We start from the raw sequence: 57,671 nt of genomic DNA on the forward strand, positions 1-57,671 counted from the left end.
TGCGGGTGGTTCTGATTTTTCTGCATTATGAATATTATGCGATGAGTACGATATGTAAGTACGATACGATGATACCGTCCTATAATTTTGATCGCATGGATTTCAGTCTCAAAGCCTCTAGTCTCACTATTTATATCTCCCCGAAGAAAAATTATTTGATACTGAAAGTCTGCTGAGTTGGATTTTTAATAATCTATCAACTAAAAATATATCGGGGTATACATGATATGGTCATATACTCATTCCTTATTCCCTCCGAACATATATAAATAACCAAGTCGAATTAAAATTCGCCATCACTATATTCTATGTACGACGAAGAGATTATCTTTTTACTCCATCAATGTACATGATCTCCTATACCCTAACTTGAAAAACGATGGAGATATCCATTTAATATTATGGAGAATGGCATGTTGCTGACATCTATCACTGTGAATTTGCTATTTGTATTGTGCTTTGGGCTTTGATTGGCGTCGAACATCAATGGAGTCAATGTATGGCTGGATCGAGAACTAATGCTTTGCTATCAACTGGTGCCAGTTTTCTTGGTATCGGCGTGATTATACGTCAGGGAGTAAGTGTTCGTGGTTTAAATACAACCGCAACATGATGGTGCTCTGCGGGAGTTGGCGACTATGCTAAGACGTTCTTCCCAAAATACCAAGCCATAGAAAAAAGAAACTCCAATCAGATATCGGGTTCCTGATGATATTGTTCACTTATCTGCTGGAGATATGATCCCCGCCGATTTGTATTTAATAGAGTCCAGAAATCTATTTATTGGTCAGACAATTTTAACAGGAGAGGTAAACTTACTTTGGTTCGTTAGCAAAATCCATCGTGGGAACGCGTACTCAAATAACGTTTGATCGTGGAGTGAATAGTGTTAGCTGTTTACTGTTTATTGCTCCGTTTTATACTGGTCATGATACCGATGATTGCCAGCTTTGATCTGGCTAAAGGTGTCATTGTAATGTCGAAGAAAAAAGTAATATCGAAGAAAAAAGCTGCTTAGTTTTCACCAAAGTGGCGCCAGGAACTTAATGGATCAAGCGATTGTTAGGCATGGCAGAGAAAATTCAGATATCGGTTTACTCCGCAGCTACAGGAAAATTGATGAGTTACCCTTTGATTTTGTTAGACCCATAGTCTCAATTTCCGTACAGAATTCGTATAAAAAACATAAAATAATCAGCAAGGACGCTGCTGAAAAAATGTTATCAATTTGCTCCTATAATAAGGATAAAGGAGAAAAACATGCCTCTCACTGAAGAAAGCCGCAACAATGTAATGGATCTGGTTAGCAGCTATAACGAACAAGGTTTCAAGGTGTTAATCTTAGCTACACGGGACTTAAACGCTAATGAAGTAAAACATCCTCTTTCTGTTGCTGATGAAAAAGAGAGGGTATTACAGGGTTATTAACATTTCTAGAGTCACCAAAAGAAAGTGCTGCAATGACAATTGTGGCATTAAGGGAAAATGGTATTTTAGTTAAGGTGTTTACCGGAGATAATCCTGTCATTACCGCTAAAATTTGCTGTGATGTGGATTTAGATTCTGGAAATATTCTTATTGACCCTGATATCGAACTAATGAGCGATGAAGACCTTTCAAAAGAAGTGGAATTAAGGTCAGTCTTTTATAAGTTAACCCCCGCGGCAAAAATCACATATTTTAAAATCATTGCAAATAACGGTCATACAATCGGTTTTCTGGGTGATTGAATAAATGATGCTCCGGTATTACGGGATGCAGATGTCGGAATTTCAGTTGATATCGGGACTGATATTGCAAAAGAGTCAGCAGATATCATTCTGTTTAAGCTGTTTAAGAAAAATCTGATGGTATTAGTAAAAGGAGTAATAAAGGGAAGGAAAACATTTGGGAATATCATCAAGTATTTAAATATTACGGCTAGTTCAAATTTTGGAAACGTATTTTTTACCAGTGCATTTATTCCATTTTTACTGAAGTTAGCCATTCATTTGCTTGTATAAAACCTAATATACGATATTTCACAACTGTCTTTTCCATGGAATAAAATAGATAAAGAGTTTCTGAAAAAGCCACGTAAGTGTGATGCAAGGAACATTAGGTGCTTTATGTTCTTGATCGGCTCCACATCATCGATCCTCGATATTACGGCATACGTAGTGATGTGGTATGTATTTGCAGCGAACAGTGTGGAATATCAAGGGTTATTTAAATCGGATGATTTGTGGAAGGACTATTGTCTCAGATACGGGTTATTTATATGCTGCCCACCCAAAAGATCCCTTTTGTACAAAGTACGGTGGAGTTACCTTTTTTATTAACAACACTAATAATAATGATACTAGGGATCTACATCCCATATTCACCTTTTGATACCCTTATAGGGTTACATCCGCTACCGTGGAAATATTTTCCATGGTTAATTGGGACATTAATAAACTACTGCATCGTTGCCCAAATGATGAAGCAATTTTACATTTATCGCTTGGTAGATGGTTGTAAATAATTCTCATTAATAAATATATTATCCTGTGTGGAACAATGGATTATTCCACACATAAAACATGCCATTATTACGTTCCTAATAGCAAATTTTATGTAGATATTTAGAATAGGTCTTGATGTTATTCTTTGAATGTGAATCTCCTATCACAATATAAATTAACTTAAGGAAGTAATAGAGTTGTATTTACCTGTTATTTTTTTTATTTGAAACGCTAGTTTAAATGACCTATTGTTATTTATATTTAAACTTAAATAGGATGAATTTCTTTTTTATATTCATTCGCCCTATCTATATTCATTTGTTTCTATTTTAAATGCCTATTCCTCTTTTAATTTGATTTTATGTAATAATAATTTATTACTAAATTTGCATTTAGTAATGATTTTATCTCTATGTTTTTTGTTATTTAAGCGAATTAATTTTTTAGTCAACAGGCTGTTTTCTTTTGAATTAGCCTTCTGGCTTGCTCGTTCTGTTGTAACACGAAAAAACATTTATTATTCTTAACATTTTTGATGTCGTCATCGAGTAAATTGATTAAATTTAGTTATGATTTGTGGGTATAGGGCTGGCAATAAGAGGAAATAATCCTCATTGGGGATTTCATTGAGTTTGTGTTGTGACAAGGCAATGCAGATGCTAATTTTGATTAGATAAATTTATTAATTGTTGTGATTGTAAGGCGTTTTTATTGCCCTTAAGGAGCAAATATTTCGTTGTATTAGCAAAGAATTGCTGCTTGTGTTTACTGGATTTCAAGGATAGAGATGTTTTTTATTTCAATATCATACTGTATTTTATCTTATTTTTGTGATCTGTGTGAGATTTGTCCCCAAAGTGGGGGGAGTTCCCCTCTTTCGTCTGCTTGAAAAAAATACGATCATAAATTAAAAATGATCAGACTGGTAGCTTTTTAATAACTAGTGTTCACATATAATTAATAAATTTGGCATAACTATGATCTAAATCAAGTTATAGTGGAAGATGAGTACCTACCTACATTATCAAGAGGCAAATTTTATTAAAATATTGACAATTTTGCTAAGGGAGAGATTTTTTGTCGTTATTTTGGATTTATAAGTTTAATAGATCGCATAAAACAAAAAACAGTCACTTATATTTTTATTTAAATAATTTAACTTATTAATTGTAGACTATTTTTTGTTTCCTATTGCTTGAATAGTTAATGAGCTAGAATCATAATAAAAAGAGTCGGTTTTGTGATATGGATCACATAGTATTTAAAATGACATATATTCTCCGTTGTATAAGTTGATGATTCAGGAGTAAAGTTAATTAGCATTAAGAATATTCTTAATCAATTGTGGCAAGTGCATTACCCAGATGACGCAATAATACTTTTACAACCCACTACCGAAATATTTTAGAAATTGGGCGATCCCAAGAGTAATACAAAGGACAGTTACTGCTCTGGCTAAAGATGTATATTTCAGTTATGTCGGAGATTATTGAATCTCATGCTACTGGTAATTTTGTCGTGAGTGATTCTTTGATCACTTAATTTATTTTTTTCATGTAATCGGACGGGATATATAGAAATGAGTACGGTTGAATTGCTCAAACATATTTATGACATAAATTTATCGTATTTGCTTTTAGCACAACGGCTAATTAACCATGAGAAAGCATCTGCGATGTTCCGTTTAGGTATTAGTGAATCAATGGCTGATACGCTGGCCGAGCTAACATTGCCTCAGTTAATAAAATTGGCGGAAACGAACCAATTGATTTGCCATTTCCGGCTTGAAGACCACGAAACTGTAAAGCAGCTAACGAAGGAATCGCGGGTGGATGATTTGCAACAGATTCATACAGGTATCTTACTGTCTACCCATCTGTTTCAGCAGTTATCCGCACAGGTTGACACTTCAATCAAGAAAAGAGCGTAAAGATGGTTGAAAAAAGTATTGTTCAGGAAGCGAAAGATATTCATCTGGCAATGGAACTCATCACTCTGGGCGCGCGATTGCAGATGCTTGAAAGTGAAACGCAACTAAGTAGGGGGCGGTTGATCCGGCTGTATAAAGAATTGCGGGGAAGCCCTCCGCCTAAAGGGATGCTCCCCTTTTCGACGGATTGGTTTATGACTTGGGAACAAAATATTCATTCGTCAATGTTCTACAATGCTTACCGTTTTCTGTTAAAAAGTGGACATTGTGAAGGTGTAGAGGTTGTTGTAAAAGCCTATCGATTGTACCTTGAGCAATGTCCTCCAGATAGTAACGAAGGCCCCGTATTAGCATTGACTAGGGCTTGGACACTGGTTCGTTTTGTTAATAGTGGTATGTTACAACCAACAGAATGCCGCTGTTGTGGTGGAACTTTCATCACACATGCTCACCAACCAGTAAATAGCTTTGTTTGCAGTCTTTGCCAGCCCCCTTCACGGGCAGTAAAAAAACGTAAACTTTCCCCGCAACCTGCCGATACTAATTCACAACTGCTGGATGGATTTGCTCAGCAAGCTATGTGAATTAAAATGGGAAAGTAAAATTCAGATTACAGGTTAGAATATAAAACCTGTAATCTGTCACCACATCCTTCTTCATTTTTCAATTCGCCCTGTTCAAATCCCATCTGCTCACCAACTTAGCTAAAGGATATCGCGTGTTAGTACTTTTAGGATATATCGTGGTTTTTGGTGCGGTAATTGGTGGCTATCTGCTTGTCGGTGGTCACATGGGCGCACTTTATCAGCCAGCAGAATTTTTGATTATTGCAGGTGCGGGAATTGGCGCTTTTATTGTGGGCAATAATGGCAAGGCGATAAAGGCAACACTGCGCGTTTTACCAAAAGTATTACGCAGATCAAAATACAATAAAGTGATGTACATGGATCTCATGGCATTGCAATTCCGACTGCTATCCAAATCCCGCCAGAATGGACTTCTGGCTTTGGAGCGGGATATTGAAAATCCACACCAAAGCGATATTTTCACACAGTATCCGCGGTTGTTGAAAGATCAGCATTTGATGGACTTCATCACTGATTATATGCGATTGATCATCAGCGGTAACATGAATCCTCATGAAATCGAAGCTTTGATGGATGAGGAAATTGAGACTTACGAACAAGAGAGTGAAGTGCCAGCAACCAGTTTGGCGATGGTAGGCGATTCACTGCCTGCATTCGGAATTGTTGCTGCCGTTATGGGAGTGGTTCACGCATTGGGATCAGCGGATCGTCCGGCAGGTGAGCTGGGTGTTTTGATCGCACATGCAATGGTGGGAACATTCCTTGGGATCTTATTGGCTTATGGTTTTGTTTCTCCTCTGGCGACGTTACTTCGTCAACGCAGTAGCGAGCAAGTCAAAATGATGCAGTGTATTAAAGTGACGCTGCTTTCCAGTCTGAATGGTTATGCACCACAAATTGCAGTTGAATTCGGTCGTAAAACATTATTCCTTACAGATCGCCCTTCATTTACAGAACTTGAAGAGCATGTTCGTCGGGTTAAAGCCCCTGTACAACAAGAAGCTGAAGAATAGTTATGAGAGCGAATAATGTTACTGTCGTCAGAATAAAGAAACGCCGTAAAAAACATGATTCGAATCATCATGGTGGATCATGGAAGATTGCGTATGCAGATTTTATGACTGCAATGATGGCATTCTTTTTGGTTATGTGGCTGATCTCGATCGCCAGTCCACAGGAATTGACCAGCATTGCAGAATATTTCCGAACTCCTTTGCAAGTAGCGATTAATAAAGGGGATCAAAGCAGTGATAGCACTAATCCGATCCCCGGAGGAGGGGATGATGTTTTCCAACAGGATGGGGAAGTTTTCCGCCAATCCAAGCTTGTTGAAGCCAGTGAAGAAACACGTCGCCTGAATCGATTACGCCAGCAACTCGATCAATTGATTATCAGCGATCCTCGTCTTAAAGAACTGCGTCCTCATTTATTGATAGATATGATGGATGAAGGACTGCGCATTCAGATCATCGATCGGGAAAACCGTCCGATGTTCATGATTGGCAGCGCAAAGGTTGAAAATCATATGAGCGATATTTTGCAGGCAATTGCGCCGATCTTGAATGATATCCCAAACAAAGTCAGCCTTTCTGGTCATACCGATAATTTACAGTATGCCAATGGACAACGAGGTTACAGTAACTGGGAACTTTCTTCCGATCGTGCCAATGCTTCAAGGCGTGAACTGCTGCTTGGCGGTCTGGATGAAATCAAAATTCTGCGGGTTGTAGGTATGGCATCTACTGTAAGTATGCAGAAAGGTATCGATCCAAATGCGCCGATGAATCGTCGTATTAGCATCATTGTATTGAATAAAGATGCGGAAAAACGGATTGAGCAGGAAAACAGCGGCGGTAGTGCCATGACAGCAAACAATAGTATGGATATGCAAGAAGTCATCAGAATGGATTCGAATGAGGGAACGCCTGTTCAGCAACCCACCGATCAATCCCATGTGGTTATAAAACATGAAATCACAGAATCGGAGCAACCATCGGTTGAACCGCTAAGTGATATTAAGATGACAGAGTAAGTAACGATGGATATTACCGCTTTTTATCAGACGTTCTTTGATGAAGCAGATGAATTATTGGACGATATGGAGCAGCATTTATTGCTGCTTAATGCAGATGAACCTGAGCATGAACAACTAAACGCAATATTTCGCAGTGCCCATTCCATTAAGGGAGGCGCAGCGACTTTTGGTTTTACTAAGCTACAACAAACTACGCATGTTTTGGAGAATCTGCTCGACAGTGCCAGACGTGACGAAATACGCCTGACCATTGACATTATCAACCTGTTTTTAGAAGCGAAAGATATTATGCAGCAACAATTGGATGCCTATAAAAGTTCTCAGGAGCCGGATGAAGATACATTCAATTATATCTGTGAAACATTGCGTCAGCTTGCACTAGAACTACAGGAAGAGAGGCAGGCTGAGCAGATTTTCGCCACAACAACCACAACTCAGACTGAACTTGTTAAAGAAGAAATTGTAAATACAGTTGAGGAGAAACAGGCGACAGCAGCAGATCAACCGGAAGAAAAGCAGCCAGAAGAAAAGCAGTCTCCCACAACCAAATCCGAGCATGGGAATATTCGTGTTCATTTGTCTGGTTTGAAAGAGCGCGAAGTTGCTTTGATGAAGGATGAATTAAGTCATCTTGGTGATATTTGTGATGTGGAACAAACTTCAGACAGTCTTGAAGCATCATTGATCACGTCTGCGACAGAAGATGATATCACGGCTGTATTATGTTTTGTGATTGAGCCTGAACAGATAACATTTTTGCCAACAAGAGAATCGCAGACAGAAAATGAGGTAGCAGAAGCTGTCATAGAAAATGCGTCTTCTATAGAAGAAACACTAGTAGTAGATACAGCAGCAGAAACTATCGCAGGACATATAGCAGAAAATAGTGCAGCGGAATACGCAGTAGAAAAAAATACAGCAGAAGCTACCGCAGCGACAAACACCGTAATTGCAAATAAACCACAATCCATTGATTCACCGAAGAAAACAGATGTGCGCGAAGTAGGGCGTCCTGCACCACGTCCGGCAGCGGGATCACCACGTCAACGAGCAGAATCCTCCAGTATTCGTGTTGCAGTTGAAAAGGTTGATCAACTCATCAATTTGGTCGGTGAACTGGTTATTACCCAATCTATGCTGACACAGCACTGTAATGGTCTGGAACCGACAAAACACAGCGAATTGCTGAGTTGTATGGCTCAATTGCAGCGAAATTCTCGTGATTTACAAGAATCCGTCATGTCAATCCGCATGATGCCGATGGAATATGTTTTCAGTCGTTATCCACGCTTAGTCCGTGACTTGGCTGGTAAACTCAATAAAAAAGTCGAGCTGACATTGATCGGCAGTTCAACAGAACTGGATAAAAGCTTGATTGAGCGCATTATCGACCCTCTTACGCACTTGGTGCGCAACAGCCTTGATCACGGAATTGAAAGCCCGGAAAAACGTCTCGCAACCGGAAAATCAGAAACCGGTAACTTGACCTTGTCGGCTGAACATCAGGGTGGAAACATCTGTATTGAAGTCATTGATGATGGAGCCGGTCTGAATCGCGAGAAGATCTTGGCCAAAGCACAATCTCAGGGACTGAACGTCAATGAAAATATGAGTAATGAAGAAGTGGCAATGCTCATATTTGCTCCTGGATTCTCTACTGCGGAAGTGGTAACGGATGTTTCTGGTCGTGGTGTTGGCATGGATGTTGTTAAACGCAATATTCAGGATATGGGCGGTCAAATTCAGATTAACTTCCAGGAAGGGAAGGGAACAGTCATTCGTATTCTGCTTCCGCTGACATTGGCGATACTCGATGGCATGTCTGTCAGAGTTAAAGACGAAGTTTTCATTCTTCCACTAAGCGCCGTGGTCAGCTCATTACAGCCACAGGATGAAGATATTTATCCGTTGGCGGGAGATGAAAAGTTATTGCAGGTACGTGGTGAATATCTACCGTTACTTGAGCTGTACCGCATATTCGATATCCCGAATGGAGAAACAGATCCAACCAAAGGCATTGCCGTCATTGTGCAAAGTGCCGGGCGTCGCTATGCACTGCTGATAGATAAATTGGTGGGGCAGCATCAGGTTGTTGTTAAAAATATTGAGAGCAATTACCGCAAAGTGCTGGGCATTTCGGCGGCCACCATCATGGGAGATGGAAGTGTTGCACTCATCATTGATATTCCTGCTTTGCAAAAACTCAACCATGAACAATTGGCTGATCGCAAAGCGGAACTGGTGAATAACAAATAGATATATACCCAATCACAGTAAAAGGTAACATCATGTCAGCCATAGAAGAATTCAATAAATTATCGGGGGAAACGGCCGGAAAGGAATATCTGGTTTTTACCTTGGGCGACGAAGAATATGGAATTGAAATACTGAAAGTGCAGGAAATTCGCGGGTATGATCAAGTGACCCGCATTGCTAACACACCTGCTTTTATAAAAGGTATCACCAACCTGCGCGGAGTGATTGTTCCCATTATTGATTTGAGGATCAAATTTTCGCAGGAAGATGTGACATATAATGACAATACTGTTGTTATTGTTTTAAATCTGCTTAACCGTGTCGTGGGAATTGTAGTTGATGGAGTCTCAGACGTACTTTCTCTTAAAGACTCTCAAATCTGCCCTGCACCAGAATTTGCGGTCACCTTATCTACAGAATACCTGACAGGTCTCGGTTCGATTGACGAACGTATGTTGATTCTGGTCGATATCGAAAAACTCCTTAACAGTGAAGAAATGGCATTGGTAGATTCAGTCGCCAAGAGCTGATATTTCGGGGGCGGTTGTTCTTTAGAACAGCCGCTTTATTGTTCTGGATCAAAAAAACACTGTAAAAAATCAATTTTTAGAATTACACGTAAAGTTCCCTTTAAGCCTGCCGATAACACTGGCATAGCAATTTATTACAAAAGGGAAGTCATGTTTAACCGAATGAAAATAGTGACGGGGCTTATCTCGGTCATCATATTATTTGGTGCTCTGCAATTTATCTCCGGGGCTTTATCCTTCAATAGTTTGAAGAATGATACAGAAGCTTTTAATCGGATAGATGAAATGCGAGGGCAACAAAGATTACTGGATGAAAGCTGGATTAATCTGCTTCAAGCCCGTAATAACCTGAATCGCATTGGTATCGTCATAATAATGAAACAGCAGAATTTAGACAGCGAATATTCTATTGACGATATCTGGGCAGAGGCCAAGGTTAATATTGCTCTTGCGGAACGCCGTTTTGAGCAATTTGAACATCGGCCGAAACTATCGATATATGATCCAGAGCGTCTTCAGAAGCTAAAACAAACTCAGCATGACTACCTTAATGCTTTGAAAGAACTTGATATTTTGTTGTCAAAGAAAGATTTCAAAGCTTTCTTTGATCAACCAACTACTAGCATCCAGAATGCTTTTAATGCGGAATATGTATTCTACCTGAATCAGAATGACAAACTGTATAGTGAAGTATCGCACGCAGCAGATGATGCTTACCGCAACGTCATTATCAGCCTGATCACGGTATTTGTCATGCTGATTGGTGTGATGACAATCAGTTGGATTGGTCTGCGTAAGGCCTTGATTGATCCATTGCACAAGCTGTTGGATAACATCAAAGCTTTCTCAAAAGGTGACCTGACCCAGACCGTCACCGTATCGGGTCAGAATGAAATGGGCATGTTAGCTGTTGGCTTGAAGCACATGCAGGAAGAACTGATCAGTACAGTCAGAAGTGTCCACCAAAGTACAGAAACCATTTATACCGGCACCAGCGAAATTGCTGCGGGTAACAACGATCTCTCTTCCCGAACTGAACAACAAGTGGCCTCGTTGGAAGAAACGGCTGCCAGCATGGAACAGTTGACTGCGACAGTGAAACAGAATGCTGATAATGCTCGCCAGGCCAGCAATCTGGCTGACAACGCCTCTGATATCGCCCGTCAGGGAGGTAAAGTGGTGGCCAATGTCGTTCAGACCATGCATGACATTGCAGACAGTTCCCGCAAAATCTCTGATATCACGGGTGTGATTGATGCGATTGCTTTCCAGACCAACATTCTTGCTCTTAATGCTGCTGTAGAAGCTGCCCGTGCTGGCGAGCATGGACGTGGTTTTGCTGTTGTTGCTGGTGAAGTACGTAATCTGGCGCAGCGCAGCGCAGAAGCGGCAAAAGAGATTAAAACGCTGATCGAAGACTCGGTAAATCGCACTGATACCGGTTCCATGCAGGTTGAAAGCGCGGGCGAAACCATGAATAAAATTGTGGATTCCGTGACTCGCGTGACTGACATCATGGGAGAAATCGCGTCGGCTTCTGATGAGCAAAGCAGAGGAATTAGCCAAGTTGGAGTGGCTATCTCTGAAATGGATAGAGTCACCCAACAAAACGCGTCATTGGTTGAACAGTCTGCCGCCGCCGCTGCGGCATTGGAAGAGCAGGCCAAAATATTGACCCAAGCTGTCGCGTTGTTTCAGTTACCGGAGCAGGCAGAAAGGATACAGCCTGAAAGAAGAAAACATGAAGTTTTATTGACGAAAAAATCGTCAACCTCTCCAGCTAAGAAAACGAATTCTCCCGTACTGAAGAAGAACAGTGATGTGGAAGACCCATCTAATTGGGAAACATTCTAAAAAAATAATAGCGATAACCACGGCTGCATTAATGCAGCCGTTAAACGAGGTGATTACATGTTAAGCAGGCTTCGCATATCAACCAGTTTGTATCTATTACTAATGATGTTTTGTGTTATGCAAATTATTTCGAGTGGTTTGTCTCTGGGAATAATTCATACAGACCAGTCATATATCGAAAGAATTGATTTGGGAACTCAACGGAGAGATACCCTTGGATTGAGTTGGGCAGCATTATTGCAAACGCGTAACACTCTGAATAAAATCGCAATTGCTCAGAAAGTAGGGCAACCGCAAGTTCAAATAGATGCGATGGAAGCGTTGCTCAAAAGCGCACTCAATGAAGCAGAAAGAAATTTTGCCAAATTCTCTTCATTACCCCAAGCTGGACAGAATAAAAAAAGAGATGCCTTATTAGCTGAGATTGGAAGTGCTTATCAAGAATATTTCAATTCACTGAAAGAGTTGAAAGTTTTTCTCTATGGTGGTGATTTTCAGGCTTTTCTTGATCAGCCAACAGAGGATCACCAGCGCAGGATGGAAGTCGCATATAACAATTATATGCAGTATCTCAATAATAACATCGCCAATACGATTGAAGATGCAGAGCTTTATTACAAAATCGCCATTGCCATGTTTTTCGGTTCTATTTTGATGGTATTTGTTGTCGCTATGGCAGCTCATTGGTGGCTGAAACGTAATCTACTCAGACCATTCGACAATTTGAGATCTTGCTTTCAAGACGTGGCAGAAGGCCGTTTGGATAAAGAAGTCGCTGTTACGACTAATGATGAAATTGGCGATATTTTCAGAAAACTGCGTGAAATGCAGAAATCATTAATCAAATCCATTTCTTCTGTGCGTGAAAATACTAATCAGATGCATACCGGTATTCAGGAAATCACACAGGGTAATACTGATTTATCATCACGTACAGAACAGCAGGCGGCATCGCTGGAAGAAACGGCTGCCAGCATGGAAGAATTAACCGTTACGGTCAAACAAAATGCAGAAAACGCGCGTCAGGCCAGTGAACTGGCGGTATCTGCCTCCCAGACTGCTTCGAAAGGTGGACAATTGACCACGGATGTTGTGGCAACCATGGATGAAATTGCCAATAGTTCGAAGAAGATCAGTGCAATTATCAGCGTTATTGATGGTATTGCTTTCCAAACCAATATTCTGGCGCTGAATGCAGCCGTTGAAGCCGCCCGTGCGGGTGAGCAGGGGCGTGGATTTTCCGTAGTAGCGGGTGAAGTACGCGATTTGGCACAACGGAGTGCTGAGGCCGCAAAAGAGATCAAAACCTTAATTGATGAATCAGTTCATCGTGTTAACCAAGGCTCAGAACTCGTGAACAATGCGGGGCAGACAATGGATGAATTGGTCAAATCTGTTAACAGAGTGACAGATCTGATGGCTGAAATCGCGGCGGCTTCTGATGAACAAAGTCGTGGCATTCATCAGGTCGCCCAAGCGGTCAGCCAGATGGATCAAGTCACCCAGCAAAATGCGGCATTAGTGGAACAATCTGCCGCTGCTGCGTCAGCTCTTGAAGATAAGGCTGACACACTGGTGAAAACCGTTGCTAAATTTGAACTGCCCAGAGATTTGGGAAATGAGTATGGCCATCAAGAGTCTTCTGCATCAAAAATGACCAATGAGTATGTTGTAAGCCAAATACACTGAGGTCAGATGAAATCCAATTTAATAGCTTCAGTTACTGATGCTACTGCACCGCTGAACTTTATGTTTCAGCGGCATGCTTTGTCGGATGCGCAATTTGAGCGCATCTGCCAGTTTATCTATCAACGGGCTGGCATTGTACTGGCAAAAAATAAACGTGAGATGGTGTACAACCGCTTAGTCAGGCGGCTTCGTGTATTGGGGCTCAATGATTTTGGTCAATACCTGTCGATTTTGGAACAAGACATTCAGAGTACTGAGTGGGAATTGTTTATCAATGCATTGACCACCAATCTCACGGCATTTTTCAGGGAAACCCATCATTTTCCCATTCTGGCGGCACATGCCAACAGGAGAAATGGGGGAACATACCGCGTTTGGAGCGCAGCCGCTTCAACGGGGGAGGAGCCGTATTCTATTGCAATGACTTTGTGTGATGCATTAGGACATCGATCAAACCGGATAAAAATCATTGGCAGCGATATTGATACCAGTGTGCTGGGAAAAGCCCGACAGGGAGTTTATCGACTTGAAGAATTACAGTCTCTGAGTGAGAGCCAGAAGAAAAAATATTTTTTCAAAGGCGTTGGTCTCTTTGAGGGATATGCTCGTGTTCGCCCTTTACTGGCCGAAATGGTGAGTTTTCGGCATCTGAATCTATTGGATTCTGATTGGGCGCTAGAGGGTAAGTTTGATGCGATATTCTGTCGTAATGTCATGATTTATTTTGATAAAAATACGCAGGAAAGGATATTGCGCCGTTTTGTCACTTTCTTAAAACCAGATGGTTTGCTCTTTGCAGGGCATTCCGAAAACGTTACTCAAATCAGCCGAGAGTTCTACTTGCAAGGACAGACCGTTTACGGTGTAGGTCGGGCAAGGAGGGGTCATGAATAAAATAACTGTTCTTTGTGTAGATGATTCGGCGCTGATGCGCCAAATCATGCGAGAAATTATTAACAGCCACCCTGATATGGAAGTGGTGGATTGTGCTCCAGATCCATTTGTTGCCCGCGATTTAATAAAAAAACACAACCCGCAGGTATTAACGTTGGATGTTGAGATGCCGCGCATGGATGGCATTGATTTTCTGGAAAAGTTAATGCGGTTACGTCCCATGCCTGTCGTGATGGTTTCTTCTCTGACAGCAAAAGGTTCGGAAATTACACTTAAGGCACTAGAACTGGGTGCTGTGGATTTTGTAACCAAACCACAGTTGGGTATCCGTGAAGGCATGTTGGCCTACAGCGAGTTGATTGCTGAGAAAATCCGTGCTGCGGCACAGGCAAAAATCAGTACCAGAGAACCAGCTCCTGTAAATGTAGCGCCGTTGAGTTTCAAACCACTATTATCCAGTGAAAAACTGATCGCAGTTGGTGCATCGACAGGCGGAACAGAGGCAATAAAAAACCTGTTACAGCCTCTGCCGGTCACCAGCCCGGCCTTGTTGATCACCCAGCATATGCCTCCTGGTTTTACACGCTCATTTGCAGAAAGACTCAATAAACTGAGTCAGATCACTGTCAAAGAAGCTGAGGATGGCGAGCGAGTCCTGCCGGGACACGCCTATATTGCACCGGGGGATCGCCATATGGAGCTTTGTCGCAGTGGCGCCAATTACCAAATCATGATAACCAATACTTTGCCGGTTAATCGCCATCGTCCCTCCGTTGATGTTTTATTTCGTTCCGTTGCCCAATGTGCGGGGCGCAATGCCGTGGGAGTTATCTTAACGGGGATGGGAAGTGATGGTGCTGCGGGTTTGCGGGAAATGAAGCAGGCAGGAGCCTATACATTAGCGCAGAGTGAGGCGAGTTGTGTGGTATTTGGCATGCCACGTGCCGCAATCCAGCTGGGCGCAGTGGATGATGTCATGGACATTCAAAAAATCAGTAAAGCTATGCTGGCCAAACTCAGCGTAGGACAATCAATTCGTATTTAGTAACTATTCGTATTTAGTAACTATTCATATTGAGTAACTATTCATATTGAGTAACTATTAGTATTTAGTAACTGTAAGTTAAATTCCAAGGAGTTTTTATGGCAAGTAAGGATCTGAGATTTCTGGTAGTTGATGACTTTTCAACTATGCGTCGAATTGTGCGTAATCTACTGAAAGAGTTGGGTTTCAATAATGTGGATGAAGCGCAGGATGGGGCAGAGGCATTGACTAAACTTCGTACTGCTGAATTTGATTTCGTCATTTCTGACTGGAATATGCCAAACATTGATGGTCTCGAATTGCTGAAAACGATTCGTAGTGAAGAAAAACTGGCAGCCTTACCTGTCTTGATGGTGACCGCAGAAGCGAAAAAAGAAAACATTATTGCAGCAGCACAGGCCGGAGCCAGCGGTTATGTCGTGAAACCGTTTACTGCGGCCATTTTGGAAGAGAAACTCAATAAAATTTTTGAAAAATTGGGGCTCTAAGGAGACAAAATGAGTGAAAATCCAATCATGCCGAGAAATGACGCGATCCCTACCAGTGAAATAATCAGTCGTATCGGGCAGTTAACGAGAATGCTGCGCGATAGTCTGCGTGAATTGGGATTGGATCAAACTATCGCTCAGGCGGCTGAGGCGATCCCAGATGCAAGGGAACGATTGAATTACGTTGTCCAAATGACGACACAAGCGGCTGAAAGGGTACTGAGTTGCGTTGAGTTGGCTCAACCTCGTCAGAACGAGTTGGAGGAATCAGCCAAATCCTTGACCCTACGTTGGGATGAGTGGTTTGCAGACCCGAAAAATCTGGATCTGACAGATGCCCGTTCACTGGTAACGGACACGAGAAACTACCTGAATCTCGTGCCTGACTATACCTCATTTACCAATGCTCAACTGCTTGAAATCATGATGGCACAAGACTTTCAGGATCTCACTGGTCAGGTGATCAAACGGATGATGGAAGTCATTCAGGAACTGGAAAAACAGTTGGTCATGGTATTGATGGAAAACATGCCCTCTGATCAGATAGCTAAAGCGAAAAAAGAGAACGACAATCTTCTTAATGGACCTCAAGTCAACCAACATGGTACAGGCGTTATTGCCAACCAAGAACAAGTTGATGATTTATTGGATAGTTTAGGTTTTTGATAACGAGTAAGAACACTTTTAAAAACAGTATATTAATGAAAATATCTTAACGGTCAGAACACCTGCGTTGTGATCGCGTTTGGGTGAGCCTGATGGCTGGCCCAAACATCCATCCCAATATTTCTTCAAAATTTCTCCATCACTCTTCGATATTTTAATTAAGAAGATTAGATCACAGTGTTAACCCACTGAACTCGTGTATAAACATACACCAATCCAGATCATGCAGAGGAAAACGTTGTGAAGTCGATCGATAAAATCATTAAGTTGAATAATTCATTTGTTTCTTATCGTAAAGAATTTGGAGAAGATCAGGAAAATAACAAAAAACCAATCGTACTTCTGCATGGCACAAATAGCAGCGGCAATAGTAGCTTTGGGGAAATAAAAAAAGCATTTAACGGTGATCGAACAGTGATCATTCCTGACTATGCAGGATGTGGAAATTCTGCATTACCCTCAGAAACATTGACTATTGAGCACCTCGCTGAGCAAATCGCCGCTGTGATAGAGGATAGTTTGGTAGAGAATAGCTTGATAGAAAATAGCAGCACTGCTTCCGTTGATTTGGTCGGTGTGTCTCTGGGCGCTGTCGTTGCTGCTGTAGTAGCAGCAAAGTATCCGAATATAATCAATAAATTGATATTGACCGCCCCGTGGGCGACAAATGATGATCCTCGCCATCAATTAGTATTCAATACATGGTTGCATCTGGAGTGTAATGATAAAGCATCAGCAATGGCTTTTGGCCTATCCCATGCTCTCAGTCCAGAATTTCTCTCATCACTGGGACATGACACTATACAGCAAATATGTGCCCGGCCAGCAGAAAAAGAGATAGGCAAACGCATTGCTTTGGGATTAATCCTAAACATAAAAGATTATTTGTCTCAAATAGATAAAGATACGCTGGTTATTGGATTAAGTAGAGATACGTTGATTCCGCCTTATCGGGTACGTGAAGTTTATAAAAATATTAAAAACAGCACGTACAAAGAAATAGATAGTGGTCATGCTGTTCAAATTGAAAAGCCAACAGAATGGGTTGAATTAGTAAAAGATTTTACGCGTCCGACATCGTAGCTTTATAACCGTATTAATCGTGGAATGGTAAATCAGCCACTGTCCCTGCCGGTAAATATTTATAAATCGTAGACAACGACACATTGTAAATAATCGATAACTGTTTCCGGCTATGTCCGTTATTCAGCAGTCTGGCAGCTTGTTGTCTATCTTCCTCGGTAAATCTCACTGGCCGCCCACCAATACGCCCTTGTTCCCGCGCTGCGGCCAGACCTGCATTGGTTCTTTCCACAATCAGTTCTCTTTCCATCTCTGCCAGCGCACTCATGACATGAAAGAAAAACCGTCCCATTGCCGTACTGGTATCAATACTGTCGGTCATACTTTGAAAATGAATGCTACGCTCGTGTAATTCTGAAATCAGCGTAACCAGATTCTTCACACTACGTCCCAGCCGATCCAATTTCCAGACCACCAGTGTATCGCCCGATTTGAGGTGTTTTAAAGCGCGTTTCAATCCCGGACGATTAGCCGTTTTTCCACTGATTTTATCTTCAAAAATCAATTCACAGCTGATTCCGGTCAACGCATTTCTTTGTAAATCACTATTTTGGTCATTTGTTGACACTCTGATATAACCGACTCTTGCCACTGATAGCCCTTTAATTACTTTGGAAACTATTTATAAACTAAATAATACTCATTTATTCGATATAAAAAACCTTTAATTTGTAAAAAGTAATGATAAAGATTTAGTGAATATGATTTATATCAAAATAAGTGATGTAAAAGGAATGGTGATCAATAAGATCGATAAAAAATTGTCGGCGTGAGTGACCCAACTCACAGTATCAATTTTTTCTGGCTAGTAATGCTCAATTAGTCCTCGCTTATTTTCTCAAAATGCTCTTTATTTAATTGAAATGATTTTGTTACTAACTTGTTACGTTAACTGCTGAGGGTGTATATGGAACTGATTACACAATGGTTAGGTACAATAAACGGAGTAGTATGGGGAGTCCCCATGCTAATCGGTCTTTTGGGCATTGGCATCTTCATGCAGATTCGTCTGTCCTTTTTACCGATCCGGAAATTGGGCACTGGATTCAAATTACTCTTCCAAAAGAATGAACAACGAGGTGAAGGCCAGATTTCACCTTTTAATGCATTAATGACCGCACTGTCAGCGACAATCGGAACAGGAAATATTGCAGGTGTCGCGACAGCCATTGTGATGGGTGGGCCGGGGGCATTGTTCTGGATGTGGATGACTGCATTGGTGGGCATGGCTACTAAATATTCAGAAGCAGTGCTGGCGGTGCGTTTCCGTGAAACCGACAAAAATGGTAATTACGTTGGCGGCCCGATGTATTACATCAAAAATGGACTGGGCAAAAAATGGATTTGGCTGGGAACCCTTTTTGCTTTCTTCGGTAGTATTGCAGGCTTTGGCATTGGCAATACTGTACAAGCCAACTCAGTCGCTGAAGTATTGGAAAGTAACTTTGGCATTGAAAAAGTGATAACAGCTGGAATTCTGGTTATTTTGGTCGGTGCTGTGTTGATTGGCGGTATTAAACGTATTTCTGATGTTGCAGGTAAATTAGTACCTGTGATGACTGTAGGCTACTTTGGTGCGGGTGTCGTTGTTCTGGCACTCAATGTCACTGCCATTCCTGATGCGTTTGTTTTAATCATCAAATCTGCTTTCACGCCTGTAGCGGCACAGGGAGGATTTGCTGGTGCAGCCGTCTGGGCGGCGATCCGTTTTGGTATTGCACGTGGCGTATTCTCTAACGAAGCGGGTATGGGAAGCGCACCTATTGCCCATGCGACAGCAAAAACACAAAACCCGATCCGTCAGGGTTTGATTGCTATGTTAGGCACCTTTATTGATACAATCATTGTCTGTTCTGTCACGGGCTTAACTATTGTCATTACCGGTGTCTGGCTGACAGGCCAGACAGGGGCGACATTGACCGCAGCTTCGTTCTCATCCGTAATCCCGGGTGGTAACTATATCGTTGCTATTGCCTTGGCTATTTTCGCCTTCACAACCATTTTGGGCTGGAGTTTCTACGGTGAGAAATGTATTCAGTATCTACTGGGACCAAAAGCCATAGTGCCTTTCCGTATCGCCTGGATTATCGCATTGCCGATTGGTGCCACTCAATCACTGACTTTTGTCTGGTTACTGGCGGATACCCTCAACGCAATGATGGCAATCCCTAACTTGATAGCGATAGCGTTGCTTAGTCCGATTGTTTATCGATTGACGAAAGACCATATTAGTGATGTTAACGCGGATAGTATTGATATTAAACCGGTGGTGAAGATAGACTAAGATTTATATTAGTTGAGTGAGAAAATGAAAAAAGAGATGGCTTGAAATGTCATCTCTTTTTTTTTGCGCTTTCAGTAGATTGAAAGATGAAAACCGTATAACTTACTGAATTTACTCTTTAATTTGTGCGACATTAGATAATGGCGCAGCGTCAGGGAGAAATTAAGTCACTGTTACGTTAGGGTTCAACTGAAACTTTTTTTTCAGAAGTAAATGAAGATAATGACTTGCAGGTAAATTTAGAATCACCTCATTGATTCGCAGGGTTATGCGATAGTGCCTAACCTGAATCCGTATCAGATGAATGACATCATCATCGATCCCAAAGGAGCCAGTGATGGTGTGGATTTAAGGACCACACGGCAGAAAGGGGCGACTGGTAGGTCATATCGGTCAGGCAGGGCAATGGTTTGCCCGTGTTCAGACGTCAACAGGAGAGCTGAAAGTGCAATGGGGCAGCCGCAATCAAATGCAGTGTCGGGTGAAATACCAATCCCACTGCCGGAGCTACCCAACCTCCGGCACTCTTATAATTACCCAAATACCCTCGCAAATTTCGCAGTGTTCCCGCCATTGAATTTCTGGGCTTTTGTCATGCTTAGCACAATTTTATTTGTTCTTTCCAAAGGCAAATTTTCTGCATGCAATAATTAATGCTCACCAAGGAAAGTCGTGGCTGAAGATAGTGATCTCGAAAAAACCGAAGAACCCACGCCCCATAAACGGGAAAAAGCCCGTAAAGACGGGCAGATTGCGCGCTCCAAGGAACTCACCTCAATCCTGATGCTAGCGGGAGGGGTAAGTTTGCTCTGGATGAGTGGACAGTCGATTACCCATGAACTTTCGCTGATGGTATTTGAAGGATTCAATTTCGACCACAACATGGTCAGTAACGATAAACAGATGCTGCAACAGGTCGGCCGATTGCTGAAACAGGCTGTCTGGGCATTGTTGCCGGTTTTTGTCGGATTAGTATTGATTGCACTGAGCGCCCCGGCCTTGATGGGTGGACTGATATTCAGCTCAAAATCCATCAAATTTGATTTGACCAAGCTGAATCCAATTTCTGGCCTGAAAAAAATCTTTTCCATGAATGCGCTGGCGGAACTTTTCAAAGCCATCTTGAAAGCATCATTGGTGGGAGGTGGCGCAGCCCTGTTTATCTGGCTGAATTGGCCTGCCATGCTCAACCTGACTGCTCAACCACTTCTGATAGCGTTGAGTGATGCGATGATGATGCTGATTTTTGCCTGCTATATCGTCTTATTTATGTTGATACCGATGGTGGCTTTCGACGTGCTTTATCAAATCCGCAGCCACCTGAAAAAATTGAGAATGACCCGTCAGGAAATCAAGGACGAATTTAAGGAGCAAGAAGGGGACCCACATGTAAAGGCAAGAATACGTCAACAACAGCGGGCGGCGGCGCGTAAGCGCATGATGGCAGATGTGCCGAAGGCGGATGTTATTGTCACCAACCCGACCCATTATGCTGTTGCCTTGCAATATGACAGTAAAAAAATGAGTGCCCCCAGAGTATTGGCAAAAGGGGCGGGACTCATCGCCTTGCGCATCAAAGAAATTGGTGCGGAAAACCGTATTCCGTTACTGGAAGCTCCACCTTTGGCAAGAGCGTTGTTTCGCCATGCTGAAGTGGGAGGTTTTATTCCTGCGGCGCTCTATGCTGCCGTTGCAGAAGTGCTAGCCTGGGTTTACCAATTGAAACGTTGGAAACAGGAAGGTGGCCTGAAACCGAAAAAACCTGAAAATCTGCCAGTGCCGCCAGCACTGGATTTTGCTGGAGAAAATAATCGTCATGGCTAATCTGGCCTCATTACTACGTTTAACGGTGAGTCGTTTACCGGGAAACATGAAGGGTTCCGAATGGCAAATGCTTGCGGGACCTGTTTTGATCCTCATGATCTTGTCAATGATGGTACTGCCGTTGCCACCATTTCTGCTTGATCTGCTATTTACATTCAACATCGCGCTTTCCATCATGGTCTTGCTGGTGGCAATGTTCACCCGTCGGACGCTGGATTTTGCTGCATTTCCGACAATTCTGCTGTTTTCCACCTTACTGAGACTATCACTGAACGTTGCATCTACACGAATTATCCTGATGGAAGGTCATACTGGTTCGGCGGCGGCGGGTCAGGTCGTGGAAGCGTTTGGTCACTTCCTTGTCGGTGGTAATTTTGCGATTGGTATCGTCGTTTTCGTTATCCTGATCCTGATTAACTTTATGGTGATTACCAAAGGTGCGGGGCGTATCGCTGAAGTGGGTGCGCGCTTTGTGCTGGATGGAATGCCGGGCAAACAGATGGCAATCGATGCTGATCTGAACGCCGGATTGATCGGCGAAGATGAAGCTAAAAAACGTCGTGCTGAAGTGACACAGGAAGCTGATTTCTACGGTTCAATGGATGGTGCGAGTAAATTCGTGCGCGGTGATGCCATTGCCGGATTGATGATATTGGTGATTAATATCATCGGTGGTTTGATTGTCGGTGTTGCACAACATGGTCTGACGTTGGGAGATGCGGCCGAAGTCTACACCCTGCTGACGATCGGTGATGGATTGGTTGCTCAGTTACCAGCGCTGATCATCTCCACGGCGGCGGGTGTTATCGTAACCCGTGTCGCGACGGATGAAGATGTGGGTCAGCAAATGGTGACCCAGCTTTTCAATAATCCTAAAGTGCTTATGTTGAGTGCTGGCGTACTTGGGCTGCTCGGCTTGGTGCCGGGAATGCCTAACTTCGTCTTTTTACTGTTTACCGCCGCTTTGGCGGGTATTGGTTATTTCCTGCTGCGTAAAGATAAAAACCCATTGATGGCTCAACATGAAGAGATGAAAGCGGTAGAAGAACAACAACAAACCGCAGAAGCTTCATGGTCTGATGTGCAATTGGAAGATCCGCTGGGAATGGAAGTTGGCTATCGTTTAATCCCGATGGTAGATTTTCGTCAGAATGGTGAATTGCTTGGTCGTATTAGTGGAATACGCAAAAAATTCGCGCAAGAATTGGGATATCTGCCGCCGGTTGTGCATATTCGTGACAACCTTGAACTGGCACCAGCCAGTTATCGCATTATGATGAAAGGTGTGGAAATTGGTCGTGGTGAAGCACATCCGGGACGCTGGCTGGCGATCAACCCGGGTGGGGCTGTGGGTGAGCTGCAAGGTGACTTGACAACCGATCCGGCCTTTGGTCTGGCTGCGGTCTGGATTGATGACAGCCTGAGAGAACAAGCGCAAGTACAGGGTTATACCGTCGTCGCAGCCAGCACCGTTGTTGCAACTCACCTTAACCACTTACTGTCCCAACATTCCAGTGAACTGTTCGGGAGACAAGAAGCACAGCAATTATTTGAGCGGGTCAGTCAGGAAATGCCGAAACTGACGGAAGATTTCATTCCTGATGTCGTTAGCTTGACGACTTTGCATAAAGTCCTGCAAAACTTGCTGGCAGAGCAAGTACCAATCCGCGATATGCGTTCCATCATTGAAACATTGGCAGAGCATGCACCAGTGCAAAAAGATCCGTATGAATTAACAGCCATGATCCGAATCGCACTTGGCAGGGCAATTGCCCAACAATGGTTCCCGGGAGCGGATGAGATCAACGTTATTGGTTTGGATGCGGGCTTGGAAAGATTGCTGCTTCAGGCATTGCAAAATGGCGGAGGACTGGAACCGGGTCTGGCGGAAAGCCTCGAACGTCAGGCAGCAGAAGCATTGGAGCGTCAGGAAATGTTGGGAGCGCCACCAGTGCTGTTGGTTAACCATGCCCTGCGTCCGTTATTGTCTCGTTTCCTGCGTCGTGTATTGCCTCGTTTGGTTGTGTTGTCCAACCTTGAAATCACTGACAATCGCCAAATCAGAATGACGGCGACTATTGGTGGAGCGAGGTAAAATAATGTATATAAGATGATCGCCGAAGCGATCATCTTATTATCTTACGGTAAATTAATCCTCGGAACCTTGCCAAAGTAATTTTTGCCTCATTTCTTCTGGAACCAACTCAAAAAGCATTTTAATTATCCCAAGATTGCCTTTTATTTATAATATCTCTGATATACATTATATCTCGTCGTGTAAATTATCTTAATTTTACACAAATATTATGGAATTTATCTATCTCGTATAATAAACAAGGATAATATGTTTTCATATAAAAATAACTCAATTAAAGCAAATTACACTGACGAATATATCAGAGTATATCAGGCTTATTCCGATTCTATTGCTGACAGTGTTATCAAAAATGGCACCTTTGTTTCTCCTCCTTTCAGTATGTCCCGTATGACATGGATTAAACCTTCTTTTCTATGGATGATGTACCGCTCTGGTTGGGCAAAGAAGGATGAAGGGCAGAAGCGAATCCTGGCCATTGATCTAACCCATGAAGGATTTAAAGAAATTATTCAGCAAGGTGTAATCAGTCACTTTGATCCTAACTTTTTCGATTCAAAGGAAGCATGGAAAGAAAAAGTTCAGGCCAGCGATATCGTAATCCAATGGGATCCGGAACGGGATATTGCGCTGAATAAACTGGAACAGAGAACAATACAAATTGGCTTGCGCAATAAAGCGGTAGAGAACTATGTTAATCACTGGATTATTAAGATCACTGATGTTACTGAGCTGGCGCATGAAATCCATGGATTAGTGAGAAATAGTCATCTGGATATGGCTAACTCGTTGTTACCAGAAGAGAGAATATATTTAGACTAAAACTGGTTTAAATAACGTTCGTGACCTAACCCGGGGCCATCAGGCTGGATTTATTGTTTGAGATGCTAATTGTATTTTCGTTTTGGTCCAAATATTGAATAACGGATATTTAATATCTTTTATATTCCGGAAAGTGGATTTTAAAATATATCAATATCATGCCTGTGAATGCCAAGGGTCTATAAATAAGCATTAAAATTGTTAGAACATTTCCTTACTCTTCGCGCAGCAAGGAGTAAGGGATCTTCATGAGCTAACTGTACGATTATCATAGAATCTTATTTATAGGGTTAAGATTATTGGAATAGTCAGACCCGGTTCATCTCATAGGAAAAATAAAATAATTTCGGAATATTGAAAGTAGGAGTGAATAACGTGGATTTTTGCGATATAGGATACACACTTCCTGAAGATGCCGAATAAATAGGCGATATTTTTACTTGGGAAAAGATAGTAAAATGTGTTATATGATTTTTTTTTATAAATAATTCATAAGAAATTATTTTCTTTTAAAGTGTTAAGTCATTTTTTTGTAAAAAGTTATCGTATTAAAAATATTGAATTAATTTGATTTAAGTAAGGTGTATTGCCAGATTTTAACTGATATTGTGGTTATAAATAAAAAATAAAAATTTACCGGAAACAAAGCGGTTTCATCTTAATAACTGATTAATTGATTAATTGATTAATTGTTGTGATATTTCACCCATTGATCGAACGTTTAATATTAATAGGTATAAACTATCAAATTGTATTAATTGATCGCTAATAACAATTTTCCTAAAGAATTTAGTTGGTGTATCTTTTCCCGGCTTACTAATGTGAAATTTTTAATTAGGATGTATTGATACTAGTGGCATTAATCAAACATGCTCAATGTCATCGGGGTATGGAAACCACAGATGGATAACGCTGGCTCAAATATTTCATCAATTAGCACACCATTTATATATACTCATTTTACTTCAAGATACCGTGTTGAAATTGAAGGTTTTTATTAAAAAAAAGCAATGCGATAAGTGATGTTTTTTCATGCGTCTGCACGTTTGTTGGGTATATATGGATGAGATAGCGAGTTAAGATCGGCGTTCTCGATCGGGTATTTAGGGAATTGCAAAAATAGATTGTGCGGATAAAAATTGCGCCCTTCTTTGGTCAAATTCATGCTGCTTTCGAGGGATGAACTTTGCTCAGGCGTTTGTGCTACTGACTCGCCTGTTGTCTTGAGCTTTGGCAAAGATCGTTACTATTTATTAAGAAAGACATTCTGAATCTGTTGTTAAAACACAATCATCAATTATTGGGATTTATTGAATTTTCTTCACTGAAAATAGGTATTTTTATTTCGGCTGAGAGAAGTTTGATATGCGTAATATACGTAATTAAGGGAATACAAAAATGAAGTTATTAAAATTATTTATCGCAATAGTTATTTCTGGCTCTATGGCGGCGTCTGCATTTGCTCATGATGGCACAATTAACTTTATGGGCAGGGTTGTTAGCGGAACGTGTAGTGCCGGACCATCAGCATCAGAGGTCAAGTTGGAGGATGTAGCTGTAGCCTCTTTGTCATCGAAAGGTAAAACTGCGGGCGATAAACCCTTTGAGATTAATCTGACAAACTGCGGGCTAGTGGGTGCTAAGACCGTTAAGGTGAAGTTCGACGGGTTAAGAACGGATGATTTGCTGGAAGTTGCAAGTAGTAAAGATAATGCGAAGAATGTTGGTATTGGTATTTATAATTCTGCTGATAATAGTCAAATTACCCATGATGGTTTTAGTACACCTATGAATGTAAGTTCGGATAAGGCTAAATTTAATTTTAAGGCTAAGTATGTGTCTAAAGGCGTGGCTACAGTAGGTATAGTGAAGGCTTCTACGACCTTTACACTACATTACAACTAATTTCTTACACTTTCGTTTACTGTTTTTTTATTGCACCTGTGATATTCCCACCTTATTTGGTGGGATGTCCCTTACTTCCAAGTTGTATAGGGATATTGTTATGTTAAAACGTTTTTTGATCGGATTACTACTGTCCCTGCCTGTTATTTCCATTCCCGCCCATGCTGGGGTAGCACTCAGTAGTACCCGGGTAATCTATGACGCCTCTCAACGTGAAGAGACTGTTACCGTAATCAACGATAGCAAGGAAGAGATTTACCTTATTCAGTCTTGGGTAGATATATTTACACCAACGACAGAACCCTCTGATCGTAAAGCGCCATTTTTAGTCACACCCCCCTTATTCCGTCTGGATGGCGAGCAAGAAAACCGTCTACGAATTATTCTGACGGATGATGCTTTGCCACGGGATCGTGAATCTGTCTTCTGGCTGAACGTTAAAGCTATTCCTGCTGTGGAAAAGAACAATGCAAATCGTCTGCTGATATCGGTGAAAAATCGGATAAAACTTTTTTATCGGCCGGTTGGGTTGACAGAAGAACAAGCAGGTAATGCTTATCATCAACTGACTTTTTCCCGACAGGGCGGGCAACTGATAGTGCAGAATCCAACCCCTTTTTATGTCTCTTTCTATGACATTACGGTCGGGGGGCAATCCGTGCCAGAAACCGGTATGGTAGCCCCGTTTAGTAGCTGGCAATGGCCTTTACCCGCTGGTTCCGGCAATACCGTAACTTGGCGAGTCATCAATGATTTTGGCGGCACAACTGAGCCACAGTCTCAGACATTATCATCTTGGTAATCATCTATAAGTCAAAAGATAATATGCGTTTGATTGCTTTCACTATCCGTGGCCGGTTAAGGTTGCTGCTGCTCGGATTTCTACCTGTATTTGCGTATTCCAGTGACTATTTTGACCTTGATGCATTGGAAATTCATGACCCGTCCGCGCCGTTGCCTGATTTGAGTTATTTTGCGGAAAAAGGCGGAAGTGCGCCGGGGATCTACCATGTTGATATCCGTGTCAATGGTCAGGATAAAGGTGATCAAGATGTCCAGTTTGTGTTGGGAGCCAACAAGAAACTGCAACCCGTCTTATCGGTTCAACAACTGGCTGACTGGGGAGTGAATGTAGCTGCTTTTTCCGGTTTGAACTCAAAGACGTCGATCACCGACTTGGCTGATAGCATTCCTTATGCCAATACCACGTTACAGTTTGGTCAACAAACGCTGCTTATTAGTCTTCCGCAGGCGGCGATGATGGCTGAATCGATTGATTCATCACTTTGGCAGCAGGGTGACCCCGCGCTATGGATGAATTACGATCTTAGTGGTGCTGAAACCCGGAGTAAAAGCGGCCCTAATACCAAGAGTTTCTATCTGAATCTGCGTAGTGGATTAAACTGGGACGCCTGGCGCTTACGGAATTATTCGACTTACCACCGAGACAATGGCAGTGAGCCACGTTGGGAAAATCTTAATACATATCTGCAACGCGATATTCATCTGCTGAAAAGCCAATTGGTGATTGGTGAAACCAATACACGGGGAGAACTGTTTAGCGGATTTGCTTTCCGTGGTACTACTCTGATGTCTGATGATAATATGCTGCCGGACAGCCAGCGGGGATTCGCCCCCGTGGTGCGGGGAATAGCAGAAAGTAATGCTCAAATCACTATTCGTCAGAACGGATACATGATTTATCAGGCTTATGTTCCACCCGGCGCTTTCGTCATTGATGATCTTTATCCGGCCTCTTCTGGTGGCGATTTGGATGTGATTATTCGGGAAGCGGATGGTCGTGAGCGACATTTTGTTCAATCCTTTTCATCAGCGCCCGTCATGCTGAGAGAAGGACGATTCAAATACAGCCTGACAGCGGGAGAATACCGCACTTCGCACAAACATACCCGCCGTCCGGTTTTTATACAGAGCGAAGTTTATTATGGTCTGCCACATGCTACAACTGTGTATGGTGGTACGTTACTGTCTCCGAACTATCAGGCTTATGCCATTGGTGTGGGACATAGCTTTGGTCATTGGGGTTCTTTGTCTTTTGATATCACCCAATCACAGGCTGATATTATTGCTGAAGGTCAACAACAGGGTTGGCTTTACCGGACGCAATATACCAAAGACTTCGAGCAGACCAGGACTAACTTGTCTCTGGCCAGTTACTATTACTCTTCACCTCACTTTTATGATTTTCCGGACGCTAATCATCGGGCTGAATATGACAAGCGGTTATCTCAACGTAAACATAAATTTCAGCTCACTCTGAGTCAGAATCTGTCGGATTATGGTAGTGTCTATTTTTCCGGTGACTGGCAGAATAACTGGGGGAACAGCAGCCCAGCCCGTCGTTTGAATGTCGGATATAGTGTGAATTATGCCGATGTCAATTATACCCTGAATTACACCCAGAATATGAGTTCAAATAACTCAACAGCCGACAAACAACTGGCATTCAATGTACAAATTCCGCTCGACCGCTGGCTGCGGAGCAGTTGGGCTACTTATAGTATCAATCATAGCCGTCGGGGCGATATCAACCAATCAATTGGACTGAGTGGTACGGCTCTGGATGGCGGTGTTCTGGGTTATTCTCTGCAACAGCGTTACGGTAATAACGGTCAGAGTGCCAATGGTAATATTAATCTCAACTATAAAGCCCGTTATGGTGAGCTGTCCGGTGGGTATAACTACAACGATAGCTCGAAGCAGATTAATTACGGCCTCAGAGGGGGGATGGTTGCTCATCGTCATGGCGTGACGTTATCCCAATCATTGGGTGAGACGATTGTCTTGGTCAAAACACCCGGTGCTGCCGGCGTTAAGATTAACGGCTATAACGGTGTTGAAACAGATGGGCGGGGCCATGCAGTATTGCCCTATGTCAGTCCTTATCACCGTAACCGTATCGCTCTGTCACCGGACTCTTTTGGGGATGGAGTGGAAATTGAGTCTAATATCCAGACTGTTATTCCGACACAGGGAGCTATGGTAGTGGCTGATTTCCGAACATGGGTCGGCCACCGGGTCCTGTTCACGCTGACTGAACGAGGTAAACCGATTCCTTTTGGCGCAATGGCCACTGTGCATGAAGAAAATAAAGTGAATGAAGAAAATAAACTCCGCCCTCTTAGCGCAAATCAGAGCATTGTTGGCAATGGCGGTGAAGTTTTTTTCGGTGGCGTACCGGAGCAGGGGCAGTTGTCTGTTCAATGGGGTCATGGTCAGTTTTATCAGTGTAAAGCGCGTTTTATTTTGCCAAAAAGTAAAGCTGCGGTGATTTCGATGAAGGCAGATTGTCAGTGATGAAGAGAAATTATCCTCTTTCTGCGTTAAGAATGGCAATTCAATAATAAATTATAGATTCAATATAAGGAATGCCTGATGAAAATATTCGTTTATCCGTGGTTATTGCTGGCCCCGGTGCTTTTTATTTCCGGTGAAGTTTATGCCTATTGTGCCGGGGGCAATGGAATACTGTCGACTGTCGAAGTGTCTATTCCGCAACATATGTCTGAGGGGGAAATATTCCGTAGCTTAGATTCCCAGACTCGGGCTGACATGGCGATAACCTGTACAAATATGCCGACAGGAACCACGGATATGATTGTCGGTATAAAAGCTTATGGGGTCGATTCAGGGCTAACTTCCCTCCGCCGAAAAATTTTTAAACTGGGTGATAGTGGTCTTGGATATGTAGTTGCCGGTTTGGATGACTGGGACCGGGAACAGTTTGTAACAACAGCAGAAGACTATCTTTTGGGCACGAATGCCAAGGTACTTTATGGCGCGAAGATAGCGCCTGATGGCAGAAAAAATCTGAGTGTCGGACTCAGGCTTACGTTTTACAAAATTGGTCCGATAAAGCCAGGTCGTTATTCACAGCCAGTTGCCGCAGCTGTTGTTGCTCTGCCCGAGTCTGAAAAACCTTATGTGAATCAAGAGTTTCCGTTTACCACAGGTATGATAACGATTAATGCACCATCTTGTTCCGTTAATAACAGTACCATTCCCGTAACATTAGGTCGGATAACGACAGCGCAATTACCTAAGGTGGGTTCAACGGCCGCCGAAACAGGATTTAATATACCTTTGACTTGTGAACCCAAGGCTAAGGTTTATATGACCTTACAGGCAACTGAGCGGGGGGCTTATAATGCAACACAGGGTATTATCAATCTTAGAAGTGGTTCTAAGGATAGGGCTAAGGATGTTGGTGTTCAAATTTTAGATGGCAGAACTAATGCACCCATTCACCTTGATAAAAAAATACACTATGCAACAACAGGTATGGGGGGGACTGTAAACATTCCTTTAAAAGCACGTTACTATCGGTATGGTAATAACATGAAGACAGGAATTGCCAATGCGACAGCGACATTCACAATGAGTTATGAGTGATAAAGTCGTGCCATTCGAATAGGTATCTAAAATAGATAACAGCTAAAACAGACCCCTTATATGTCACTGATAAACCAAGAGGTCTGTACATATTACTGCTTAAAGCAGTATTGCTAAAAATCAGACACTGATTTTGTGGCCAGACAGTGCTGAATTACGTCGGGCTTGACCATCTGCACCATAAAGAGAAGGGCTGTGATGACTCTTCAGAAAAGCAATGGCTTTACTGTTCAACTCCACATGCTGATTCAGCAGAAATCCATTATGCGCATTTAAATTACGGATACGTTCAACCGTCTGGTTAATTTGCTCCCATAATACAGCCAGTCTTTCATGAGTGGTGTAAGGGGGCTTTATTCTCAGCGTGACACTTAATTGCTGACGCTTTCGTTCAGCGTGACCAAGTGCTGAAAGCAAAAATGTTTTTTGTTCCGTCACCCGATGTAAATGATTCGCTTCAATAAAGCCTTCGCTCAATATGCGCTGTTCTTCTGCCATAGTTTGCGAAAGCGAGTTTAAGTATGCGCTTTGCTGTTCAAGCAAGAGTTGAAGTTCTTCCATTTATGACTCTTTATGAATTCGATGGTTTATTTATCATATTCCATGTTTTCAAGGGCTTCTCTGAACAGGGCATCGGCAATTTTACCGCTGTCCATTGCCAGTGTTCCCTTTGCAATGGCTTCTTTCAATTGTTGTACTTTCTGGATATTAATATCCTGACTGCTTGGCTGAACGAGCTTTTTCTGCGCTTCGCTCAGCTTGACCTGTGTATCGGCGCTTTTTTCTGCGACGGCCACAGTCCTGCGAGTGCTCTGAGCACCTTCATTGGCATTGCGTTGCTGTAAAGCAGCCATAGCCAGTAGAGGTTGAGTGCGTTCAATACTCATAATCGTAATCCTTTAATCAGGCATTATTTATTTGTCTTAGGTAGCAGGCGATATACCGCTGGCATGCCTGTAAATCATGGTCTGTTGGTTATATCGGCTTGAAGAAATAAAACTTTAGCCATTTATAACATCATTTTTACACTGCCATTTTCTTGAGCTTCACCCGTAATAACCTGTCCGGAATTCAGGCGGACACGAATATTATCAAAACTTGCGGCGTTGTTAATCGCTTTTCCTTCATAACGCACCTGAAAATGGTGTCCATCTACGGTGACGACCACATTTTGTCCGGCTTTAATTGCCCACGGACGCCGGATCATATTGCGTGTGATGGATTGTCCGGCAGGTATGCTGCGGATAGCAATACCATTTTGTATGGCCTTTCTGTTACGGATTATATCGTTGGGCAGTTTATCTAAAGAGCCGTTTTTGACTTGAAAGTCTTTTTCTGTCAGTACCGTATTGCGATTAATGGCTCGCTTGGAAACCAAATATGGACCGATGACGTTGACATAAACCTGAATAAAACGGCGCTGCTGACCACAAGTCACGGGAATGGAGATATTGCCCCAATTTTTGTTGCCAAGTGATGGTTGTATCTCAGGAAACTCACAGATTGGCCATTGTTGTTCAGGCGTTTTGATTTCTACAGAAACTTTATGGCCTGCTGTGTGATGAATCTGCCTGAAATAGTCATTTATTGATTGCGGTAAGTTATTCCCCCAAACCAGAGAACTGCCAAAAAATAGATTAAGGAAAATGGCAAGAATACCGATAAGTTTTAATGCAGGCATGTCATCACCTTAACTTCGTTAGCGAACTGTGATTTCAAAAAATATTCAGTACCTGTTGAATGTTAATAGTGTAACGCGATTGATTATTCGTTAATGGGATAAATAGCAATCCAATTTGTTTCTATTCTTCGAATCAGCTTTTTTTTCTCCGTTTATTCTGTTAGCTGCTTATATACCCATTCGATTTTATTGGGGTTCGCCCCGACAGAACAGACCCGAAGGAGGAATATGCTCGATAAATTAGATGCAGCCTTTCAATTTCGACAAGAAGCGCTGGCACTCCGGAATCAACGGCAGGAAATTTTGTCCGCCAATATTGCCAATGCGGATACTCCTGGCTATCAGGCGCGCGATATCGATTTTGCGGCTCAACTGAAAAAGACGATGGCACATGGCCGTGTAACGGGAAACGGAATTGGGCTGACTCTGACTTCCGAGCGACATATTCCCGTTCAGCCTCAAAAACGTCTGGAGATGGATCTGCTGTATCGGGTGCCATACCAGACGGCAATGGATGGAAATACCGTTGACATGGATATGGAACGCAGCAATTTCGCAGATAACAGCCTGAAATATCAGGCCGAACTTACTATGACGAATGCGCAGATCAAAAGCATGATGTCAGTTCTACAGTCACAAGGATAATGGGAATGTCTCTACTCAGTATTTTTGATATTGCCAGCTCTGCGCTTTCCGCTCAGTCCCAGCGACTGAACGTCAGCGCCAGCAATATGGCGAATGCCGATAGCGTTGTCGGGCCGGATGGCGAGCCTTATCGCGCTAAACAGGTAGTTTTTCGCGTCGCTGCACCAGCAGGGCAGGAGATAGGCGGTGTTCGTGTCAGCGAAGTGGTGGATGATCCCACACCTTTCCGTCTTGAATATAAGCCGGGTAACCCGTTGGCCGATGAAAAAGGTTATGTACGTATGCCAAATGTGGATGTGGTCGGGGAAATGGTCAATACCATCTCTGCTTCCCGCAGCTATCAGGCAAACGTTGAAGTGCTTAACACCACTAAGTCTATTATGTTGAAAACGTTGACGTTGGGTCAGTAACAGGAATTTAGTTATGGGAATTACCACTTCAATCAATGATTCATTGGATAACACCACGGTAGGCGAGCTCGCTTCCGCAGCCAAGAAAAATCCACAAAGCAGCGGTGAAATCAAAGATAACTTCTTGAACTTGCTGATTGCACAGCTCAAGAATCAAGACCCAACCAACCCAATGCAAAACAACGAGATGGCGACACAGTTTGCGCAGATCAGTACCGTTGAAGGCATTGAAAAACTCAATAAAACACTGGGAGCCGTTGTCGGGCAGATGGACAACAATCAGGCAATGCAAACAACATTGCTGATTAATCGAGGCGTCATGATACCTGGCGATAAGATTTTAGTGGGTTCCAGTAAAGAAAAAGACATTAGCATAACGCCACTTGGCTTTGAGCTGACCCGTCCTGCCGATGAAGTGAAAGTCACCATCAAAGATAAGAGTGGTGCGGTAGTTCGGGAGGCGGATATCGGTAACTTTAGTGCGGGTGTCCATAGTTTCAAGTGGGATGGTAAAGACGCGGATGGCAAGGAAGTGGCAGACGGTGCTTATAACTTTACCGTTGCCACAAGCTATCAAAAACAAGCGGTAGTGACACAATCGCTGACTTATGCCGAGGTAAATGGCGTCACGCGAGGTGAGGATGGCACTAAATTAGATTTAGGGCTGGCGGGTATGGTAACCATGGATAAAGTTCGTCAGATTCTTTAATTAAACGGAGGACGTATGTCTTTTTCACAAGCGGTCAGTGGCTTGAATGCCGCAGCAGGTAACCTGGACGTTATTGGTAATAACATCTCAAACTCAGCGACATATGGTTTTAAATCCAGCTCCGCTGCCTTTGCGGACGTTTTCAGCGGTTCAGAAGTGGGTTTGGGGGTTAAGGTTTCTGGCATGGTTCAGAACTTTAAAGATGGCTCAACCACCACGACTAACCGCCAGTTGGACATGGCTATCACCCAAGGCGGTTTGTTTCGCATGCAGGACTCCAACGGCAATATCTTCTATTCCCGTAACGGTCAGTTCCAGATGGATGCAGATCGTAATCTGATCAATATGCAGGGGATGAAGCTGACAGGTTATCCGGCAGTGAACGGTGAAATTCAGCAGGGCGGATCAGTCGGACCGATTTCGATTCCAACCGATATGTTAGATGCAAAAGCAACAACGGAAATCAAACTGAAAGCTAGTCTGAATTCAATGGAGACAGCTATCACCGGAGAATTTGATCCAGATAAGAAAAACACATTTAACTTTAGTACTCCGCTTCAAGTATTTGATAGCTTAGGGAATCAGCATGATATCAATGTGTTTTTTACTAAAACAGACAATAACAAATGGACAGTTCATGCGCTGGATAGGTCTGCTGCGGGTTCTAAACCTCAGAAATTGGGTGAGTTAGAATTCAATACCAGTGGTCAAATGAAAGATATTCCACCATTTAAATTTGAGGTACCAGCTTTAAATGGCTCTGCCACTGCGCAAATCAATATTGAACTCAATGGTAGCAAGCAACAGAATATTGCTCAAAACTCTATCTCTCCTCCAAAGCAAGATGGTTATGAGACGGGGCATTTCACCAATTACCGTGTCGATAATGACGGCAAAATTTACGGCATATATTCTAACTCTGAGACATTGGCTCTAGGCCAGGTTGTACTGGCAAACTTCTCTAATCCTGAAGGCTTGGCTGCACAAGGTGATAATGTTTGGGCAGAATCCAGTGCGTCTGGTAGCCCAGTTATAGGTCTCGCAGGCTCAGGTAACTTAGGTAAGCTGATCAGCGGTGCGCTGGAAGCCTCTAACGTGGATATGAGCCAAGAGCTGGTCAATATGATCGTCGCCCAGCGTAACTATCAATCCAACGCCCAGACCATCAAGACGCAGGATCAGATTCTGCAAACACTGGTCAGCATGCGTTAATAGGCTCCGGCGGATAGCTTTTTTGGAGATAGTTCTATGGATCACGTCATTTATACTGCTATGGGCGCAGCGCGACAAACGCTGGAGCATCAGGCCGTTACTGCCAACAATCTGGCCAACGCATCAACGCCGGGCTTCAAGGCTCAGCTTGCTGCGCTGCGTGCTGTACCGATTGAAGGTGAAACCCTGCCGACACGTACACTCACCGTTGCCTCTACCCCCGGCATGGATAGCCGTCAGGGGCCAATGAATTATACCTCCCGCCCGTTGGATGTGGCTGTCGGACAAGGCGGCTACTTGGCTGTCCAGCTTGAAGACGGGACGGAAGCCTATACCCGCAACGGTGGCATCCAGATTTCACCAGAAGGGCAACTGATGGTGCGGGGTCGTATGTTGATGGGCGAAAACGGGCCGATTGATGTTCCGCCACAAGCTGAACTGACCATTGCGGCTGATGGTGCCATCTCTGCCCTGATTGCCAGCGATCCGCCCACCTTATTGGGTCAGATAGGCAAACTGAAAATCGTCAAACCGGAAACTAATCAAATAGTGCGGGGCGATGATGGATTGTTTCATTTGACACCACAGGCGCGGGAACAGCAGGGCAATGAACTGGCGGCCAGCACGGAAGTGAAAATCATGCCGGGCGTACTGGAAGGCAGCAATGTCAATCCGGTGGAGAGCATGGTGAACATGATCGCCAATGCGCGTCGCTTTGAGATGCAGATGAAAGTCATACACAGTTCCGATGAAAATGCTCAGCGGGCCAACCAAATTCTCGCCATGAGCTAAATAGGGGACAGAGGATAAATTCATGATCCGATCTTTATGGATTGCCAAGACTGGGCTGGATGCTCAGCAAACCAATATGGATGTCATTGCCAACAATCTGGCAAACGTTAACACCAACGGTTTTAAACGCCAGCGCGCGATATTTGAAGATTTGCTCTATCAAACCGAACGTCAGCCGGGCGCAATGTCTTCTGAACAGACTAACCTGCCATCGGGTTTGCAGATTGGTACAGGTGTGCGTCCTGTTGCGACCGAGCGTCTGCACAGTCAGGGTAATCTGGTAAAGGCCAGTAGCAGGGACATGGCAATTAAGGGGCAGGGCTTCTTTCAGATCCAAATGCCTGATGGAACAACGGGCTATACCCGCGATGGTTCATTTCAGGTGGATCAGAATGGTCAGTTGGTGACAGCGGGCGGTTTTCAGGTCGTGCCTGCGATCATCATTCCCGACAATACTATCAAAATGAGCGTTGCCAAGGACGGGCTCGTCAGTGTGAACGTGCAGGGACAAACCGCGCCTCAGCAGGTCGGACAATTGACGCTGACCACGTTCATCAACGAGAGCGGTCTGGAAAGTATCGGTGATAACCTGTATCTGGAAACCAACAGTTCCGGTGTTCCTGTGGAAAATGCACCGGGTATCAATGGCGCTGGGTTGCTCTATCAGGGCTATGTTGAAACATCTAACGTCAATGTGGCAGAAGAGCTGGTCAATATGATTCAGGTTCAGCGAGCCTACGAAATCAACAGTAAAGCGGTATCGACGTCTGATCAGATGCTGCAAAAACTGACTCAGTTATAACCAAATCATGAATAGTGGGGGAACCGTTTCCCTCACTATTTCTGCGATAAAATTAAGAGCATAGAAGATGGATACAATGCCAGTTGCCGAGAACCATGCCGGAAGCCATGCTAAAAACCATATAGCTTATGACTCTGTCGGTTTACGGAAAAACCGGAGAAATAAGTGGCGTATTAGCATATCTATGGCGGTACTCACATTGTCGGTACTGACATTAGGGGGATGTGCTTATATACCGCACAAACCGCTGGTGCAAGGACAGACAACGGCAAAACCTGCCGAAACACCCGCTCCAATACCAAATGGCTCTGTTTTTCAAGTTGTCCAACCAGTCTATTACGGTTATCAACCCCTGTTTGAAGACCGTCGTCCACGCAATATCGGCGATACACTGACTATTATCTTGCAAGAAAACGTCAGTGCGAGCAAAAATTCCTCAGCCAATGCCAGTCGCAATGGGAAAACGGGTTTCGCGGCGGCCTTGACCCCACGTTTTTTACAGGGATTGATAGGCGGAGGCAAAACTGATTTGGGCATGGAAGGTAACAACGAGTTTGGCGGTAAAGGCGGGGCGAATGCCAACAACACATTCAGGGGTACGATTACTGTGACCGTGGATAGACTGCTGGCAAACGGCAACCTGCATGTGGTGGGAGAAAAACAGATCGCCATAAATCAGGGAACGGAATTCATTCGTTTCTCTGGCGTCGTGAATCCGCGCACGATTACTGGCAACAATACGGTGAGCTCCAACCAAGTTGCAGACGCTCGCATTGAATATGTCGGTGATGGCTATATCAATGAAGCGCAGAACATGGGCTGGTTGCAGCGTTTCTTTATGAATATCTCACCGTTTTAAAAGAGGATGGTCAGGATGAAAAAATTAGTCGCCAGCCTTTTTACGCTAGTGTTGGTACTGTTCAACACGTTCGCGTCTACCAGCGCTTTTGCGGAGCGCATTCGTGATTTGACGAGCATTGAAGGTGTCAGAGATAACGCACTGATTGGCTATGGCTTGGTGGTCGGGCTGGATGGAACGGGCGACCAAACCATGCAAACGCCTTTCACCACTCAAAGTCTGAGTAACATGCTGTCACAGTTGGGGATCACTGTACCGTCCGGTACCAATATGCAGCTTAAAAACGTAGCCGCAGTAATGGTGACAGCAAAGCTGCCACCATTTGCACGTTCAGGGCAAGGCATTGATATCGTGGTTTCCTCGCTGGGTAATGCCAAGAGCCTGCGTGGGGGGACATTGCTGATGACACCGTTGAAAGGCGTGGATAATCAGGTCTACGCGCTGGCTCAGGGAAATATTCTGGTGGGTGGTGCAGGAGCGAGTGCCGGTGGTAACAGCATCAAAATCAACCAGCTTGCGGGGGGGCGTATCTCCAATGGTGCGGTGATTGAACGTGAATTACCGACACAATTTGGTCAGAAAGGCACATTGAACCTGCAACTGAATGATGATGATTTCGGTTTGGCTCAGCAAATCAGTGATGCGATTAATCACCTGAAAGGAACAGGAACGGCCACTCCGCTGGATTCCCGTACCGTTCAGCTACGTTTGCCGATTGAGAACAGTGAACAGGTTAAATTTCTGTCTCAAGTACAGAACCTGAATATCCGTGTTGGTGCCGGTGATGCCAAAGTGATTTTTAACTCCCGCACAGGCTCGGTGGTCATGAACCGCAATGTTACTCTGGATAGTTGTGCCATTGCTCACGGTAGCCTGTCAGTGACGGTTGAACGTCAGGCGGTGGTCAATCAGCCTGATACACCTTTAGCGGGAGGCAATACTGTCGTAACCCGCAATACGGGGATTGGTATTCAGGAGCAGGGCGGCGCATTGCAGCAAGTCAGTGCCAGCGCGAATCTGACGCAGGTTGTACGTGCGCTGAATGTCTTGGGGGCCACACCAACGGATCTCATGTCTATTTTGCAGGCGATGGAGAGCGCAGGCTGTCTGCGTGCGAAGTTGGAGATTATCTGATGAATGACTTTCTGACGATGCCCAACGCTGCTTACGATGTTAATTCACTGCATTCATTGAAAGCGAAACTGTCACAGGAACCAGAACAAGGGCTACGGCAAGTAGCCCAACAACTGGAGGGTGTCTTCGTTCAGATGATGCTGAAAAGCATGCGTTCCTCGCTGCCTCAGGATGGCATATTGAGCAGTGAACAGACACGTTTTTACACGTCGATGTACGATCAGCAAATTGCCCAAGACCTTTCCCAAAAGGGGCTTGGGTTTGCTGATATGATCGTCAAGCAATTCTCCAATGCGAATAATATTCCTAGTGATCCCAGTGAACTGGCCGGAACCACGCCGATGCCATTAGGTAATGACATCCTGCACACATTACCGAAACAGGCTCTGGAGCCGTTTATGCGTCGGGCTATGCCTGAAAACACACCTTCTGCTTTCGCCAAAGGCACATTCTCCAAAGGCACATTCTCCAAAGGAATAGCTCAATTGAAGCCATTGCCAATGAACAGCGCCAACTTTGTTTCCATGCTTTCTTTGCCTGCGCAATTGGCGAGCCAAAAAAGTGGCATTCCCCATTTGTTGATTATTGCACAGGCAGCATTGGAATCTGGCTGGGGGCAAAGAGAAATCCTGACGGCAGAAGGTAAACCAAGCCATAACCTGTTTGGTATCAAAGCTGGCAAGTATTGGAAGGGATCTGTCACCAATATCATGACGACGGAATATATTGATGGTGAGCCGAAGAAAATACAGGACAGTTTCCGCGTATATGGTTCCTATGTGGAAGCGATAACGGATTACGTCAAATTGCTGACGGAAAACCCGCGTTACGCCAAGGTAGCGCAATCAACGACAGCAGAGCAAGGCGCTTATTCCTTACAGGATGCAGGTTATGCCACCGATCCTGGCTATGCCAAAAAACTCGTATCACTGATCCAGCAATTACAAAATACCGGCAGCCAAATGGCAAAAGCCTATTCCTATGATTTTGATAACTTATTTTAGGCAATATTTGTTTTAGACAATATTTGCCTTGAACTATTTCGCTTTAAGCGATTGGCCACAGAATCAAGAGCATTTTTGCTCAAGGAACAAAGAGAATTGCCGATAACTGTAACAGTAAACGGCCTCCCACAGATGGAGGTCTAAAGAAAACGTAAAAGGATCTACACATGTCCAATAGTCTTATGAATACTGCTATGAGTGGTATTAATGCTGCGCAGGTGGCAATGGGTGTAGTAGGTAATAACATTGCCAACTCTAAAAACGCGGACTATAACCGACAGACTACCGTGATGACACAAAATAATGGAACCATGTCCCCTGTGGGCTTTGTGGGCAACGGTGTCGTTGTCAGCACCATCAACCGTGAATACAATGAGTTTATCAACCAGCAATACAATGCTGCACAAACTAAACATGCTGCGCAGAATACTTATAACGAGAAGATGAATCAAATCAATGACCTGTTGGCAGATAAAGACACCAGTCTGTCTAACTCCATGACAGGTTTATTCAAAAGTCTGGGAACCGTTGAAAGCAATGCGGAAGACAGTGCTGCCAGAACCACAGTGTTGGGCAATGCAGAAGGTTTGGTCAGCCGTTTCAAAGAGACTGAGAATTTTTTGCGTCAGGTCGATAGCAGTGTCAACGCCCAAATCACACAAAATGTCCAAGAGATCAACGAATACGCGGAAGAAATTGCCAAGCTGAACAATGACATTACGCGTATGCGCGGTACGGGTACGGGCGAACCCCTGGCCTTGCTGGATAAGCGTGATGAAGCCGTTAACCGATTAAACCAACTGGTAGAAGTGAATGTGGTTCAGCAGGATGGCGGCGTTTATAACGTCTCATTCGGTGGTGGCATGACGCTGGTATCAGGCAATAAATCCTATCAACTGGAAGCGATCTCATCCAGCGCTGACAGCAGTCGTATCACTCTGGGTTACAACAACGGCACATCTGGTACGAGAGAAATTGATGAGCGTTTCATTTCTCAAGGCGCATTGGGCGGTGCATTGGCAGTCCGCAGAGAAGTGGTGGATTCAACTCGTAATGATTTGAACCGACTGGCATTGGTAATGGCGGATAAGTTCAATCAGGTACAACACGAGGGCTTTGATTTAAAAGGCAAAGAAGGTGTGAATTTCTTTAATTTCACTAAACCTGAAGTTATTTCTAACAGTAATAATAAAGGTTCGGCTGAAATTACGGTGGAATACGCAGAGACCACGGAAGTTAAGGCCAGTGACTATACCCTCAAATTTGAAGATGGAGATTGGAAAGTTCAGCGCGTTTCTGACAAAGCAATCATCCCTGTGAAACAAGAAGGTGATACGCTGGAGTTTGACGGGCTGAAAGTGAAAATCGATGCTTCTAAAGCAGAAAATCATGATACCCACACACTGAAAACTGTCAGCAACGTTGTGGCAACGCTGGAAGTAAATCTGAAAGATTCTTCCCAGTTGGCGACCGCCGGTGCCAAAGATGGAGGGCCAAGTGATAACCGCAATGCGAAGAAATTTCTTGAATTACAGAATAAGCGTTTGGTTGATGGCAAATCCACCTTTGCTGATGAGTTCGCATCATTGGTCAGTACAGTCGGTAATCAGGCGCATAAAGCTAAAGTGAATGCCGAAGCTCAGGAGCATATCGTTACTCAACTTAAGTCAACTCGCCAATCAATTTCTGGCGTCAATATGGACGAAGAATATGGCGATCTGCAACGCTTGCAGCAGTATTATCTGGCAAATGCCCGTGTAATCCAGACTGCGACAACCTTATTTGATGCCATCTTGGGTATTCGCTAATCACCGTTCAGTTGAAGATAAAAAGGAAATGATATTGTGCGTGTAAGTACGAATCAATTATACAGTCAAAAAATGAATGGGATCTTGGGTGCCCAATCTAAATGGATGAAATCGGGTGAACAACTGTCCAGTGGTCGCCGAGTGATTAATCCTTCAGACGATCCTCTGGCTGCTTCGCAGAACATTATGGTTTCTCAATCTGAATCGAAAAACCAACAGTTCGCAACTGCCCGCATTTTTGCCAGAAATGCCATGTCAACCCAATTGAGCATTACCTCAAGTATGGTAAAGGTCACGACTAGTGTTTTTGAAACATTAGTGGCAGCGGCGGATAAGCAGAGCGATCAGGATCGTGCATCTTATGCCCAGCAGCTGGAAGGTTTCAAACAAGAATTGTTGAATCTGGGCAATAAAACCGATGGTAATGGTCGTTATATTTTTGCTGGTTATAAGACGGACAAACCTCCTTTTGTTGCTGATAAGAATAGTGGGAAGGTGAGCTACGTTGGTGGTGAAGAAAGAATCACCCAGAAAGTGGATGATAATCGTTCGATGATTATTGCCTATACTGGGAGAGACGCATTTTTATCTCAGCCTGGCAACCCGATCAAAGAACCTGATGGCAAAACTAATAGTGAATCCGATGTTTTCGCTTCCATTGACAGGGCAATTGAGGCATTAAAAACGCCGTACAGTACTGCGAGTGAAGAACAGAAAAATGAAGCGATGGAATTGATGAATAAAGCTAACCGCGGAATTCGCAATAGCCTGAATAACTTCTTTTCTGTAGAAGCGGTTCTCGGTTTACAGCTTCAGGAACTGGAACAACTGGATTCATTGGGCAGCGAACGTAGCATATCTAACAAAGTGCGCTCAGGAGAGCTGGTCGATGCCGATTGGGTTGCGACTATTTCTGAGTACTACCAGCAACAGGCTGCTCTGCAAGCTTCTTTCAAAGCGTTTACTGACTTAAAAGGTATGTCTCTGTTTGATATGTATCGCTGATTAAAACCTTTCAGATATAAAGTTGCAGCCTTGTTGGATGCAACTTTAACTTTATTAAAAATCCCGTAATCCATTCAAATCGTTAATTCCACAAAAAGCTGAATTTCCAACTCAACCAAAGGTAACACAGTTACACATCGTAGCGACAATTTTTTAGCGTACATCAACAGGACAGGCACGATAATATTGATGCCCTTTACTTTGTAGTTATTAGCTGACTTCAGCTTCCAACTTACATGAAGGCGCACATATTTATGTGAGTCGTTTATCTATCATTTATGTACTTAATTGATTTCCCAGTATGCTAAGCTATCTTTTATAATAAATTAGCTTGATTGGAGTTTGAAAAATGTATTTTTTTCGCAGTACTTAAACAACATTTAAAAATTGTGAATTACTATTAATGAAAGCTATTTAGTGATAAGGAAAAAATTGATCGATATTTTGAAAATTTATCTCTAATCAGGAGAGAGTCATGGGACAAACTTTCGGCAAGATAAAGAAATTATTGTCTGGAGATGTTGTTGTACCACTTAATGAAATTAAACGACGCGTAAATCAATCTATTGATATTGAAGATTTAATTGATAGTTTAAAGCTAAATAGTATAGAAGACATATGTATATTATTAGATAGGGAACAATTTGTAAATCTTAAAAATGCTCTCCATATAATGAATGGTGGCAATCATAGCAAGAATATAAAAATTTTATTTAATTTGATAGGTGCTTTAAATGATGTGTCTTCTTCTCATCGGGGGATCGAACACCTATCATTGATAATAAAGTCACTAGGGAATGAACTTAAAAGTATGGCGGATCATGAATATGAAAAAAGCCTTTCCACCTCTACAGATGAATTTTATAAATCTCGCCCGCTTCAAGCGAAAAAAATATTATCTGGGGGGGCAGGTTTTGCCGCAGTGTTATTATCAGATATATTTAGCGATTTAATTTCTAATAAATTTAAATCATATTTGAATTTATTATGGAGTTCAAATTCGACATCGACATCGACATCGACATCGACATCGACATCGACGACGTCAATATCATACCTAAACGTTAGGAGTGAAACATTAGCTGAAACTATAACACAAACACCAAAAACACCAACAGTAATTGATAATGCTTCGAACTTATTGAAAAATAATATACAAACTGGCCTAAAAGGCTCTGAATATATGGATATATATAATAACGTGCGTAATAAAGTAAATACTGCTTTAGATTATGTAACAGGAGCTGAAGAAAATAGAAAAAATATAATCAAAGAAAAGAATAGAATGAAAGAAGAAATAGATAGAACTATATCATGTTTAGGAACTTTAATGTTAAGGTTTTCAATTCTTTTTTATGAATATCGAGCAAGAGGTAATATATGTAAATTAGAATCAAGAAATCAATACCCATTAATAGCCTTAGTAACTGAAGAAAATGCTAGAGATGGTATTGTTAATATTGTGATACCAGATATAAAGGCTGATTACATAGTAAATGTAAATAGTCAAATTTCAATGCCTGATGTAATGAGTTATGACTTAAAAAGTAAAATTATTGATTATTATGTTCGTGGTGAAATGAGTCACGCTATTTATAGTAGTAGTGGTAATATTAGCAAAGATATAGCCGATGCAATGATAGACCCTTCTATAGATAATCCTCAAGGGTAATCATATCTAAAATTTATTGATTGGCTGTTAAATTTCATGAAGTGATGATGTGACTTTTAAAAATTACGAATGGTAATAATTAAATTTTTTTTATTCAAGTATTGGCATTAAAAGAAAGAGTCATAAATGAGGAATTAAAAGAAAATATTTATTAAAAATTAGGTTGCAAACAACTTGTTATCATTTATTTATAGTTTTCCTGAATGATACAAAGGAAAAATATAGTAACAAATGTAGGTAAAATGTGCTTGTTGGTCATCATTTCAAACAAACACCATGATAGGTATTATGGAAGAGTAAAATTACTCCTATCCCATATAAATTCCGATTTTTCTGTTTATTATATTATTTTATCTTGTGATCAAGATCTTATCTTTGATAGGAAAGATGAATATTGCATTAGTTTTTTTGATATAAAGCCCTCTTGATATGTTTTTTGAAACTTTGGCTGGGGTGAATTTCGTCTTACTATAGATGATAAGAATAATTAAACATGAAAATTATCAATATACTCTTTTGTGTTATCTTTATTTTGTTCAGTGCAATATTGATAGGGTGCTTTTCAACCGTTGATCATGATTGGATGATTGGTGAAGAAGGGGTCAATACGGTTTGCGATGTGGTGAACACTTTTGTTGTTAATGATGACAGAACATTGATGGCTCCCTTATGCTTTATCTTTTTGTTGCCTTTTATGTTTTTGTTTGTGGTAAAGGGAGTGAAGGGGTTTTCTAAAAATAGATGGCAATCGATTGCTTATTTTTTGACTGTTATATCTTCAATAGGATATTGGTATTGGATGTTTTTTGGCCGCTTTGCGGAGTGTCCATTTCCGACACAATAATTTTATAAACTTACAATTTTTTTTAAAAACGACATTCCTTATTTATTTTTATAGTGCTATTTTTTCATCAGGATCTTGGTGTCGGCGATTTTTGAGGTGTGTGAATTACCCATTTAAAATTTGTCCATTTTATGGATTTATGCTCAATTGATTTCAAATTGAAATAAATTGAGCAGCAACTTGAACGATGACAGGTATAAATGCCAATTATTGAGAGATAATAGTTATGAATATTATCTCCCAATAATAATTAAGTAGTAAAACCCATTAATAATGTTCCTGACGGTTCACATTTCTGTAGACGCTTCCTCCCTTCTGTGCATTCCATAATTGCGGATAATCGCAACGACTTTCAGGTGATAATCTGCAAATATGCCATTGCGTCCTAACGCTTGTGCTTCCCGATGTTGGTAAGTATTTCGCCACTGTTTTATAGATCCCTCATCACGCCAGTAAGAGAGTGAGAGATACTTATTTTTATTATTGAGGCTCTGAAAACGTTCCACGGAAATGAATCCCGGAATGGTATCCAATAGTGGCCTGAGGATTGCGGCAGTATCAAAATAATGTTCACTTTGGTTTTCTGCGATTTCGACTTCAAATATGACAGCTAACATTGTCATCCCCTTGAAGGATAAAAAAACCTAAGATATCTTGCTGAATCTATAGTCACTTCGATGGTTATCAAAATATGAATGAATTTAATCTAGAAACAAGAGTCGCTGCCATTGCTGCGATACTGGCAGATCGCACTCGTGCCCGCATGTTATTTTTGATGATGGATGGACGTGCTTATACTGCGACAGAATTAAGCGCAGCTACTGATGTCGTACCTTCAACGACCAGCGCTCATTTAAATCGTCTGCTGGCTGAAAATTTAATTAGCTGCCTTAAACAAGGACGACATCGTTATTTTAAAATTCATAACCCAGAAGTCGCTGAACTTCTGGAGAATATGATGCGCTTTGCTAATGGTGAATATAAGGATATCGCTAAAATTTCCACGCCCAAATCTTTGCGTTTTTTCCGAACTTGTTATGATCATATGGCAGGAGAAGTTGCGATAAAAATCCATGATAATTTTCTGGCGAACTATTGGATAACTGATAACTATGAATTAACGCCATCGGGCAAAGATTTCCTGCTTTCTCTCGATATATGCGGTGATACACAACTTTCCTTACGCCGAAAATTTGCCTGTTCGTGTCTTGATTGGAGTGAACGATATTTTCATCTTGGTGGTTCTTTAGGAGCATCGTTGCTTGACGTATTTCTAAAGAAAAAGTGGGCGATTAGACAATTGGATAGCAGGGAATTGATATTGACAGAATCTGGCAAGAAAGTTCTCAAACAGAGATTTGGCGCGAAAATTTGATTTTCCATTCATTATCATTGCTTAATTTGTGATTATTATATAGATTTATTGAATGTATATGCTTTTGTTGATATTGCAGTTTGATAGTTAAAGATAATACTCATTTAACACGATGAATAACGAGAATTTATATGAATAAAACCAAATTTTCTGGGATTGTGTATGCGTTATTGGCGGCTATATTCAATGGGGCTGTGGGTGTATTAAGTGTTAAATTATTTCAGTCTGGTGTATCTCCCTCTCAAGTTGCGTTCTATAAATGTTTTATTGGTTTGATTATTGTACTTTCAATTATTATGTTATCTCCAAAAAGAACGGATTTTATTAAATTTATCCGAACACGATGGTATATTGTTCTGGTTTGTTCGTTTTTTGGATTTTTTATCCTGTATCATTTTGAAACTGATGCATATTCAACGATAAATGTTTCGACAGTTGTCTTTATTCTTTTCGGCAGTGCAACGATTTTTTCTTTTATACTCTCCGCTTTTGCAGAAAAACGATTTTTTAATTTCAAAGAAATTCAGGCAATGATCCTTTCTGTCATTGGGCTTTACCTGATATTTTCAGAAGGAGGAAATATTGATCTAACAGTTAATGCTGGTCTTATTAATTCCCTGATTGCAGGATTAGGATATGGGTTGTTTCTATTTTTATCCAAAAAGCTTAAGTTAGGGGCTGGTGTACCACAATTGGGTTCGCTGTTTTTATTTGGATGTTTATTTCTATATTTTCCTGTTCATGGAGATATTTTGAATGTGACAATAACATTTGAAATATTTATGATGCTACTTCTGCTTGCTATTTTGCCTACGATTGGTGGCTTTTGGTGTACGACCAAAGCATTGACACTGACATCAAGCCAGTCTGTACAATTGATAGAATTATCGGAACCTATATTTGCTATTATATTTAGTGTTATCTTTTTGGGCCAATTATCATCACCAATTCAATATCTAGGCGGCGGTTTGATATTTATCGCAATTTTGTTACATGAGTTTCCTCTGTCATTTTCCAAAATTAAAAATATATTTCCTGTTATTAGATAAAATAAAAGGTATAGACAGGCTCTCATATACCAAAGCCTGTCTGATTTTTTGTGGTAAACTAAATAACATTATTATAATTAACTTCTCGGATTGGGCTGTTTATTTATGCTCAGATTAAAAATATAAATATGAATTGTTACTGTTAAGATTAAAAGATAAGTAAGACTTACTTACATTTGACAATGAACTCAACAAGAAATTTATCCCTGACTCTGGTTCTCCCTGCATATTTTGGAAAGGTTTTTCACTAAGAAAGATAACTGAATTTGTTGAGTCTGTAATTTTAAATTTATCAGATTCTTTGAAATTCATAGATCTACAAACAACATCATTATGACCAAACCTCCATATGATCTCACCAGAGAGTGGTTTTTCATAGTCGTTACTAAATAATGGTTGAAATATTTCTTCTCCATTAGCGATGGTTAAAGCAAGTTCCCCATCTTTCATGGAATGAAGACACTCTCCACCAAAAGGGCTGTAAGAGATCAGAGAAGCATAATTATATATATCGACAAGGCTTGATATTTTCTTTAATTTCCCATTTCTTATGGCCTTAAACAAATAATCAATAGAAACCTTTGCTTTTTTATCTCTTGGGAATCTCTTATAAACATCTTTCCATATAATCAGTTCATTTTCTATCTTTTCATTGTCTATAGTAGTAATGTCATCAAAAGAAATATTAGGAACAGAGTTTAGATCGATATCATGAAAAATGACACCATGGATCTCCATTTCAGGGAAGATAGAAAAAACATCATCAGATATTAATAACTTCATTTAACAATTTCCTTGTGGGAGCATTTCTATGTTAATAATAGACAGTTATAGGATAGACTCTTAAAGAATCTATCACCGATAAAGTTATACTCGCATAAAAAATATATCGTTGAAATTAAAATTATATTATTTCTGTAAACTCCGTTTTTGATGACAAGTTTATTTTTGTTTAATCAATTTATGATTTATTTTTCTGGAATGGCTTTATCATCATGCTGATACTTAAAATCCATTGGGTATAGAAAAACCATCAAGTTTATTAATTCTCAATTAATTACCTCAATATCAAATCCCATTGTTGAATGGTATCCATATTGATTTCCTTCCAATACTTCGATCGGCGTTACTTCATGCCAAATATCTGTTCCTTTGTCTTTTTGCAGTATGCCGTAACTTATTCGGGTTAATTTATTTTATCGGGATTTTTATCATTATTTTATTGTGAGTTCAATGTTTAAATTTAATGCTTGAGTTATATTCAAAGCGTAATATTTTCATTGGGTAAAAATCCCTGCATAAAAATTAAGGGGGATATGGCGGCATACCACCATATCATGTGATTTATACCTTAATGCCCCGGTAGCCGGATAAAATTAGCTCCCATTCCTGCTGGGCAAACCAGGTTTGGGTATGACCATCGTAATGTATTTCATCAGAGAGAAAGACGCCGTAGTCAGAAGCGATGCCGGTGTAATTTGGTGAGTTTCTGGCATCAATCAGAGTACGGTATTTAGGATCGGCAGCAATGACGTCGTTAATTGCTTCATTCACATAACTGGTATTGATGGGATCAAATGCTACTGAAAGTGGATAGTATAATCGCCATGGGATATTACGGGAGCCTATAGCATCGCTGATGCCGTTAATTATGTGGGTAAAATTCATCTCTGATGCCTTGGCCGCCGCTAAACTTTCAGTTTCTGCTTCCCACTGGTTCCAGTGGACAGCCAATATACGCGGAGTTTTCCCTATTTTGCGTAATGCTTCAACCGCCATGCGCAAGGTTCTAATCGCGCGCGGATAGAGGGATTCCACATCTCTGTGATCTCGTTCGGGAGCCCACCGGTTATCGGGAGGGTTATTCAGATACATTCCCTGTCCGCCGTATCCCATTAGAATCACATAGAGATTGGGCAAATTTAGTGTATTACCCTGATTGATATGGTCTTGCCAGAATTTAGCGAAACGGTTGGCAGAGTTGTACGGATGATCTTGGTTGCCGCGTGGTAAGCCGACAGGTGCGCCAATATTGGCATCGCCAAAACTGGTTAATCCTTTCCAATTAATGGCAGGAAAGTTAATGCTGTAGACTTCAGGCAGAGATAGGGTGAATACATTGTTTAAGCCCTGTGTGATCCTTTCATCCGGCGGTAATTGTGTTCCGTGACCATAGCTGTTGGATTGCCCGAGAATGATCAATAGAGGAGCCTCATTGGATTCCCATGGACGATATTCTATTTCGGGAGAGTGAAGCGTTTTGGATGTCATCAGAGTCTCCTTAAAATATGTGAATTATTGGCTATGCAGCTCCTTGCAAAGGTTTTTATTTATATAAAATAAGATATGACATATATCATTAATACGTTTTATCTTCTTGATTTTAAATTTATTGTCAAGGATAAAAAATATTAGCTTTATGATTGTATGCAATGACCATAAGATTTAAATTATTTTTTCTCAAACAGATAATAATGTGTTTTCTGCTTAAAATGCTGTTTACTCGCTGATTGGCTCATTAATTAATAATAAGGTTTTTCCCAAGTAAGTATGCTGAATAATGCTTTTATTGAGTTAACTGATTCCAGTACTGTTAATTGGCTGAATTCTCCTCCCCACTGGGAAATTGATGCGTTATTAGCTACGTTTATTGGCGATATTGTGATCTCAACGGATGTTATTTTTTTGCTCCAGCAGGATTATGATCAGGCAGGGTTAATGATTAGTCTGTCTGACAGAAAGTGGAAAAAAGTTACCGCAAACAGTCAGGATCACGCCATTTTCGCCAATGCAACTCAATGAAGCATGGGCAGGGATTCATGCCGCTTGCTCATTTGTGTCTGGATTTATAGCGAGCTTTGAAAATATATCAATGAGGGTAATAAAATGATTCGGTTTGAGGATAAGGTTGTCATTATTACTGGTGCCGGGAGCGGTATTGGGGAGGCTACAGCAAAACGTTTTTCACAAGAAGGAGCGACTGTTGTATTGGCAGGGCGGAATACCGATAAACTTAATCGCGTACTCAGTGAATTACCATCGGATAAGGCGCTGGTGATCCAGACTGACGTTGCGGATCGCGATTCGGTCAAGAATATGGTTGATGAAACGGTCAGAAATTTTGGTCGGATAGATATTCTGGTGAATAATGCGGGCTTGTATGTTGTTGGTGATTTATTAAGTGTATCTCAGGAAGAGGGGGATGTTGTACTGGCGACAAATCTTAATGGCGTACTCAATTGTAGCTATTCTGCGTTGCCGCATTTGTTGGAAAGCAAAGGATGTATTGTCAATAATGCTTCTGTATCAGGACTAGGCGGTGATTGGGGAGGTGCACATTATTGTGCAGCAAAAGGAGCTGTCGTGAATGTGACCCGTGCTATGGCACTGGATTATGGTTCTCAGGGCGTGCGTGTCAATGCTGTATGCCCCAGTTTAGTGGCAACGCCAATGGTTACCCGTTTAGATGATGAAACCCTGAAACTTTTCGATAGCCGAATTTCGTTACAAAGAGCGGGTAAACCTTCCGAAGTTGCAGCAGCCATCGCATTTCTGGCGAGTGAAGATGCCAGTTTCATTAATGGTGTAAACTTGCCGATAGACGGTGGAGTGACTGCATCGAATGGTCAGCCTAACTTTAATTAAGTGTATGTAACCATTAAATATGTAAAATCGAAGGCAAACTCCCGCTCAAAACGGGCGGGAGTGGAGTAATGTTTACACGATCATTTCACTGATAATCACGGCCAATCGGTCGAATATCTCCCCGAATAACCGCTCAGTAAATGGCACCAGCATTGGAAATAGCAGAGAAAGGGTGAAAATTCCCACTGTCAGAGTCAAAGGAAAACCGACCACAAAGACGGAAAGTTGTGGTGTCATGCGGTTCAGCATTCCCAAAGAAAAATTCAAGACCAAAAGCAGGGTAATCATTGGCATTGCCAGCATCATGCCATTGATAAATATCAGGCTGGCACTCTGAGCCAACAAGAGAAAACCTTTGGGATTAAGTTGGGCTGACTGAATGGGGATGGAGTAAAATGTATCTGCCAGAATCGACAACAGCCATAAATGTCCATCAAAAACCAGAAACAGCAACATTATCAGCATATTAAAAATACGGGCTAAAATAGGCATGTTCGGGCCACCGGTTGGATCAAAAAATGTGGCGAATGAAAGCCCCATCTGTAAACCAAGTACTTCACCGGCATAACGCACTACCGCAAAAGCGATCTGCATGGTCAGTCCCAAAGCCATCCCAATTAATATTTGTTGTATCAAAACCCAAATCCCGGCAACGGAAAAAATAGGTATTTGCGGAGAAGGGATGTTCGGGACTAATAAGGCAGTGACCATTAATGCCAGACCTATTCTGACTTTTATCGGCATCTGCTTTTCACTGAAAATCGGTGCCATGCTGAATAACGCCAGCAGGCGAGCCAATGGCCAGAAAAAATCACTGACAAGATGGGAGAGCGTGTTGCTATCAAACGGGATCATGATTAACCGATAATAGTCGGAATGCTGCTGAATAGTGTGCGCATGTAATCCAGCAGTAAATTCAGCATCCACGGCCCCGCGACGACGATGGTAACAAAAACGGCCAGAATTTTCGGAATAAACGATAAGGTCATCTCGTTTACCTGAGTTGCCGCTTGCAATAAGCTGATGATCAAGCCACAAATCAAGGCAGATAGAAGGAGTGGGGCAGCCAGTGCCAACGCCACTTTCATCGCCTCAACACCAAGGGCCATTACCGATTCTGGAGTCATAATTTTCTCAAACCGCTTTTTTGATCTTTTTCCAATAAGATTTCTACGCTAGACATAAAAGCTTTGTGCCAGCGAGCCAAGCAACAATTGCCAGCCATCCACCAGGACAAACAACATCAGTTTGAAAGGCAGTGATATGGTAGCGGGGGGAACCATCATCATCCCCAATGCCATCAAGACACTGGCAACAACCAGATCGATGATCAGGAACGGTATGAAGAGGGTAAAGCCAATCTGGAACGCAGTTTTTAATTCGCTGGTAATAAATGCGGGAACAAGTACACGCATTGGAACAGAATCCGCCGTTTCAAATGCCTCTTGGTCTGCAAGGCGGGCAAACAGAGCCAAATCATTTTCCCGTGTCTGGCGGAGCATAAATTGGCGCAGGGGTTTTGATCCCTTGTCCAGTGCGGCTTCCAGCGTAATTTTATCTTCACTGTAAGGCAGGTACGCATCTTGGTAAACTTTATCGAAGACCGGAGCCATGATGAAAAAAGTCATGAACAGCGCCAGACCCAACATAACTTGATTCGGTGGTGCTGATGGTGTCCCCAGTGCATTGCGCAGCAGGCCGAGCACGATGATGATGCGGGTAAAGCTGGTCATCATCAGTAGGGCCACAGGGATAAATCCCAGTGCAGTGATGAAAAGCAGGGTTTGAACCGGCAATGACCAACTTTGTCCACCATTGGATAAAGGTTGGCTGATGATACCGGGCAATTCGGCAGCGGCATTCAGGGGAAACAGTGGCAACAAAAGTGCCATGAGCAGGGGGGCTAAGCGTTTAGCGCCTGAACAGATTGCTCCCGGATGAATTGGGTTAAAGCGTGAGATCAATTTCTTGCCTGTCATTCGATTGCCCATCGTAAAAAAAACTCTACTTTTCATCATCGTCCTTGTCGTTCTTGCTTTTTCTCTGGAGCGTATTTTTTAACATCTGGCCGAATGGCAGCGATTTGAGAGCGGTATCCTTTTCCGCGTTTTCAGGTGGTGCAGGCATCTGATGCAGCATATTGATCTGCTGGGATGTGACGCCCAGTACCAGCCAGTTATCTTCGATCTCTACCACAACGACCCGTTCTTTCGGCCCGAGGGAGCAACTTGCCTTGACGTTCAGCAATCGATGGTTTTTGTTTTTGGCGGGAGTCAGGCCCAGACGACGTACCAGCCATGTTATGAAAAAAATCAGCAATAAAACCCCGCCCAGCGCGCTGCTGACTTGCATCAGAGTCTGACCGGCAGGAAGTGGGGCTGTAGTGCTTGCCGTGCTGACGGGTACGGCATCAGATGCCGTACCACGTTGAAAAGAAGCATGAAAGGAAGGCTGGTTCGCCATCATAGTTAACGACTCAAGCGACGCATGCGTTCAGAAGGCGTGATGATATCCGTGATACGCACACCGTATTTATCCGATACGACAACCACTTCTCCTTGTGCTATCAAATAGCCATTGATCAGAATATCCAATGGTTCACCCGCCAGACCATCAAGAGAAACCACTGAGCCTTGTGATAGTTTCAGTAGCTGTTTGATGGTCATTTTGGTGCGTCCCAGCTCTACAGAAAGCTTGACGGGAATATCCATGATCAAATCAATATCGGAGAGCTGGGAGAGCACATCCTGTGGCTCCAGATTCTCAAATATTGACGTGCCGCCGTCAGAGGTTTGCTGTGCGGCCTGTTGTTCCAGCGCTTCTGCCCACATATCTTCAGTCGAGCTGGTATCTGCGGGTTGTTTAGCATCACTCATTGGGCTTTTCCTCATCCAGAGCAGTTAAAACAGGGTTAATCAGGTGTTCAACACGCAGGGCATACTGCCCGTTCAGTGTTCCATATTGGCTGGTGAGCACAGGCACACCATCAACGTGAACGATCAGGCGTTCAGGTTTTTCAATTGGCAAAACATCGCCGCTTTTCAATTCAAGGATTTTTGACAGCCGCAGGGGAATATCAACAAAGTTCGCCACCAGTTCTAATTCTGAGTGCTGAACTTGTTTCACCAGACTTTCACGCCACTGGCCATCTTCCTGACGCGCATTTTCCACTGGTGGATTGGTCAGGCGTTCGCGCAATGGCTCGATCATGGCGAATGGAATACAGATATTGAACTCGCCGGTTAATGCACCAATCTCGACCTGAAACGGTGTAGTAACCACAATATCGTTCGGTGAAGTGGTGATATTGGTGAATTTTACCTGCATCTCGGAACGTACGTATTCCACTTCAATTTTAAAGATGGAATCCCATGCGTCGCGATAGGCATCCAACGCCAGTTTCAGCATTCGGTTAATGATCCGCTGTTCGGTGTGGGTGAATTCACGGCCTTCCACTTTGGTCGGGAAGCGGCCATCACCGCCAAACAGGTTATCAACGGCGATATAAACTAAGCTGGGTTCGAAAGCGAATAGTGCAGTTCCCCTCAGTGGTTTCAGATGAACCAGATTGAGGTTGGTCGGCACGGACAAATTGCGGGCAAACTCGTGATAAGGCTGTATTTTTATGGCGCCGACCGTAATATCCGGGCTTCGTCGCAGCATGTTAAATAACCCCATCCGGAATTGGCGGGCAAAGCGTTCATTGATGATTTCCAGTGACTGCAAACGTTCGCGTACAACACGGCGTTGTGTATTGGGATCGTAAGGACGGATCTCATTTTCCCCAGACGCAGTTTGTTCTACGGCATCAGCAGAGGCACTGTCACCATTGAGCAGAGCATCTATCTCTGCCTGTGAAAGAATATTGTCACTCATCGTGATTATCGCAGAATAAACGTGGTAAACAACACATCGGTGATTTCCTGATCAGGCTCACCGGGTATTAGTGTCGGCTTTAGTGTCTTTTTGATCTCTGCCACCAAATGCATCTTGCCGTCATCTTTTGCCAGATCAGTCGCTTTCTGGCGGGATAATAACAACAACATACGGCTACGAACTTCTGGCAGATAATCATGGAAACGCTGACGGATCTTTTCGTCAGACAGACGCAATGTGATTCCAACATACAGAACACGATCGAAGTGATCTTCGTTGTCGATCAAGTTGACGGTAAAAGGTTCCAAAGTCATAAATACAGGTGTTTTGATGACTTTTGTTTTCTTTGTACTGTTATTGGCTGACTGGTTCATTGCCCACCAGCTATACCCTCCGATGGCGGCACCAAGAACAGCAATCAATATTAACAGTATCATCCAAATTGGATTTTTGCGTTTATGCTCGTAGCTATAATCAGACATGGACAGACAAATTCCTGTTTTCCGTTGCGGATAAGTCTCCCCGCATTCCATGGCGGATCTTCTTATCCATCAAAATCGATATCAATTATCCCGCGTCTTTGTTCCGGCAATAGCGGGAACAAGCGAGGAAAAAACCATTAACTCACGCGTTTGTTATCGGCCCTGTTTCGTTTTATTACAGTGCATCATGAAATTAGGCGAATAATCCGGTGAATAATCAGGCAAAAGTATCAACACCTCCCCGAGTCGAGGCGAGTTGTTGCGGCGTCATTCTAATGGCTGATGAATGGGAAGTCGCTATTTCTGTTGAGATTATTGAGCTATGACTCTGCGTATCGGCATGGGAATTGGCGTGATCATTAGTCTGATTGTTGAAATGACTGTTGGTATGATGCTCTTGCTGCCAGTTTCCTTGTGCATCACTGTTCACACTACTTTGGGCCAGTTGGATGCCACTTTCCGCCAGAGCATGGCGAAGTCCCGGCAATGCAGCTTCCAGAGCCGCCCGAACATTCTGATGAGCGGAGACAAAATGCATTTGTGCTTGATTGTCTTCAACACTCATCCGGATATGCAGTGCACCTAATTCCTGGGGGTGTAGGCGAAGTTCAGCTTGTTGCAATCCATTCCGGTTAAAGAACAGGACATGCTGATTAAGTTGTTGCTGCCATTCTTCGCTGCCAAGATGGGCGCTCAATAAAGGCGCAGCGGTACTGTTCAACTGAAATTGACCCGTGGATGATTGACTGACTGACAATAGGGGAGTGGCGGGTAATACCGTAGGGGATTCGATAGGCCCCGTTTCGACTGTGGTCGCTGTCAATGCAGGAGCGCCCTGAATTGCTGATTGGAGCAGATTTAAATCCTTACTGCTGTTTGATACTGAATTTTTGGTGAAAGTATTGCCAGACTCAACTTTATCATTAATAGCCGTTTTGACTTTTCCGGCGATTGACTTCCCTGCAATTGGTGCCAATGCAGAGTGAATATTGAAATCGGTGGCTTTATCACTCAGTGCCTTATCTGGTGTAGCAGAAATCTGGCTGCCTTCGCCTGAATCATCCTCGTTGGAATGTTCAGCAATATCGGTATTGGTCAGTCTGATATCTTTGACACTTTTACCCGGTAATGAATGAGCTGCGTTGTTCTTGCTATCCAGCAATTCACCGTCCAGCTCGCCATTTTCCAGCTTGCCATTTTCTGATAATCCATCGACATCTTCAGCAAAAACCACAGAGTTTGCGGGAGGATTGATCAATCCGGCGATTTGAAGCGGAATGATGGCGCTTAATGCTTCGGCTGACAAAAGATCTTCATCTTTCAGAACAGCAAATTCGGCAGCGTCTTCTTGCTGAGTCACTCCTGCCTGTAATTTATTCCCGACTACGGTTTTATCTGACACAGACTGTAACTGCGACCATTCGCCTTTTGCTGTTTTATCAGCGGCAGGTCGTTCTTCTTTCAGACTATTTTTATCTGCCTGCGTTGAAGACTTCCGCATAGAGGCGGTTTCTGCATTGAGAAGTTGCCCAAATTGAGAAGAAGGGTCACCGATTACGGAATTATTCACAGTCGGTTGAATTTTTTCCGTACCTTTTAAATCAGTAGGCAATAGAGTGAGATTCATTGTTTCATTCTCCGTTGTGCACCACGTTGTGCGTACTCATCCATTTGTTTTTGCTCCATGCGATTTTGGTGTAACTTCAAATTATGCTCTGCCCGCTGTTGCAGTGTGTCGAAGGCGTTCAGGCGTTGCTGCTTTTCCTGCCATTGTGACATAG

55 protein-coding genes and 1 pseudogene (1 of these 56 running past the window's edge) are annotated in these 57,671 nt (G+C 42.6%); 40 read left to right on the forward strand and 16 right to left on the reverse strand.

Annotated features, from left to right (window positions below; genetic code table 11):
- Positions 1–620: 620 nt before the first annotated feature.
- The 14 genes and pseudogenes from mgtA to FE394_RS13860 all read left to right on the forward strand — a co-directional run.
- Positions 621–2,502: pseudogene (mgtA, locus tag FE394_RS13795) on the forward strand (magnesium-translocating P-type ATPase); the annotation flags it as partial.
- 1,563 nt (positions 2,503–4,065) lie between these two features.
- Positions 4,066–4,416, forward strand: coding sequence for a flagellar transcriptional regulator FlhD (gene flhD, locus FE394_RS13800; RefSeq protein ID WP_319926944.1), 351 nt, complete (start codon positions 4,066–4,068; stop codon positions 4,414–4,416).
- Between the two features lie 2 nt (positions 4,417–4,418).
- Entirely contained in the window at positions 4,419–5,000 is a 582-nt protein-coding gene (gene flhC / locus FE394_RS13805; protein ID WP_319926945.1) for a flagellar transcriptional regulator FlhC, read from the forward strand.
- Between the two features lie 134 nt (positions 5,001–5,134).
- The gene (motA, locus tag FE394_RS13810) at positions 5,135–6,016 is read left to right on the forward strand and encodes a flagellar motor stator protein MotA (protein WP_319926946.1); all 882 of its coding nucleotides are present in this window, start codon (positions 5,135–5,137) and stop codon (positions 6,014–6,016) included.
- A gap of 2 nt (positions 6,017–6,018) precedes the next feature.
- A complete protein-coding gene (gene motB, locus FE394_RS13815; protein ID WP_319926947.1) occupies positions 6,019–7,035 on the forward strand; it encodes a flagellar motor protein MotB in 1,017 nt (338 codons plus the stop codon).
- A 66-nt stretch (positions 7,036–7,101) separates the two neighbouring features.
- Positions 7,102–9,294: a chemotaxis protein CheA gene (gene cheA, locus FE394_RS13820; protein WP_419836345.1), complete on the forward strand. Its 2,193-nt coding sequence runs from the start codon at positions 7,102–7,104 to the stop codon at positions 9,292–9,294.
- A 32-nt stretch (positions 9,295–9,326) separates the two neighbouring features.
- A complete protein-coding gene (cheW, locus tag FE394_RS13825; RefSeq protein ID WP_319926949.1) occupies positions 9,327–9,824 on the forward strand; it encodes a chemotaxis protein CheW in 498 nt (165 codons plus the stop codon).
- Positions 9,825–9,974: 150 nt separating this feature from the next.
- A complete protein-coding gene (locus FE394_RS13830; protein WP_319926950.1) occupies positions 9,975–11,678 on the forward strand; it encodes a methyl-accepting chemotaxis protein in 1,704 nt (567 codons plus the stop codon).
- A gap of 57 nt (positions 11,679–11,735) precedes the next feature.
- Positions 11,736–13,367, forward strand: a complete 1,632-nt coding sequence (locus FE394_RS13835; RefSeq protein WP_319926951.1) for a methyl-accepting chemotaxis protein — start codon at positions 11,736–11,738, stop codon at positions 13,365–13,367.
- 6 nt (positions 13,368–13,373) lie between these two features.
- Positions 13,374–14,261, forward strand: coding sequence for a protein-glutamate O-methyltransferase CheR (gene cheR / locus FE394_RS13840; RefSeq protein WP_319926952.1), 888 nt, complete (start codon positions 13,374–13,376; stop codon positions 14,259–14,261).
- Positions 14,254–15,306, forward strand: a complete 1,053-nt coding sequence (locus FE394_RS13845; protein ID WP_319926953.1) for a protein-glutamate methylesterase/protein-glutamine glutaminase — start codon at positions 14,254–14,256, stop codon at positions 15,304–15,306. The genes cheR and FE394_RS13845 overlap by 8 nt, the downstream gene beginning before the upstream one ends.
- A gap of 98 nt (positions 15,307–15,404) precedes the next feature.
- A complete protein-coding gene (gene cheY / locus FE394_RS13850; RefSeq protein ID WP_074019627.1) occupies positions 15,405–15,794 on the forward strand; it encodes a chemotaxis response regulator CheY in 390 nt (129 codons plus the stop codon).
- A gap of 9 nt (positions 15,795–15,803) precedes the next feature.
- On the forward strand, positions 15,804–16,460 hold the full coding sequence (cheZ, locus tag FE394_RS13855; protein WP_319926954.1) for a protein phosphatase CheZ: 657 nt from the start codon (positions 15,804–15,806) through the stop codon (positions 16,458–16,460).
- A 240-nt stretch (positions 16,461–16,700) separates the two neighbouring features.
- The gene (locus FE394_RS13860) at positions 16,701–17,543 is read left to right on the forward strand and encodes an alpha/beta fold hydrolase (protein WP_319926955.1); all 843 of its coding nucleotides are present in this window, start codon (positions 16,701–16,703) and stop codon (positions 17,541–17,543) included.
- A 13-nt stretch (positions 17,544–17,556) separates the two neighbouring features.
- On the opposite strand, the gene FE394_RS13865 is transcribed toward FE394_RS13860, so the two are convergent.
- Complete coding sequence (locus tag FE394_RS13865) at positions 17,557–18,135, reverse strand: recombinase family protein (protein WP_319926956.1); 579 nt, start codon at positions 18,133–18,135, stop codon at positions 17,557–17,559.
- A gap of 315 nt (positions 18,136–18,450) precedes the next feature.
- On the opposite strand from FE394_RS13865, the gene FE394_RS13870 reads away from it, so the two are divergent.
- From FE394_RS13870 to FE394_RS13910, 9 genes are all read left to right on the forward strand, one after another.
- Positions 18,451–19,827 carry an alanine/glycine:cation symporter family protein gene (locus FE394_RS13870; protein ID WP_319926957.1) on the forward strand — a complete coding sequence of 459 codons (1,377 nt, stop codon included), beginning with the start codon at positions 18,451–18,453 and terminating at the stop codon, positions 19,825–19,827.
- A 388-nt stretch (positions 19,828–20,215) separates the two neighbouring features.
- Positions 20,216–20,404, forward strand: coding sequence for a FimD/PapC C-terminal domain-containing protein (locus FE394_RS13875; protein ID WP_319927001.1), 189 nt, complete (start codon positions 20,216–20,218; stop codon positions 20,402–20,404).
- 95 nt (positions 20,405–20,499) lie between these two features.
- The gene (gene flhB, locus FE394_RS13880) at positions 20,500–21,651 is read left to right on the forward strand and encodes a flagellar biosynthesis protein FlhB (RefSeq protein ID WP_319926958.1); all 1,152 of its coding nucleotides are present in this window, start codon (positions 20,500–20,502) and stop codon (positions 21,649–21,651) included.
- On the forward strand, positions 21,644–23,746 hold the full coding sequence (gene flhA, locus FE394_RS13885) for a flagellar biosynthesis protein FlhA (RefSeq protein WP_319926959.1): 2,103 nt from the start codon (positions 21,644–21,646) through the stop codon (positions 23,744–23,746). The genes flhB and flhA overlap by 8 nt, the downstream gene beginning before the upstream one ends.
- Before the next feature lie 249 nt (positions 23,747–23,995).
- Positions 23,996–24,568, forward strand: a complete 573-nt coding sequence (locus tag FE394_RS13890) for a DUF4291 domain-containing protein (RefSeq protein WP_319926960.1) — start codon at positions 23,996–23,998, stop codon at positions 24,566–24,568.
- Positions 24,569–25,966: 1,398 nt separating this feature from the next.
- Positions 25,967–26,473 (forward strand): fimbrial protein, encoded by a 507-nt coding sequence (locus FE394_RS13895; RefSeq protein WP_319926961.1) that lies wholly within the window; start codon positions 25,967–25,969, stop codon positions 26,471–26,473.
- Between the two features lie 100 nt (positions 26,474–26,573).
- On the forward strand, positions 26,574–27,275 hold the full coding sequence (locus FE394_RS13900) for a fimbrial biogenesis chaperone (protein ID WP_319926962.1): 702 nt from the start codon (positions 26,574–26,576) through the stop codon (positions 27,273–27,275).
- 23 nt (positions 27,276–27,298) lie between these two features.
- Entirely contained in the window at positions 27,299–29,791 is a 2,493-nt protein-coding gene (locus tag FE394_RS13905; protein WP_319926963.1) for a fimbria/pilus outer membrane usher protein, read from the forward strand.
- 78 nt (positions 29,792–29,869) lie between these two features.
- The gene (locus FE394_RS13910; RefSeq protein ID WP_319926964.1) at positions 29,870–30,886 is read left to right on the forward strand and encodes a fimbrial protein; all 1,017 of its coding nucleotides are present in this window, start codon (positions 29,870–29,872) and stop codon (positions 30,884–30,886) included.
- 120 nt (positions 30,887–31,006) lie between these two features.
- Here FE394_RS13910 and FE394_RS13915 read toward each other — a convergent pair whose 3' ends face one another.
- From FE394_RS13915 to flgA, 3 genes are all read right to left on the reverse strand, one after another.
- Positions 31,007–31,447: a flagella synthesis protein FlgN gene (locus FE394_RS13915; protein ID WP_319926965.1), complete on the reverse strand. Its 441-nt coding sequence runs from the start codon at positions 31,445–31,447 to the stop codon at positions 31,007–31,009.
- Between the two features lie 26 nt (positions 31,448–31,473).
- Positions 31,474–31,773 (reverse strand): flagellar biosynthesis anti-sigma factor FlgM, encoded by a 300-nt coding sequence (gene flgM / locus FE394_RS13920; RefSeq protein ID WP_041982661.1) that lies wholly within the window; start codon positions 31,771–31,773, stop codon positions 31,474–31,476.
- 122 nt (positions 31,774–31,895) lie between these two features.
- Entirely contained in the window at positions 31,896–32,567 is a 672-nt protein-coding gene (flgA, locus tag FE394_RS13925) for a flagellar basal body P-ring formation chaperone FlgA (RefSeq protein WP_319926966.1), read from the reverse strand.
- A 228-nt stretch (positions 32,568–32,795) separates the two neighbouring features.
- On the opposite strand from flgA, the gene flgB reads away from it, so the two are divergent.
- The 13 genes from flgB (at position 32,796) to FE394_RS13990 (ending at position 45,463) form a co-directional block, all read left to right on the forward strand.
- Complete coding sequence (gene flgB / locus FE394_RS13930; RefSeq protein ID WP_319926967.1) at positions 32,796–33,212, forward strand: flagellar basal body rod protein FlgB; 417 nt, start codon at positions 32,796–32,798, stop codon at positions 33,210–33,212.
- Between the two features lie 5 nt (positions 33,213–33,217).
- Entirely contained in the window at positions 33,218–33,622 is a 405-nt protein-coding gene (gene flgC / locus FE394_RS13935; protein WP_013184007.1) for a flagellar basal body rod protein FlgC, read from the forward strand.
- A gap of 13 nt (positions 33,623–33,635) precedes the next feature.
- Positions 33,636–34,331: a flagellar hook assembly protein FlgD gene (flgD, locus tag FE394_RS13940; RefSeq protein WP_319926968.1), complete on the forward strand. Its 696-nt coding sequence runs from the start codon at positions 33,636–33,638 to the stop codon at positions 34,329–34,331.
- A 15-nt stretch (positions 34,332–34,346) separates the two neighbouring features.
- Entirely contained in the window at positions 34,347–35,543 is a 1,197-nt protein-coding gene (gene flgE / locus FE394_RS13945; RefSeq protein WP_319926969.1) for a flagellar hook protein FlgE, read from the forward strand.
- Positions 35,544–35,579: 36 nt separating this feature from the next.
- Positions 35,580–36,335: a flagellar basal body rod protein FlgF gene (locus tag FE394_RS13950; RefSeq protein WP_319926970.1), complete on the forward strand. Its 756-nt coding sequence runs from the start codon at positions 35,580–35,582 to the stop codon at positions 36,333–36,335.
- Between the two features lie 22 nt (positions 36,336–36,357).
- A complete protein-coding gene (gene flgG / locus FE394_RS13955; RefSeq protein WP_319926971.1) occupies positions 36,358–37,137 on the forward strand; it encodes a flagellar basal-body rod protein FlgG in 780 nt (259 codons plus the stop codon).
- 67 nt (positions 37,138–37,204) lie between these two features.
- The gene (locus FE394_RS13960) at positions 37,205–37,996 is read left to right on the forward strand and encodes a flagellar basal body L-ring protein FlgH (protein WP_419836343.1); all 792 of its coding nucleotides are present in this window, start codon (positions 37,205–37,207) and stop codon (positions 37,994–37,996) included.
- A gap of 15 nt (positions 37,997–38,011) precedes the next feature.
- Entirely contained in the window at positions 38,012–39,130 is a 1,119-nt protein-coding gene (locus FE394_RS13965) for a flagellar basal body P-ring protein FlgI (protein ID WP_319926972.1), read from the forward strand.
- Positions 39,130–40,134: a flagellar assembly peptidoglycan hydrolase FlgJ gene (flgJ, locus tag FE394_RS13970; protein ID WP_319926973.1), complete on the forward strand. Its 1,005-nt coding sequence runs from the start codon at positions 39,130–39,132 to the stop codon at positions 40,132–40,134. Before FE394_RS13965 ends, flgJ begins: the two co-directional genes overlap by 1 nt.
- A 167-nt stretch (positions 40,135–40,301) precedes the next feature.
- A complete protein-coding gene (gene flgK / locus FE394_RS13975) occupies positions 40,302–41,942 on the forward strand; it encodes a flagellar hook-associated protein FlgK (RefSeq protein WP_319926974.1) in 1,641 nt (546 codons plus the stop codon).
- 36 nt (positions 41,943–41,978) lie between these two features.
- The gene (flgL, locus tag FE394_RS13980; protein ID WP_319926975.1) at positions 41,979–42,947 is read left to right on the forward strand and encodes a flagellar hook-associated protein FlgL; all 969 of its coding nucleotides are present in this window, start codon (positions 41,979–41,981) and stop codon (positions 42,945–42,947) included.
- 475 nt (positions 42,948–43,422) lie between these two features.
- Positions 43,423–44,619: a hypothetical protein gene (locus FE394_RS13985; RefSeq protein ID WP_319926976.1), complete on the forward strand. Its 1,197-nt coding sequence runs from the start codon at positions 43,423–43,425 to the stop codon at positions 44,617–44,619.
- Positions 44,620–45,112: 493 nt separating this feature from the next.
- Entirely contained in the window at positions 45,113–45,463 is a 351-nt protein-coding gene (locus tag FE394_RS13990) for a DUF2645 family protein (RefSeq protein WP_319926977.1), read from the forward strand.
- Positions 45,464–45,750: 287 nt separating this feature from the next.
- Here the strand turns inward: FE394_RS13990 and FE394_RS13995 are convergent, their stop codons facing one another.
- Positions 45,751–46,080 (reverse strand): antibiotic biosynthesis monooxygenase family protein, encoded by a 330-nt coding sequence (locus tag FE394_RS13995; protein WP_319926978.1) that lies wholly within the window; start codon positions 46,078–46,080, stop codon positions 45,751–45,753.
- 74 nt (positions 46,081–46,154) lie between these two features.
- Between FE394_RS13995 and FE394_RS14000 the strand changes: the two genes are divergently transcribed.
- Together FE394_RS14000 and FE394_RS14005 are read left to right on the forward strand one after the other, a co-directional pair.
- Positions 46,155–46,838: an ArsR/SmtB family transcription factor gene (locus FE394_RS14000; RefSeq protein WP_319926979.1), complete on the forward strand. Its 684-nt coding sequence runs from the start codon at positions 46,155–46,157 to the stop codon at positions 46,836–46,838.
- Between the two features lie 131 nt (positions 46,839–46,969).
- Entirely contained in the window at positions 46,970–47,887 is a 918-nt protein-coding gene (locus tag FE394_RS14005) for a DMT family transporter (protein WP_319926980.1), read from the forward strand.
- A 114-nt stretch (positions 47,888–48,001) separates the two neighbouring features.
- Here the strand turns inward: FE394_RS14005 and FE394_RS14010 are convergent, their stop codons facing one another.
- Together FE394_RS14010 and FE394_RS14015 are read right to left on the reverse strand one after the other, a co-directional pair.
- Positions 48,002–48,670 carry a phenylalanine--tRNA ligase beta subunit-related protein gene (locus tag FE394_RS14010; protein ID WP_319926981.1) on the reverse strand — a complete coding sequence of 223 codons (669 nt, stop codon included), beginning with the start codon at positions 48,668–48,670 and terminating at the stop codon, positions 48,002–48,004.
- A gap of 561 nt (positions 48,671–49,231) precedes the next feature.
- Positions 49,232–50,158, reverse strand: a complete 927-nt coding sequence (locus tag FE394_RS14015; RefSeq protein ID WP_319926982.1) for a sialate O-acetylesterase family protein — start codon at positions 50,156–50,158, stop codon at positions 49,232–49,234.
- 279 nt (positions 50,159–50,437) lie between these two features.
- Here FE394_RS14015 and FE394_RS14020 point away from each other — a divergent pair, with 279 nt between their 5' ends.
- Together FE394_RS14020 and budC are read left to right on the forward strand one after the other, a co-directional pair.
- Positions 50,438–50,689 carry a DUF1349 domain-containing protein gene (locus FE394_RS14020; protein WP_319926983.1) on the forward strand — a complete coding sequence of 84 codons (252 nt, stop codon included), beginning with the start codon at positions 50,438–50,440 and terminating at the stop codon, positions 50,687–50,689.
- An 84-nt stretch (positions 50,690–50,773) separates the two neighbouring features.
- Entirely contained in the window at positions 50,774–51,532 is a 759-nt protein-coding gene (gene budC / locus FE394_RS14025; RefSeq protein ID WP_319926984.1) for a meso-2,3-butanediol dehydrogenase, read from the forward strand.
- Between the two features lie 72 nt (positions 51,533–51,604).
- Here the strand turns inward: budC and fliR are convergent, their stop codons facing one another.
- The 9 genes from fliR to fliJ form a co-directional block, all read right to left on the reverse strand.
- Complete coding sequence (gene fliR, locus FE394_RS14030) at positions 51,605–52,387, reverse strand: flagellar biosynthetic protein FliR (protein WP_319926985.1); 783 nt, start codon at positions 52,385–52,387, stop codon at positions 51,605–51,607.
- 2 nt (positions 52,388–52,389) lie between these two features.
- On the reverse strand, positions 52,390–52,659 hold the full coding sequence (gene fliQ, locus FE394_RS14035) for a flagellar biosynthesis protein FliQ (protein ID WP_319926986.1): 270 nt from the start codon (positions 52,657–52,659) through the stop codon (positions 52,390–52,392).
- 48 nt (positions 52,660–52,707) lie between these two features.
- Positions 52,708–53,424, reverse strand: a complete 717-nt coding sequence (gene fliP, locus FE394_RS14040; protein ID WP_319927003.1) for a flagellar type III secretion system pore protein FliP — start codon at positions 53,422–53,424, stop codon at positions 52,708–52,710.
- 112 nt (positions 53,425–53,536) lie between these two features.
- Complete coding sequence (gene fliO / locus FE394_RS14045) at positions 53,537–53,998, reverse strand: flagellar biosynthetic protein FliO (RefSeq protein WP_419836344.1); 462 nt, start codon at positions 53,996–53,998, stop codon at positions 53,537–53,539.
- A gap of 2 nt (positions 53,999–54,000) precedes the next feature.
- Complete coding sequence (gene fliN, locus FE394_RS14050; RefSeq protein ID WP_319926987.1) at positions 54,001–54,408, reverse strand: flagellar motor switch protein FliN; 408 nt, start codon at positions 54,406–54,408, stop codon at positions 54,001–54,003.
- A complete protein-coding gene (fliM, locus tag FE394_RS14055) occupies positions 54,401–55,408 on the reverse strand; it encodes a flagellar motor switch protein FliM (RefSeq protein WP_319926988.1) in 1,008 nt (335 codons plus the stop codon). The genes fliN and fliM overlap by 8 nt, the downstream gene beginning before the upstream one ends.
- A 5-nt stretch (positions 55,409–55,413) precedes the next feature.
- Positions 55,414–55,890 (reverse strand): flagellar basal body-associated protein FliL, encoded by a 477-nt coding sequence (gene fliL / locus FE394_RS14060; protein ID WP_319927005.1) that lies wholly within the window; start codon positions 55,888–55,890, stop codon positions 55,414–55,416.
- Between the two features lie 217 nt (positions 55,891–56,107).
- Complete coding sequence (locus tag FE394_RS14065) at positions 56,108–57,517, reverse strand: flagellar hook-length control protein FliK (RefSeq protein WP_319926989.1); 1,410 nt, start codon at positions 57,515–57,517, stop codon at positions 56,108–56,110.
- On the reverse strand, positions 57,514–57,671 hold the 3' end of the coding sequence (gene fliJ, locus FE394_RS14070) for a flagellar export protein FliJ (RefSeq protein WP_319926990.1). 289 nt of this gene lie beyond the right edge of the window; 158 of the gene's 447 nt are visible here — the last part of the coding sequence; the start codon falls outside the window, past its right edge — the gene reads right to left on this strand; the stop codon is at positions 57,514–57,516. Before fliJ ends, FE394_RS14065 begins: the two co-directional genes overlap by 4 nt.

This window comes from Xenorhabdus littoralis, from assembly GCF_033949345.1.
In the GTDB taxonomy this organism is placed as follows: Bacteria; Pseudomonadota; Gammaproteobacteria; order Enterobacterales; family Enterobacteriaceae; genus Xenorhabdus; species Xenorhabdus littoralis.

What these genes read in the sequence shown, in the direction of transcription:
- flhD (WP_319926944.1), top strand. Translation starts at nt 4,066, where the DNA reads ATGAGTACGGTTGAATTGCTCAAACATATTTATGACATAAATTTATCG.
- flhC (WP_319926945.1), top strand. Translation starts at nt 4,419, where the DNA reads ATGGTTGAAAAAAGTATTGTTCAGGAAGCGAAAGATATTCATCTGGCA.
- motB (WP_319926947.1), top strand. Translation starts at nt 6,019, where the DNA reads ATGAGAGCGAATAATGTTACTGTCGTCAGAATAAAGAAACGCCGTAAA.
- cheA (WP_419836345.1), top strand. Translation starts at nt 7,102, where the DNA reads ATGGAGCAGCATTTATTGCTGCTTAATGCAGATGAACCTGAGCATGAA.
- cheW (WP_319926949.1), top strand. Translation starts at nt 9,327, where the DNA reads ATGTCAGCCATAGAAGAATTCAATAAATTATCGGGGGAAACGGCCGGA.
- FE394_RS13830 (WP_319926950.1), top strand. Translation starts at nt 9,975, where the DNA reads ATGTTTAACCGAATGAAAATAGTGACGGGGCTTATCTCGGTCATCATA.
- FE394_RS13835 (WP_319926951.1), top strand. Translation starts at nt 11,736, where the DNA reads ATGTTAAGCAGGCTTCGCATATCAACCAGTTTGTATCTATTACTAATG.
- cheR (WP_319926952.1), top strand. Translation starts at nt 13,374, where the DNA reads ATGAAATCCAATTTAATAGCTTCAGTTACTGATGCTACTGCACCGCTG.
- FE394_RS13845 (WP_319926953.1), top strand. Translation starts at nt 14,254, where the DNA reads ATGAATAAAATAACTGTTCTTTGTGTAGATGATTCGGCGCTGATGCGC.
- cheY (WP_074019627.1), top strand. Translation starts at nt 15,405, where the DNA reads ATGGCAAGTAAGGATCTGAGATTTCTGGTAGTTGATGACTTTTCAACT.
- cheZ (WP_319926954.1), top strand. Translation starts at nt 15,804, where the DNA reads ATGAGTGAAAATCCAATCATGCCGAGAAATGACGCGATCCCTACCAGT.
- FE394_RS13870 (WP_319926957.1), top strand. Translation starts at nt 18,451, where the DNA reads ATGGAACTGATTACACAATGGTTAGGTACAATAAACGGAGTAGTATGG.
- flhA (WP_319926959.1), top strand. Translation starts at nt 21,644, where the DNA reads ATGGCTAATCTGGCCTCATTACTACGTTTAACGGTGAGTCGTTTACCG.
- FE394_RS13890 (WP_319926960.1), top strand. Translation starts at nt 23,996, where the DNA reads ATGTTTTCATATAAAAATAACTCAATTAAAGCAAATTACACTGACGAA.
- FE394_RS13895 (WP_319926961.1), top strand. Translation starts at nt 25,967, where the DNA reads ATGAAGTTATTAAAATTATTTATCGCAATAGTTATTTCTGGCTCTATG.
- FE394_RS13900 (WP_319926962.1), top strand. Translation starts at nt 26,574, where the DNA reads ATGTTAAAACGTTTTTTGATCGGATTACTACTGTCCCTGCCTGTTATT.
- FE394_RS13905 (WP_319926963.1), top strand. Translation starts at nt 27,299, where the DNA reads ATGCGTTTGATTGCTTTCACTATCCGTGGCCGGTTAAGGTTGCTGCTG.
- FE394_RS13910 (WP_319926964.1), top strand. Translation starts at nt 29,870, where the DNA reads ATGAAAATATTCGTTTATCCGTGGTTATTGCTGGCCCCGGTGCTTTTT.
- FE394_RS13915 (WP_319926965.1), bottom strand. Translation starts at nt 31,447, where the DNA reads ATGGAAGAACTTCAACTCTTGCTTGAACAGCAAAGCGCATACTTAAAC.
- flgM (WP_041982661.1), bottom strand. Translation starts at nt 31,773, where the DNA reads ATGAGTATTGAACGCACTCAACCTCTACTGGCTATGGCTGCTTTACAG.
- flgA (WP_319926966.1), bottom strand. Translation starts at nt 32,567, where the DNA reads ATGCCTGCATTAAAACTTATCGGTATTCTTGCCATTTTCCTTAATCTA.
- flgB (WP_319926967.1), top strand. Translation starts at nt 32,796, where the DNA reads ATGCTCGATAAATTAGATGCAGCCTTTCAATTTCGACAAGAAGCGCTG.
- flgC (WP_013184007.1), top strand. Translation starts at nt 33,218, where the DNA reads ATGTCTCTACTCAGTATTTTTGATATTGCCAGCTCTGCGCTTTCCGCT.
- flgD (WP_319926968.1), top strand. Translation starts at nt 33,636, where the DNA reads ATGGGAATTACCACTTCAATCAATGATTCATTGGATAACACCACGGTA.
- flgE (WP_319926969.1), top strand. Translation starts at nt 34,347, where the DNA reads ATGTCTTTTTCACAAGCGGTCAGTGGCTTGAATGCCGCAGCAGGTAAC.
- FE394_RS13950 (WP_319926970.1), top strand. Translation starts at nt 35,580, where the DNA reads ATGGATCACGTCATTTATACTGCTATGGGCGCAGCGCGACAAACGCTG.
- flgG (WP_319926971.1), top strand. Translation starts at nt 36,358, where the DNA reads ATGATCCGATCTTTATGGATTGCCAAGACTGGGCTGGATGCTCAGCAA.
- FE394_RS13960 (WP_419836343.1), top strand. Translation starts at nt 37,205, where the DNA reads ATGGATACAATGCCAGTTGCCGAGAACCATGCCGGAAGCCATGCTAAA.
- FE394_RS13965 (WP_319926972.1), top strand. Translation starts at nt 38,012, where the DNA reads ATGAAAAAATTAGTCGCCAGCCTTTTTACGCTAGTGTTGGTACTGTTC.
- flgJ (WP_319926973.1), top strand. Translation starts at nt 39,130, where the DNA reads ATGAATGACTTTCTGACGATGCCCAACGCTGCTTACGATGTTAATTCA.
- flgK (WP_319926974.1), top strand. Translation starts at nt 40,302, where the DNA reads ATGTCCAATAGTCTTATGAATACTGCTATGAGTGGTATTAATGCTGCG.
- FE394_RS13985 (WP_319926976.1), top strand. Translation starts at nt 43,423, where the DNA reads ATGGGACAAACTTTCGGCAAGATAAAGAAATTATTGTCTGGAGATGTT.
- FE394_RS13990 (WP_319926977.1), top strand. Translation starts at nt 45,113, where the DNA reads ATGAAAATTATCAATATACTCTTTTGTGTTATCTTTATTTTGTTCAGT.
- FE394_RS13995 (WP_319926978.1), bottom strand. Translation starts at nt 46,080, where the DNA reads ATGTTAGCTGTCATATTTGAAGTCGAAATCGCAGAAAACCAAAGTGAA.
- FE394_RS14000 (WP_319926979.1), top strand. Translation starts at nt 46,155, where the DNA reads ATGAATGAATTTAATCTAGAAACAAGAGTCGCTGCCATTGCTGCGATA.
- FE394_RS14005 (WP_319926980.1), top strand. Translation starts at nt 46,970, where the DNA reads ATGAATAAAACCAAATTTTCTGGGATTGTGTATGCGTTATTGGCGGCT.
- FE394_RS14010 (WP_319926981.1), bottom strand. Translation starts at nt 48,670, where the DNA reads ATGAAGTTATTAATATCTGATGATGTTTTTTCTATCTTCCCTGAAATG.
- FE394_RS14015 (WP_319926982.1), bottom strand. Translation starts at nt 50,158, where the DNA reads ATGACATCCAAAACGCTTCACTCTCCCGAAATAGAATATCGTCCATGG.
- FE394_RS14020 (WP_319926983.1), top strand. Translation starts at nt 50,438, where the DNA reads ATGCTGAATAATGCTTTTATTGAGTTAACTGATTCCAGTACTGTTAAT.
- budC (WP_319926984.1), top strand. Translation starts at nt 50,774, where the DNA reads ATGATTCGGTTTGAGGATAAGGTTGTCATTATTACTGGTGCCGGGAGC.
- fliR (WP_319926985.1), bottom strand. Translation starts at nt 52,387, where the DNA reads ATGATCCCGTTTGATAGCAACACGCTCTCCCATCTTGTCAGTGATTTT.
- fliQ (WP_319926986.1), bottom strand. Translation starts at nt 52,659, where the DNA reads ATGACTCCAGAATCGGTAATGGCCCTTGGTGTTGAGGCGATGAAAGTG.
- fliP (WP_319927003.1), bottom strand. Translation starts at nt 53,424, where the DNA reads ATGGCACTTTTGTTGCCACTGTTTCCCCTGAATGCCGCTGCCGAATTG.
- fliO (WP_419836344.1), bottom strand. Translation starts at nt 53,998, where the DNA reads ATGATGGCGAACCAGCCTTCCTTTCATGCTTCTTTTCAACGTGGTACG.
- fliN (WP_319926987.1), bottom strand. Translation starts at nt 54,408, where the DNA reads ATGAGTGATGCTAAACAACCCGCAGATACCAGCTCGACTGAAGATATG.
- fliM (WP_319926988.1), bottom strand. Translation starts at nt 55,408, where the DNA reads ATGAGTGACAATATTCTTTCACAGGCAGAGATAGATGCTCTGCTCAAT.
- fliL (WP_319927005.1), bottom strand. Translation starts at nt 55,890, where the DNA reads ATGTCTGATTATAGCTACGAGCATAAACGCAAAAATCCAATTTGGATG.
- FE394_RS14065 (WP_319926989.1), bottom strand. Translation starts at nt 57,517, where the DNA reads ATGAATCTCACTCTATTGCCTACTGATTTAAAAGGTACGGAAAAAATT.